We start from the raw sequence: 56196 nt of genomic DNA, 5'->3' as shown, positions 1-56196 counted from the left end.
GGCCATCGGCACCGCAAAGTGGATCCCGCCGAGGAGGAGCCGCCAGTCGAACCGCGACAGGTCGCTCGAGATCCAGCCGAACTTGAGGATCGTAAAGTGAACGGCGAGACAGACGCTGAAGTAAAACAGCGCCGCCGGAATCACGCCGGCCTTGACGATCGCCAGGTACGGGACATCGAGGATATCGGCCATCAGGAACGCCGCGACGCCCATCACGGGCGGCAACATCTGGCCACCCGCGGAGGCGACCGCCTCGATCGAGGCGGCTACGTCGTCGCGGACGCCCTGATCCTTGATCATCGGAATCGTGAAGCTCCCGGTCGTGGCGGTGTTTGCCGCCGCGCTGCCGGTGATCGACCCCATGATCATACTCGAGATGACGGCGATCTGGACGACGCCGGTCCGGAGGCTCCGACCGAGTTCCTGCCCGACCTCGCGGACGAACTCCATCAGTCCGTACGTCTTGGCGATGCCGGCGAACATGATGAAGATCGCGACCCACCGCGAGCCGACGTCCATGAGCGTGCCGTGATAAACGCCGCTAATACTCACGGCCCCGTTTTCGGCGATCTGCGTCCAACTCATCCCCGAATGCCGGAAGACACCGAACAGGTTGCTTCCGACCATCGAATGGGCGTAAACGATCGAAAGGACCGCAACGGCTGCGATGACGACCCCGAACGCCCTGCGAGTGGCGTCGATCGCCAGCGCGATCAGGACCGCACCGACGAGGTGGTCGGTCGTGGTATAGCCGACGATAAACGCGTCACCTTCGAGGCGGCCGAAGTTCGTGTAGACGTAGCCCGTCGCCGCGATCGCCGCGACGGCCAATCCGATGGCGACGTACGGGTCGATCGTCGCGTAGCCCCGCCGTGCCCGCTCGAGGACCGTCGGCGACACCGGAAGCGGGCTGTCAGGCTGTGTGTCGTCGACTTCCGTCGGCAGACGGTCCTGTGCGTAATCGAGGTAGTACAGCGCGATCCCCAGTCCGAAAAAGAGGATCATGTACAGTTCGACTCGTTTGATCCACTGTGGCTCGGCGATCACCCTCGCGAAGGGCCACCCGTACACGAGGGAAACGGCGTACACGAGGGTAAAGAGGGTCAGTGCGACCCCGAGCAGGTAGACGACGCAGTCGAGGCCACGAAGCGGCAGGCATCGGTCGAATCGTCGGCTGGTCTGTGACATTACTCCGACTCGTCAGCGCGTTCGAACTCGTCGTTCCAGATGCCGATCTCCTCGTAGAAGTCCGCCGCAGCCGGGTGGAACGGGACGTCGTCGTACATGTTTTTCACCCAGAACGATTCGTCCTCGAAGGTTCCGAGGAGCGCGTGATAGTCCGCGAGGTCCGCTCGCTGTTCGTGCAGCGACTCGAGGAACGTGTAGACGGTATCGTACTCGAGGTCGGCACGGGCGACGAAGTTGTACGCGAACGTCGGGGCGGGGATCTCTCCCGGCGTCTCCGCGCCTTCGATCCGTCCGGTATCGACCGTCTGTGAGAGCAGCCGCTCGTCGTCCGACCACGCCTGTGCGGTCGAATCCTCGACGTCGAGGACGCGGAGATCGACCGAACTCACGATTTCCTGGAGCCAGCTCGGGACGGCACCGAAGTTCATCAGCGTTCCGACGCCGACGTCGAGCTGGTTTTCGTTCAACGAACTACTCTGGTTCGGGTACGTGACGCTGACGCGTTCGTAGTCGTCGGTGGCGTACTCGAGGGCGCGTTCGAGGGCGGGGGCCGTCCCGGAGCCGCTGGGCGTCGGCGACACCGCCGTCCCGGAATCGATGTCCGACAGCGTCTCGAGGGACGAACTATCGGTGATGAAAAACCAGGGCAGGTCGTAGTAGTGGAAGACCTGCGCCATCTCGAACTCCAGTTCTCCGAAGGGGTCGTTGCCCTGTTGGACGTCGTAGGCGGACCAGTTCTGGACGTAGACCATCTCGGCCTCCTCCTTGCTGAGCGCACCGATGTTGGCTTCGGTTCCCTGACTCGTCTGTGCCTCGACGAAGAGGTCGTCGGACTGATCGTTGACCGCACTCGCCAGCCCCTGGTTCGCCGTGTAGGCCGTCGTGCTCGAGGTCGACGTTCGCATCCGTACGGTGGTCTGGCTACTCTCGTCGGAACAGCCGGCTAACATCGTCGTCGTCCCGACGCCGGCCGCAGCGAGGAATGCTCGTCGCGTCGTTCGGCTGGAGATGGAGTTGTGTCCGCTCGCCATGGCAATTCGATTCATACTTATCAATTATAATACTTCCGCTACCACACGAAACTACCGCTAAACAAGCCCAAGTATTCGAATATAGCTATACTTAATTAATGAGATGTTAACTGTTTTAGTTACTGAGAATCACCGATGGTTTCTATTATATTACAGGTTAATATATATTGGCGTCGTGTCATGACCGAGATTTATGTCCAACGGATAACATCACGGATCGCAATGCCTATTGCCTCGTTGGCAAAGTATACCGTATGCTGGATTTCGTTCAGCTCGAGGCAGACCTCGACCAGGAAGAGCGGCTGATCCGAGACACCGCCCGGGAGTTCGTCGAAGACCACGTCAAGCCGGACATCGGCGACCACTTCGAGAACGGGACGTTCCCGACGGAGCTTATCCCGAAGATGGGGGAACTCGGGTTTTACGCGCCGAACCTCGAAGGGTACGGCTCGCCGAACGTCTCCGAGACGGCCTACGGGCTGTTGATGCAGGAACTCGAGGCGGGCGACTCGGGGTTGCGGTCGATGGCGTCCGTGCAGGGAGCGCTCGTCATGTACCCGATCCACGCCTTCGGGAGCGAGGAACAGAAATCGGAGTGGCTCCCGAAGCTCGGCGAAGGCGAGGCCGTCGGCTGCTTCGGTCTCACCGAACCCGAACACGGCTCGAACCCGTCGGGGATGGAAACCACCGCCGAACGCGACGGCGAGGGCTACGTCCTGAACGGATCGAAAACGTGGATCACGAACTCCCCGATCGCCGACGTCGCGGTCGTCTGGGCGCGGGACCGATCGGCCGATGACGATCCCGTCCGCGGATTCCTCGTCGAGACCGACCGCGACGGCGTCACGACCAACAAGATCACCGAGAAGCTCTCGCTTCGGGCCTCGATCACGGGTGAGATCGGCCTGAACGACGTCTACGTCCCCGAGGAGAACGTCCTGCCGGGCGTCTCCGGAATGAAGGGGCCGCTGTCCTGTCTCACGCAGGCCCGGTACGGTATCGCGTGGGGTGCCGTCGGTGCGGCACGGGACTGCTTCGAGGAGGCCCGTCAGTACGCGACGGACCGAGAACAGTTCGGCGGCCCGATCGGTCGGTTCCAGCTCCAACAGCAGAAACTCGCGGAGATGGCGACCCAGATCACGCTCGGCCAGCTGCTTGCCTACCGGCTCGCCGAACTCAAAGAGCGCGGCGATATGCGTCCACAGCACGTCTCGATGTCGAAACGAAACAACGTCCGGATGGCCCGAGAGCAGTCGAAGGTCGCCCGCGAGATGCTCGGCGGCAACGGGATCACGACCGACTACTCGCCGATGCGACACATGACGAACATGGAAACGGTCTACACCTACGAGGGAACCCACGACATCCACACGCTGATCCTCGGCGAGGACCTGACGGGCATCCCGGCCTACCAGTAACGCGCTCGAGCACCGATTTTCCGTCCGCCGAATCGACTGGCGTTTCATATAGTAAGGATTCCGTTCCGCTACCCGGAACATTAATTGCTACACCGTCGAACACCCCGATATGAACACGGACCGAACCGAGGGGGACGAACCGGGTGTCTCGACGACCCGCAAGACGTTCAGGCTCCTCGAGGCGCTCCGAGACGAGGACGGCATCTCGATCACGGAGCTGACGCGACGGACGGGACTGACGAAAAGCACCGTCTACCGGCATCTCAAGACCCTTACCGACCTCGGCTACGTGATCGAACGGGACGACCGCTACTACATCGGCTACCGATTCCTCGAGATCAGCGAACAGGCTCGAAGCCGAAAAACGGGGTACACGGTCGCGAAACGGAAGGTGTTCGAACTCGGTCAGGAAACCGACGAGCGGGCGGTGTTTATCGCCGAAGAAGACGACGAGGCCGTCTACCTCCACCGATACGGGAGCCTCTCGGAAACGATGATCGGAAAGCGCCGGCCGCTACACTCGCTTGCGGCCGGCAAAGCGATTCTCGCGGCCTGGGACGACGAGCGGGTTGCCGACTTCGTCGACCGGAACGGCCTCGAGTCGATCACGGACCGGACGATCACCGATCCGGAGGCCCTCGCTGCGGAACTCGAGACGATTCGCGAACGCGGATACGCGGTGAACAACCAGGAACACATGGACGGGCTACGGGGCGTCGCCGTCCCGGTGTACACGCCAGAGGACGAACTCCTCGGGGCGCTCAGCGTGTTCGGACCGACGAGCCGACTGAAAGACGAGTACGTACACGAGAAACTCCCGAGCCTGCTCCAGGACAAGGCGGGTGAAATCAAGGTGACGCTGGCGTACCGGTAACGGACCGGCGACCGACACAGTCCGGAGGAGTTCCGAACCGGGTTTCGGTACTCCTGTCGGGGGGCGTTCCACTATGTGAAACAATTCGTCGAGCGGCGGAGACGAACGGTCGAGAGAGAAACGCCTACACGTCGCCGTTTCACATTACGGACGGCGGTGTTCCCCAGTACGCGGCCCCCGCGACCGGGAACCGCTGACCGAAACTCCTTTCGGCAGTTCCCGGGAAAGGGCAGTCGATGGCCGATCGAACACAGGGGCGAGGGCCGACGCCGAAAGTCGCACGCCTCATCGAAAAGTACGGTCTCGAGGGAACCGGCGACGACCTCGAGGCCCGGTGGACCCGTCCCGAGAACCGCGAGAGTCTCCGGAGTCTCGCCGATTCGTTCAACGAGCGACTGCTCCGTGCCGCCCTCGCCGACGCCGGGATCGATACGATCTCGGAGGACGTCTCCCACCTGTACGCGGTGCTCACCGGCGAAACGGGAAGCCGTGGCGAGCGGACGCAGGTCGAGCGCCGACTCGAGCGACAGGGCGTCGACGTCGACAGCCTCACCGAGGAGTTCGTCTCGTATGGGGCGATCAGAACGTACCTCACCAGCTACCGGGGCGTCTCCCCGCCGACCGAAACCGACGAGATGGATCGGGAATCGACGGCCCGGACCATCGAACGATTGCGCCAGCGGACGGTCTCGGTCACCGAGAGCAAACTCGATGCCCTCCGGGACGACGACCGCCTGCAACTCGGTCCCCACCGCGTCCTCGCGGACGTGCAGGTCCTCTGTGAGCGGTGTGGGAAACAGTACGACGTCGCGGAACTCCTCGAGTCGGGCGAGTGTGAGTGTTTCGAGCCGTAACCGGCGTCGGGAACGCCGTTCCCGGAAGAACTCGGTCACGTGGTGCTGGTACCAAAACCCGTAACAGAAGTACTGCTGTTATGGGTTTCTGTCCCCAATAACGTGCCGCTAGATCTCGGCGATGCGATCGTGTTCGTCGTCGATGGCTGCGGCGTCCTCCGGGAGCAAGGCGACCACGAGGAAGTCCGTATACTCCCGGAAGTACTCGACGAGGGCCGCGATACGGTTTGAGTCGAGAGCCTCGAGCGAGTCGAGAAGCATGAACGGGACGACGTCGTACACTTCGTGGACGAGATAACCGGCGAGCGCGAAGATCAGCCCCGTTACCTCGCGTTCGCTTTCGCTCAGGTGGTTGATGGTATCCTCGTAGGTCCGTCCGTCCTCGGTGCTGCGGACGATATGCAGGTCAAACGTCGTTCGTTCGACCGTCCGGCGGCCCTCACGGACCGTCTCCCCGACGCGTTCGATCCAGATACGATCGATGTTCTCGTACTCGAGCACCTCGAGAACGGCGTCCATGTGGTCGTTGAACGATTCGACGGCTTGCCGTTCGAGTCGGTCGATCCGCGTCCGGAGCTCCTCGAGTTCCTCGCGGATCTCCTCGCGTCGGTCCCGCAACTGCGGTTCGTCTTCGAGTGCCGCCTCGATCTCCTCGATCTCGTCGGTGGTCGCTTCGAGGTCGCGTTCGAGTCGGCCCAGCGAGAACTCGAGTTCGTTCGCCCGGCGGTTGAGATCGAGCAAGCTCTCCTCGTCGTGGGAGTCGGACTGGTCGGTGTCGGACTCGAGGGCTTCGGCTTCGGCCTCGAGCGTCTCGATCTCGTCCTCGAGTTCCTCGCGGCGGTCGGTCAGTTCCTCGAGACGGGTTTCCCGGCGCTGGATCTCCGCAGTAACGTCCGCTAGCCGTTCGTCGACGCGTTCGCGTTGCGTTCGCGTCCGTTCGATCTCGCGCCGTTCGTCCCGTAGCGATTCGATCCGTTCCTCGAGTTCGTCGCGTTCGCTCAGCTTGGTCTCCTGGTGTTCGCGCAGTCGCTCGATCGTGCGTTCGATCTCCGACCGCTGTACCTCGCTCCCGCAGGTCCAACAGCGGACGGTCGCTTCGTCCTCGAGCAGTCGGTCGGTCACCGGGCCGTCGGCCGATTCGGATTCCGCGTCGGCGAGGAGTTCCCGTATTTCGGGATGGGACCCCTCGAGCATCTCCTCGTTGAACTGGACGATGCTCTGGAGTTGGCTCACCACGCCGTCGATCGACTGCGACCGGCGCTGGAGCCGATCGATCTCGGCGTCGATCTCCTCGCGATCAAGCGACCCGGCGTCCGGCAGCGCCGCCTGCTCCTCACGGAGTTCGTCCCGCTCCTCTCGCAGCGCAGCGAGGCTTTCGCGCTCGGTCTCGAGATCGAACCGGACGTCCTCGAGCGTCGATCGACGCTCGCGGAGTTCGGTCAGTTTCTCCTCGAGTTCGTCCTGATCGTCCCGTCGGGTTTCGATATCCGATTCGGCGGCTTCGATTTCGGCTTTGACGTCCTCGAGTTCCGCCCGCTTTTCCTGGATTCTGGTCTCGAGGTCGGACCGTTCCTGCTCGAGCGCCGGCAGGTCGTTTTTGAGCGACTCGAGACGGTCGAGTTCGTCGGTTATCTCGTCTTTTTCGGCCGTAAGCCGGGTGATCTCGGCTTCGATTTCGTCGGTATCGACCGGCCGGAGGATGATCTCGCGGAGGTCGTCCTCCGTCGTGACGGCCCGCCGTGCGGGGTTCGACTCGAGCAGAAACGCAAAGAGGTCCGCCAGCTCCGGATCGTCGAGGAACGGCTCGCCGTCGGCGACGACGGTGTCGCCGGTCCGGTGTAGCCGACGGGTGTACGTCTCGTCCCCGAGTTCGAGTTCGGCGTACCCCTCTTCGGCGTCGGCCTTGAGCGACGCGGATTCACCGCCGAGCGCGGCCATAAACGCCTGGAGCAGCGACGTCCGGTTCGTCGCGTTTCGGCCCGCGAGAACGGTAATCCCCGGCTCGAGTTCGACCGTCGTCTCGTCGATGCCGCCGATGTTTCGTGCCCGTAACTGGGCCTCTCGGGCAGCTGTCTCCTGTGTAGCCATTGTTCGAATAACACCCTAAACGAGTGATAAACCTTTGGAGTATCACGGCACGATACCGCGAATAGAACGGATAGTTCCCAGCAGCGAATCCCGAATCGCTGCGTTTTCGCTCGAATCGGTGCTCGAGGAGCTAACGGGATTCGGGCGACGAACATGCCGTCGCTCGACCGACCAGCGTCGTGACTCTCTCGGAGTTCGTTAGCTCGTCCTCATTCAGCGGACGGCTGGTTACCCCTAGAGGGGTGAAACTGTAAGGCTTCCCGAGATCGAACTGCTGTTTCCGGACAGGTTCCCGACCGTAACGTACGCATCGCTTTCAGCAATACTCGTGGGTGCCGTCGCGGTATAGTTACCCGGTCCGGAGACGGTCTTGACGTAATAGCTATCGGATCCCGCATCGTAGACGCCGATCTCAACTTCGACTTCGGGCGAATAGTCGAGTTCGCATTCGTAACTCGTTCCAAAGCTGATGGCCGGCGAATCGACGTTATGATAAGAGCCGGGAGCGAGGTCCGTATAGTCGCTCGTAACCGGCCAGGATTGGTGTGCCGTCGCCTCGTCACTTGCGTCTTGGACTTCGGAAGCGGCCATCCCGGACCCGGTAGCGAGAGCCCCGATCCCAACGGTGGTTGCTGCACTCTTCGACAGGAACGAACGCCGTGTCTGGTGTGACATGGCAACCGGTACGTCTCCACGGAGTGAATTTACTCTACTCACTCGGAAAACCGCGAACCGTTCGAACCCGTACGAAGAGTAACCACCCCCTTCCGAACGGTCGCCGGGAGACCCGAACGAAAAGATAAACATCGACCACAATATTGTTAATTTTAGTTAATAATAAGTCCCAGGAGGTGGGCATGCCTCCGTATGACTTTCCACCGAACTGACCTAACCAGACTCATTGAACAACGACACGCCTATCTGCAAGCGATTGCGACAACGCCACAGTCGAAACAGGACCTCACCGATACGCTTGAGACGCCGCGTTCGACGCTTGACGATATCGTTCGGGAACTCGAGACGGCCGATCTCGTGGAGTATCGGGACGGCAAATGGCACGCTACCGTTCTCGGACAGATCGCTCTCGAGATGTACGTCGACTACAACGATCGGATCGAACGGTTGCTCGAAGCCGCCCCGATCATCGAGCAGTTACCCACCGATACACCGGTTGGAAGTTCGTTTCTCGTCGGTGCGGACGTCTACGTCGCCTCGAACGCGATTCCCGACGAAGTGATCAGGGTCTTTCTGGAGGCCGTCGAATCGGCGAACTGGATCCGGTGTCTCACACCGCTTGTGTTATCCGGGTACGTCGAGGAGTTCTACCAGTCCGCGACGGCCGGCGAGGACTACCGACTCGACATCGTTCTTCCGGTAGACGTCTATAAGCGAGTGCACGACCTACACCCGGAACAGGCGGCCAAAACGATAGACGACGAACGAATCGAATTCTATAGTGGAGCGGTGCCGGTGACCTTTTCGTTGTGGATCGCGGACGACGACCACGCGGGAATTATCGTCTACGCCAACAACGGGATCCAAGGGATTTTGATAAATGACACGGCGGACGCGCTCACGTGGGCGATCGAACAGTACGACCGCATAAAGGAGGATGCAGAGCCGCTCGTTACCCACGAACACGTTTGAGAAGGGCCGTTCGACCGAGTGTATACGACCTCGAAGCACATCCTCGAGCATGGCCGGAACCCTATCGTGAGTACGCTCGATCGTCCCGGTTCACGGGGCGGGACGCGGGTTTGCGACCACCGTGCGATGCGTGCAAGCGTGGAGGGTCGGAAGTGCCACGTCGGCACAGCGATTCAGCAAGGTCGCTCGTAACTGTGGAAACGGGACGGTCCTCTCTCGAGGAGGTGAGACCGGATCGATACTGGTCGCGGCGAACGACGACGGATGGAACAGTTCGAGAATGAAACATCATTCCCCAGCTATTACCAGCTAGAAGTAATTTGTAATATATTTCGAGTGATAGGATTAGTAGCTCCGAAAAGAAGCCGGCGGTGCAGTGATCGTCCGTATTTACCGGTGGATAACAGCAAACCTCGTCGGGCCACCTCTCCGTCGTCTTCGAATCGGGTTCGAACACGAGTCGGTGGCATTAGCGCGTGATCTTACCAGATATCCTAGATGGTATATATCTGATTTTTAGAAATAATGATCCTACCTCGAGTGGATCGGATCAAGCCAGTTTCCAGCCGTTATCTGCCCCTCATAGAGATCATATACATCAGAACGAAGCGGATGTGGTCGTCGGCTATTATTTATATATTGAAGTTATCTAATCGTGGAACGATGGTCCGAATCCACCCGTCGCGACGAACCGTACTGCAAACGCTTGGAGCGCTCAGCGTTGCGATAACCGCCGGTCCAGTAACCGCTGTGGATCGGAGCGAGCGCGACCACAACGCCACGGCGGAACCCCAGCCTCGCCCGTCCGATCGGGCGGGGCTCGCGGTCGACTGCGAACAGGTTCCGGAGGGCGCGAATCGGTACGTAGCGACCGTCGACCGGATCGTCGACGGGGAGCACGTCGTACTCCTGCTCGAAGCGGACGGGAGAGTGGTCGATCAACTCGTCGTTTCGAGATCCGAGTTCGACACGATCGAAGAAGGCGATATCCTGGTCGTCATCGTCGACGACGACGAGCTCCTCGCGTATCGGATCCTTCCGGAACGGCCGCCGGAACTGACGGATCGCCACGCCTGCCCCTGACGGGCAGCCCGCCATCGGTCGACCGCCCGCCGGCTGGATAACATTGTTAACCACGAGTGGAAGCGTCGAAACGAACGCTGTGTAACCCGAATGAATAATGAACGAATTTATATAGTGTCCGCACGATGACGTATCTATGCGACTCGAAGACAAGACTGTAGTTATCACGGGTGCAGCGTCGGGCATCGGTCGAGAAACGGCCGAACGGTGTGCGGAGGAGGGTGCACACGTCATCGTCACGGACGTCGATAGCGACGGCGGTCACACGGTCGCCGAGACGATCGCGGAAGCCGGCGGCGACGCAAGCTTTTACGATCTCGACGTCACCGACAGCGACCGGTTCCACGACGTCGTCGACACTGTCGCTGACGACCACGGACTCGACGTCCTGGTCAACAACGCCGGAACCGGACATCCGGGGGGCAGTCTCGAGGATATCGACGACTCGGTCCGTGACTTCGTCATCGACGTCAACCTCAAGGGCGTCTGGAACGGCTGTCACGCCGCGTTGCCCCACATGAAAGCCCAGGAACACGGCTCGATCGTCAACGTCGGCTCGCTGGCGAGCATCCTCGGGTTGCCAAAGCAGGCGGCGTACTCGACGACCAAAGCCGCCGTACTGAACCTGACGCGAACGGTCGCTGCCGAGGCCGGTCCCCACGGCGTTCGCGCCAACGCCGTCTGTCCCGGGTTTACCGAAACGCAGCTGTTGGACCGGTATCTCGAGAGTCAGGCGGATCCCGATGCGGCCCGTGCGGAGATGGTCGAACAGTACCCGCTCAAACGCCTCGCGGAGCCGGAAGAGATCGCAAACGCGATCCTGTTTCTGGCAAGCGACGAGGCGTCGTTCGTCAGCGGCCACGGACTGGTCGTCGACGGCGGGTTCTCGACCTGTTGAGGGACCACTCAGTCCTCACGGACTAACGCGATGCTGGCGAGTTGGTCGCCCGCGATCACGGTAGCTTCCCGCGTGAGCGCATAGAGGACGCCGTCGCGGTCGGCCGCCGCCTCCTGTCGCGGCTCGTAGCTGGCGGGGTCGTAGACCGTCCCGATCGCCGTCCCCTCAGGGACGAACTGCCCCAGTTCGAGGCCGGGTTCCGGACGGAAGAGCCCGGACTGACTGGCGGTGACCTGTCCGAGGTGGTTTCGGGCGACAGTTCGGTCACGATCGGGAACGTCGCCGGGGAGCATCTCGAGGGCCCGCAGGACGGAACACAGTCCGTCGACGCCGTCCTCGACGACGTCCTCGAGGATCTGCTTGTTGTGTGCGAGTTCCGGCGTGATCGACGGGATGTCCTCCTCCGCGGCGGCAACCCGGAGCTTGCCGGCGAAGCCGCGCCGATGCCACTCCTCGGGGGCATCCTCGCCGGCTTCTTCTGACAGGAGGAGGTCGGTCCCGAACGCTTCCGCGAGGTCGCGGGAACGATCGTCCCCCTCGCGGTAGACCACGTGTGGGAGCATGTCGGGACTCCCCGTGTGGAGATCGACGATGGCGTCGGCCTGACTGATGATCTCCCAGAGACGGGCCGCCATTCGTTGATGGAGGCTTCCCGACGGGTCACCCGGCCAGACCCGGTTCATGTTCGGATTGACGCTGTCGAACTCCTCGGGGGTGATATAGGAGACCAGATCGAACGTCAGCGGATTCGCAACCGGAACGGCAAGCACTGTTCCCGACAGCGAATCCAGCGGAAGGCGGTCGTGAAACCGACGGAGGACTTCCGCCCCGTTCACCTCTCGGCCGTGCTGGGCCGCCTGAACGTAAAGGGTCGGCCCGTCGTCCACACCGCGGTAGGTATGAACCGTGGTCGTCAGCGCCACGCCGGAGGGCAACCGTGCGAGGGTGATTTCCTCCGCCGAATGGGTCCCGGCGGTCATGGTTCGCCGTTCGATCTCCGTGGGTATGTAGCTGCGGAAACATCAATCAGGATTGCTTTTCGGCCGGCCACGGTCGCCGAGTGCGGGTCACGAGCCGGCCGCGAGACCACTATCGTTTTCAGGCGTCCCCTCGTCGCGGAACGTATGGGCAACCTTACCGCAACCCTGCACACGAGCGAGGGCGACATCGAGGTCGAACTCTACGACGAGCGCGCACCGCGGACCGTCGAGAACTTCGTCGGGCTGGCAACCGGCGAGAAGAGCTGGACCGACCCGGAAACCGGCGAGGAGGTCGACGGCGAGCCGCTGTACGACGACGTCGCCTTCCACCGCGTTATCGAGGACTTCATGATTCAGGGTGGCGATCCGACCGAGACGGGTCGGGGCGGTCCCGGCTACCAGTTCGACGACGAGTTCCACCCCGAACTGCGCCACGACGACGAGGGGATCCTCTCGATGGCCAACTCCGGCCCCGACACCAACGGCTCGCAGTTTTTCATCACGCTCGACGCCCAGCCGCACCTCGACGACCGCCACGCCGTCTTCGGCACGGTGACCGACGGGATGGACGTCGTCCACGAGATCGGCAGCGTCGAGACAGACGCCAACGACCGCCCCAAGGAGGACGTCCTCCTCGAGTCGGTCACTATTCACGACTGATCGCGCGGCGGTTCATCCCCGGCGAGGGTTCCAGCCGCCGATTCCGTGCCACGCAGCGGTTCGAACGCTTCCTGTTGTCGTGATCCGATAGCCACACGCACTGGCCGATAGCGTTATTTCGTCGCTCCGACCACGTGAGACTATTACACGAAATCGACGACCGCTGCTTGCAGCCGCCGCCTCGGGCCTCGGACTCGGGCTTGCCGGCTGTACGAGCAGCGACGACACGGACGTGCAACGCCCCGACGACGATCAGTCGGGGGACGACTCGAGCGACGGTGACGGTCCCCTGACGGCGGTCCTGCACACGAGCAAGGGCGACATCGAGGTCGAACTCTACGACGAGCGCGCACCGCGGACCGTCGAGAACTTCGTCGGGCTGGCAACCGGCGAGAAGAGCTGGACCGACCCGGAAACCGGCGAGGAGGTCGACGGCGAGCCGCTGTACGACGACGTCGCCTTCCACCGCGTTATCGAGGGGTTCATGATCCAGACCGGCGACCCGACCGGGACCGGTCGGGGCGGTCCCGGCTACCAGTTCGACGACGAGTTCCACCCCGAACTGCGCCACGACGACGAGGGGATCCTCTCGATGGCCAACTCCGGCCCCGACACCAACGGCTCGCAGTTTTTCATCACGCTCGAGGCGCAACCGCACCTCGACGACCGCCACGCCGTCTTCGGTACGGTGACCGACGGGATGGACATCGTCCACGAGATCGGCAGCGTCGAGACAGACGCTAACGACCGCCCCAAGGAAGACGTCCTCCTCGAGTCGGTTTCCGTCGCCGGGTAGGGTCGACGGGACGGAAGCTCCGATCCGGCCGAGACGTTTTACGCGTCGCGGTGCTGTCTCCGGGTGACATGGGATCGTCGTCACCCGATACGGAACGTTCCACCCGAGTCTCCGAGCAGGAGGCCCTCGCGGAACTGAGTCAGCAGGCGCTGGACACGGACGATCTCGACCGGTTGGTAGACGACGCGGCAGCGACCGTTACCGAGACGTTGCGCGCCGAGTACTGCGCCGTACTCGAGGTCACCCCGAGCGGGGACGCCGCTGTTTTCGGCGCGGGACTCGGCTGGCGATCGGATCTCCGCGGAACGACGGTTCCGACGACCGAGGACACACAGATTGGGGCACCACTCCGTGCTGACGGCGCGGTGATCGTCGACGGTATCAGCACCGAACCGCGGTTGTCCGTCCCCGAGTTCCTCCTCGAGCACGACGTCACCAGCGGCATCGGCGTCCGAATCGGCCCGTCGGACGACCCGTGGGGCGTGCTCGGAGTGTACACGTCCGAGCAGCGGACCTTTACCGAGTCCGACGCGGCGTTTCTCCGAAGCGTCACGAACGTCCTCGCCTCGGCGATCGAACGCGTTCGGACACGGACCGAACTCGAGGAACCGTACGGCCGGATATCGGACGCCTTCTTCGCGATCGACGAGGAGTGGCAGTTTACGCACCTCAACGAGCGTGCCCGGGCGCTGCTCAGCCCCGACGGCCGACAGCTGGTCGGGACGAACGTCTGGGACGCGTTCCCCGAGGCGATCGGTCGGAAGTTCAAGCCGAAGTACGAGCGCGCGATGGCCGAACAGGAGACCGTCTCGTTCGAGGAGTACTACCCGGAGCCACTCGACGCGTGGTTCGAGGTCCATGCCTATCCGTCGCCGACCGGGCTCTCCGTCTACTTTCGCGACATCAGCGAGCGCGGGGAGCGAGAACGGGAACTGCGGCGAAAGGAACGTCGCTTCGAAGCGGTCTTCGAGGACCCGAACATCCTCGTCGGGCTGCTCGATCCCGACGGGACCGTCCGGGACATCAACCGAACGGCGTTGGAGTACATCGATTCGGATCTGTCGGCAGTGACCGACATCCCCTTCTGGGAAACGCCGTGGTGGAGGAGCGACGACGACATCCGGTCCGATGTCAGGGAGTGGGTCGAGCGTGCGGCCGCCGGCGAGTACGTGGATTTCGAGGCCGATCTCACTCGGCCGAGCGGCGAGCGATACACGATCGAGGGCGTCTTCAGACCTGTTACCGACGAGGACGGCGAGGTCGTCTCGATCATCGTTTCGGACCGTGACGTGACCGAACGAAAGGCACACGAGCGGGCGCTCGAAGAACGCGAACGGCAACTGTCGACGCTGATGGACAACGTCCCCGGAATGGTCTATCGCTGTCGCAACGCTCGAGGGTGGCCGATGGAGTTCGTCAGCGACGCCTGTGCTGACGTGACCGGCTACGAACCGACGGCGCTCGAGCGCGGCGAGGTCGTGTGGGGCGAGGACGTCGTGGTCGAGGCGGATCGCGAGATGGTCTGGGAGACGGTCCAGCAGGACGCGGCCGACGGCGGGACGTTCTCGACGACCTACCGGATCGAGACCGCCGACGGGGACCGACGATGGGTCAGGGATTACGGCCGGGGCATCCTCGAGGACGGCGACCTCGTCGCGGTCGAGGGGATCATCGCCGACGTCACCGAGCGCAAACGGCTGGCGGCCGAACTCGAGGAGTCCGAGCGGCGCTATCGGACGCTGGTCGAACAGTTCCCCAACGGTGCCGTCGCCCTCGTCGACCGGAACCTCCGGTACCGGACCGTCGGCGGCAATCCGCTGGACGTCGCCGACGTGACGGCCGACGAAATCGAGGGAAAACCGGTCGAGCAAGCCATCCCGTCGGCGTTGGCCGACGAGCTCGTCCCGCGTTACGAGGCCGCACTCGAGGGGGAATCCAGCACGTTCGAGACGGAACTCAACGGTCGGGTCTACCGGTTTCACGTCGTTCCGGTCCGGAACGACGACGGGAACGTCTCCGCTGCGCTGGGGATGTCACAGGACATCACCGAGCGAACGGAGCGAAAGCGTCGGCTCGAGCGGTCCGAACAGCGCTATCGGACCCTCACCGAGCACTTTCCGAACGGGATCGTGACCCTGTTCGACCACGAACTCCGGTACGAGCTGGCGGCCGGCCGGGCGTTCGACGACATCCCCGTCGAGCCGGAAACCCTCGAAGGGCGATACTTCAGGGAGGTCTGGGACGAGGAAACCGCCGACGCGCTACAGCCGGCGTTCGAGGCCGCGCTGGACGGCAGGGAACGGTCGATCGAACTCGAGTACGCCGGGCGGGAGTGGGTCTTTCACGCGGTCCCGATCACCGACGAGCGCGGCGACGTGTTCGCCGGCATGACGATGGCCCAGGACATCACCGAACGAAAGGAGTACGAGCGGTACCTGCGCGACGCCAAGTCCCAACTGGAGGCGGCGACCGAGGCCGGTGCCGTCGGAACGTGGGAGTGGGACGTTCAAACGGACGAGATGGTCGTCGGCCAGTCGTTTGCCAGGACGTTCGGGGTCGAACCGGCGGCCGCACGCGAGGGCGTCTCGCTCGACCGGTTCATTTCGGCGATCCACGAGGCCGACCGCGAACGGGTCGTCGCGGAGATCGAAGCGGCCGTCGAATCGGGCGGCGACTACGAAGCGGAGTACCGCGTTCGAAACGCCGACGGTGAGATCAGATGGGTCGTCGCTCGCGGCCGCGTCGAGTGCGACGCGGACGGAACTCCGGTCACGTTCCCCGGCGCGCTCACCGACATCACGGAGCGGAAACGCGCCGAACTACAGCTACAGCGGAACAACGAACAACTGGAGACGCTGTTCGAGATCCTCCCGGTCGGCGTCGTGGTCGCGGACGCGGACGGACGGCTCGTCGAGGCCAACGACACTGCCACCGAGATCTGGGGCGGAGACGTGTTCGACGCCGAATCCATCGCGGAGTACGAACAGTACCCGGCCGTGTGGGCGGACTCAGGCGAGCCGGTCGAGCCCGAGGAGTGGACGATGGCTCGCGTGCTCGAGGGTGAGGAGGTCACCGATCCCGACGTCTTCGAGATCGAAACCGTCGACGGTAAGCGCCGGATCATCCAGGTCGAGGGGATGCCGGTCCGGGACGAAACCGGGACGGTGACCCGTGGCGTCGTGACGATCACGGACATCACCGAGCGACGGAACAACCAGCGAAAGCTCGCCGAGAGCGAGCAGCGTTACCGGACGCTGGTCGAACACTTCCCCAACGGTGCGGTGGGCCTGTTCGACGACGACCTACGGTACCAGGTCGTCGGCGGCGCGGCGTTCGACGACATCGAGACGACCACATCGTCGATCGTCGGCAAGACCGTCCGAGAACGGTATCCGGAGCCGCTGGCCGACCAGCTAGAACCGAAGTTCAGGGCGGCCCTCGAGGGCGAGGCGAACGCCTTCGAGATCGCGTTCCACGGCCGGGACTGGATGGCGTATACGGTTCCCGTGACGGACGACGGGGGTGAGATCTTCGGCGGCATGATCCTGGTGCAAGACGTCACCGAACAGAAAGAGCGGGAACGCAAACTGCGCGAGCGAGAGCGGCGGCTCAAACGATACAAGGAGTACACCGACGACGTTCTCGACGCCATCGACGACGTGTTCTACGTCATCGACGAGGAGGGGACGATCCAGCGGTGGAACCGGAGTCTGAACGAGGTGACGGGGTATACGGACGCCGAAATCGACTCGATGAACCCCGCTGCGTTCTTCGACGATGACGACTGGGAGACGGTCGTCGCCGCCGTTCGGGAAGGGTTCGAGACCGGCTCGGTCACCGTCGAACTGGAACTTCACCCCAAAGACGGCGAGCCGATCCCCGTCGAGTTCGCCGCATCGACGCTCGAGGACCCGTGGGGGAACACGGTACTGGCCGGAATCGGACGCGATGTCACGGAACGAGTCGAACGCCAGCGTGCGCTCGAGGAATCCGAACGGCGATACCGAACGCTAACCCAGCACTTCCCGAACGGGGCCGTCGGCGTCTACGACCACGATCTCACGTACACGCTGACCGAGGGGGCCGAACTCGGCGAGACGCTACCTCCTGCGGATCGACTCGAGGGGAATCGACTGCCGGCGGTCTTTCCGGAGGAAACGGTCGCGGATCTGGAGCCGCTGTTTCGCGCCGCCGTCGAGGACGGCGAGACCGGCAGCGTCGAAACGACGTTCGCCGGCCGGGACTGGCGCGTGTGGGCGACGCCGCTTCGCGACGCCGACGGCGATATTTTCGCCGGGCTGAGCTTCACCCAGGACGTCACGGAACGGCGGGAGTACGAGCGCAAACTCGAGGAATCCAACGAGCGATTGGAGCAGTTCGCGTACGCCGCCTCCCACGACTTGCAGGAGCCGCTCCGGATGATCACAAGCTACCTCCAGCTTCTCGAAAGCCGGTACGGCGACGCGTTCGACGAGGACGGCGAGGAGTTCCTCGCGTTCGCTATCGACGGCGCAGACCGGATGCGAGACATGATCGACGGCCTGCTCGAGTACTCGCGCGTGGAAACGCGTGGCGAGCCGTTCGAGCCGGTGGATCTGAACGCCGTCTTCGAGAGCGTCCTCGCGGACCTCCAGTTCCGGATCGAGGAGAGCAACGCCGAGATCACGGCCGCGCAACTCCCGCGTGTGACCGGCGATCGGAGCCAGATACGACAGGTCCTGCAGAACCTCGTGAGCAACGCGATTACGTACAGCGGCGACGAACCGCCGCGCGTTCACGTCGGCGCAGAACGACGGGGTTCGGAGTGGGTGATCTCGGTCCGGGACGAGGGCATCGGTATCGATCCGGCCGATCACGAGCGGGTGTTTTCCATCTTCGATCGGCTCCACAGCCACGCGGAATACGACGGAACCGGGATCGGACTGGCGCTCTGTGAGCGCATCGTCGAACGCCACGGCGGCGAGATCTGGGTCGAGTCCGAACCCGGCGAGGGATCGACGTTCTCGATTACGCTTCCCGCCGCGTAACGACGCCCCTCGACGCCGGCGGCCCGTCGCTGTGTATTGCGGCGACACCAGTCCGCTCGAGCCACCGCCGGGGTCGGCCAACCGTAACGGGAAAGACGACGCAGTCGAACCACTACGCAATGAGCGACGACGGTATCCAGCGCGCGAGCGACGTCGGGTCGGCCGACGCGCCACCGATCGACGAGAAACCCTACAAGATCATCTTCGAGGCCAACAAGTGCTTCGGCGCGGGCAAGTGCGCCGAGGTCAGCGACAACTGGGAGATGTCCATCGCCTCCGGGATGGCCCAGCCAGAGGAGTACTTCATCGACGAGGACGACCTCGAGCACAACGTTCGCGCGGCGGAGATCTGCCCGGCGAAGAAAGACGACGGCTGCATCCACGTCGTCGATCGCCGCACCGACGAGGAGATCGCGCCGGATCCACACGGCGACGGGACGTTGAGCGTCGACTGGTAACGCCTCGAGCGGTCGATCGCCCGCGACACACCGAAACGCACATCCCGGGTCGGGAACAACCATAGACTGCGCTTTTGCGCGAGGGTAGCCAAGCAGGCCAACGGCGGTGGGCTTAAGACCCGCTCCCGTAGGGGTCCTTGGGTTCAAATCCCAACCCTCGCACTCGTCACGAACGATTCGTGAGTAACGAGTGCGCGACGCGGGATTTGAACGAGAGCAGCCACAGTCCGGAACACGAGCGACGCGAGTGCCCGGAACGTCTGGACGTGGTTCAAATCCCACTCCTCGCATGTCGCCGCGACCAACCCAAGCGGCCGGTCCGGGAGCCGAGCCACGCGGGAGTGACCGGCCGGAACCTGCAGGTCCAATCGTTTCAGCGGTTCGAGACGAACTGCAGGTGATGAGTGGGCCGAAGCCGGAGCGATCACGGATCGCCACGAACCGGATGGCGGTCGCAATCGTCGTCGGATCGATCGTGGTGGCGGTCGCGCTCGCGGGCCTGTACTGGAGCGGGGCGCTCGAGGCGTTCGTTCCGGATCGCGGCCCGGCGGCGGACGCAGTCCCGTTGTATCTCCTTCTCGCCGGGCTTTCGGTGGCGCTCGTTCTCTGGAGTTGGAAACGGGTGCTCTCGCTGCTTGCGTGATCGATATCCGTCAGAACGGGTACTTCCGGGGTTCGCGCTGGATCGAGAGCCACTTCGTCGTGGTGAGTTCGTCGAGGATCGACTCGCCGTTGTACCGGCCAAGCCCCGACTGTTTCATCCCGCCGAAGGGAACGTGTGGCTCGTCGTTCATCGGCTGGTCGTTGATGTGGATCATCCCCGTCTCGATCCGGTCGGCGATCGTTCGGGCCTGATCGAGGTCCTCGCTGTGGACTGACCCCGACAGCCCGTGGATCGTGTCGTTTGCCAGTTCGATCGCCTCCGTATCGCTCGCGTAGGGGATGACCGGTGCGACGGGCCCGAAGTGCTCGTTGCACGCGGCGGCCATGTCGTTGTCGACGTCCGAGAGAACCGTCGGTTCGACGACCAGTCCGTCGTGGCCGCCGCCGGTCTCGACGGTTGCGCCCTCCTCGACCGTCGTCTGGATGTACTCGAGGATCCGATCGCGCTGGCTCTCGTCGATGATCGGTCCGATGATCGTGTCCTCGTCGGTCGGGTCGCCGGTCGGCAGGTTCGCCGCCCGGTCGGCGAGCATCCCCACGTAGTCGTCGTACAGTTCCTCGTGGACCAGATGGCGGTTGATCGAGATACAGGCCTGTCCCTGATGGAGAAACGAGCCGAAGACGCCGCCGTCGACGGCACGCTCGAGGGCAGCGTTTTCGGTGACGACGTGGACGTTGTTGCCGCCGAGTTCGAGGGCCGGAAGCGTACAGTTGCCGGCGGCCTGCCGGGCGACCCGTTGGCCGATCTCGGTCGAGCCGGTAAAGGCGAGTACGCGGGGGACCTCGTGGTCGGCGATCGCGTCGCCGATCTCGGAGCCACGGCCCGGCACGACGCTCAGGACGCCCTCGGGAACGCCGGCCGCTTCGAAGATCCGGGCGAGCAACAGCCCGCCGGTGATCGGCGTACTCGAGGCGGGTTTGAGCACGACCGCGTTGCCGGTCGCGATCGCCGGCGCGACCGCCCGCATCGACAGGTGAAACGGGAAGTTCCACGGCGAGATGACGCCGACGACGCCGACCGGCCGCCGTTCGACGACGTTCTCTTTCCCCGGGACGATCGAGTCCGCGTGCTCGCCGTCCATCCGGAACGGATAGCTCGCGGCCTGTTGCAGCATTCCGCGTGCCGTCTGCAACTCGGCGGTGCTTTTGACCGCCGTGCTCCCCGACTCGAGCGCGAGCAGTTCGAGGATCTCATCGCGGTGGTCGCGGACGAACTCGATGGCCGCGGAGATCACGCCCGCTCGCGCTTGCGGCGGCTGACGAGCCCACGAGGCCTGCGCTTCGGCGGCGGCCTCGTAGGCCCGGTCGACGTCGGCTTCGGTCCCCGCCGGGACGGTCGCGATCTCCTCGCGGGTGTAGGGGTTTTCGACCGAGATCGAGTCCCGATCGTCGGCGGCGGTCCACTCGCCGGCGAGATACAGCGCGTTCCAGCCCGACTCGGGTGACAATGGCAGGTCAGTCATACGGGAACGGTATCCGGCGGTCGGGAAAAGTGTCATACCGGCAACTGCAACGCGTCCCGATCCCACGGTCGCTTTGTCTCGGTGCCGGAACGATCGCTTAGAACGGAACAGACCCGGGGTCGTCGCCGCGATCACTTCGGGAGCTTCGCGTTCGGTATCACGTATCCGACGCCGAGGGAGACGACGAGACCGACGGTCAACGCCGCCGGCAGACCGACGACCGGATCGGCCTCGGTGAACATCGCCGCGAGAAACACGATACCGGCAGCCGAAGATCCGAACCCGGCGGCGAGTCGGTGGAATCCACGGAGCGGGCCGGGGTCGTTGGCCGGTGTCATCGCCTCGAGTCCGCCGAGCAGCGTGGGCGATAGCGGTCCGTCCTCGAACGAAGCCGTCCTTTCCTCGTGTTGGCCCTCCATACTCGGTGTGTTTGGCTAGGAGAGTTTATATTCACCCAACTATTATGAGACGAAGAAACCCGAGTCAGGTGCGCCCCATCCTCGAGCATCGCCGCAGCGTCGACGAGACGACCGGATCGCTCGAGACGGACACATCGTGCGGTAATCGCGGCTCACTCGCCGGTACGGAACGACAGGTCGAGCGACGGTGCCGAGTGGGTGAGCGATCCCATCGAAACGACGTCGACGCCGGTCGCGGCGTAGTCTGCGACCGTCTCCAGCGTGATCCCGCCGCTGGCTTCCGCGAGCACCCCCTCGTAGTCGGCCAGCAGGGTGACGGCCTCGCGCGTTTCCTCGGGGGTCATATTATCCAGCAGAACGATATCCGCGCCCGCCGCGGCCGCCCGGGGCGCGTCCGCGACGGCCTCGACCTCCACGTCGAGTTGCGTCGCAAACGACGTCCGCTCGCGGAAGTGCTCGATCGCGCCCTCGAGTCCCATCTCCGCGACGTGGTTGTCCTTGATCATCACCATATGCGAGAGGTCGAGCCGGTGGGTGTCGCCGCCGCCCGCGACGACGGCCCGTTTCTCGAGGCCGCGGAGACCGGGGGTCGTCTTGCGGGTCCCGGCGATGCGGACGTCGTCGGATTCGGCACGGGCGCGCTCGACCGCGTCGTTCGTCCGCGTCGCGATTCCCGACGCGTGACCCGCGAGGTTGACCGCGACCCGCTCGCCCCGGAGGACCTCGCGTGCAGGCCCCTCGGCCCGGAGGAGTTCGTCGCCGGAGTCGACGGCAGCGCCGTCCTCGAGTCGATCGGTGACGGTAACGTCGAGATACTCGAAAACGGCCGTCGCGGCCTCGAGACCCGCGACGACGCCGGGTTCCTTGGCGACGAGTCGACCCGTCGTCTCGCCGGGCACCTGATTGGTCACGTCGTGGTGGCCGACGTCCTCGCGGAGCCAGCGGTCGACCTGCGTGTCGGTGATCATGTGATCGACTTGCAACCCGATCGTGGATAAACGGCCTGTTTTCGCCGTCCCGGTTCGGTCCGTGGCGGCGGGTCAGTTCGGGAGCCGTCCGGCCCGGTCGAGACCGGCGAGGACGACGACCGTCGCGGCCAGAAAGACGGCAGCGCCGGCAAATACCGTGTCGTAGGCGTAGCCGCGCTCGAGGAGCACGCCCAGCGCGGACGACCCGACCGCTTGCGTCAGCATCCACGTCGAACTGAACACGGCGTAGGCGCTGCCACGCGTCGCGTCCGGAAGCGTATCGAGCAGGTAGGTGTCCGTGGCGGGAAACAGCGTGTGGATGACGAACCCGACGATCGCGGAGAGGGCGACAAGCGCCACCAGCCCGTCGACGACCGTGAGAGCGAACAGGCTCGCGGAGAACGTGCCGACGATCCCCAGCAGGAACGGGATCCGCGGAAGCCTGTCGGCCAGATCGCCGCCGAAGAAGAACGCGGGGACGCCGGCGGCGAAGACGATCGTGAGCATCGTTCCCGCCATGCGATCGGAAAGCCCCTTCGACTGCATGTAGAGTTCGTAGAAGTTGAACACGCCCTGCCAGACGAACGACGCCGCGCCGACGATCGCAAGCGCCGTCACGATGAGCCGCCACTCCGAGAGCGCGCCGGCGACGAGTCCGCGGTCATCTCGGCCCGCCGTCGGCATCTCGGTTCCCGTCGCGGCGTACCACGCGTAGGCCGTCACCACCGCCGCGCCGACGGCGATCGCCCACAGCGCGAGTCGCCAGTCGGCGACGAGGACGACGAACGCGACGAACGGCGCGGCGATCACCGCGGCGATCTGGTTGGCGGTCCCGTGGATCCCCATGACGCGACCGACCCGCGCCGGGTACAGTTCGCTCAACAGGGGGTTCGCCGAGACGAAGTACACCCCGGAGGCGATTCCCATGAGGAACGCGCCGATCAGGAGGTGCGTAACCGTCGTTGCGGTCGCGGCGAGACCGGCCGCGACAGTGAGGATCGTCCCCGACCCGATCACGACGTAGTGTCGAGGGACCTTCGTGAGCAGCCATCCGGTCGGCAATCGGGGCGACGCGCTCCCGACCCACGCAAACGTTACGATCAATCCGGCGGTGGCCTCGCCGATCGCGAACTCGGCGATGAAGACGTCCAGCAGCGGGGCGAAGATGATTCTGGCCAGATTGACGAGAAAGACGAGTCCACAGAGCGAGGCGAAGAGTCGAGCGCGGGCCACGCCCGGTATTTCCGATAGGCGGCCTCAAACGTTCCGAAATCGGAACTGTTCAGCCTCCGACAACAGTATCACGACGGATCGGCGCGTCGAACGGCCGGTTCCGAAGCCGCCGTGCGGCCGATAACCGACCCGCAAAACGCCCCCGTTACGCTCGAGTCGGGTGTTCGTCCTCGACGACGTAGTGACACCCCTTCGACTCGGTGTTCTCGCTCGCCGCCCGCGCGATCAACAGGGCCACGACGCTTGCGTTGCGGAGTTCGTACAGGTCTCGAGCCGTCCGGGTGCGGATATACGCGTCCACTTCGCCCTTGAGCCGGCGGAGGACGGCGCTGGCGCGGGAGATCTCGTCGGGGTCGCGCTCGAGGCCGAGGGATTCGTCCATCGTCCGCTGCAGGCGGGTGAACTTCTCGGCGGCGAACCGTTCGGGGAGAGCGGGATCGCTGTTCCGGAGGTCGGGAGCCTCGACGACCGCCGGGTCCGCGTCGCGGTCGGCGGCGTCGTCGCCGGCACGTAGGCCCCAGACGAGGCCCTCGAGCAGGCTCGTACTCGCGAGTCGGTTCGCGCCGTGGACGCCGGTCCGGGCGCATTCGCCGACGGCGTAGAGAGCCTCGAGCGAGGTGCGGCCCCGGTCGTCGACGTCGATCCCGCCACACAGGAAGTGCTCGCAGGGTGCAACGGGGATCTCCTCGCCCTCGATACCGCGGTCGCGGCACTTCTCGGCGATGCCGGGGAACTCGTCCTCGAACGCGAGGGGACTCACGTCGAGGACGACCTCGCCGGTCGCCTCGCGTTCGGTTTCGACCGCGCGAGCGACGACGTCCCGCGGCGCGAGTTCGGCGTCGGAATGGTAGTCGTCCATGAACCGCTCGCCGTCGCCGTTTCGCAACACTGCGCCCTCGCCGCGCAGGGCCTCCGAGAGGAGGAAGGTATCTTGCTCCGCGGCTTCGCCGCTCCGCTTCGAGGCGCTACGCGCCCCGCTCCCCTCGTAGGCCGTCGGATGGAACTGGACGTACTCGAGGTCGGCCACGTCGGCCCCGGCGAGGGCGGCCATGGCGATCCCGTCGCCCGTCGCGTCGTCGGGGTTGGTCGAGCGCGTATAGAGCGCGCCGATGCCGCCGGTCGCGAGGATCGTCGCGCCGGCGTAGATCGGATGGCCCTCCTCGGCCTCGTCGCTGACGACGCCGTGGACCCGTCCCTCGTGGGTGAGCAACTCGAGGGCGGCGGTGTCCTGCCGGACTTCGATTCGATCGTGGTCGTCGACGTAGTTCAGGAACGGCCGCAGGATGTGGCTTCCCGTCGCCGCGTCGACGTGGAGGATCCGGTTCTCGGAGTGGGCGGCCTCGCGGGTGTAGTCGAAGTCGCCGTCACCGTCGCTGTCGAACTCGATGCCCAGCGTGTCGATGAGCACGTCCGTAACGGCGTCGTCGGCGTCCTCGACGAGGACGTCGACCGCATCGGGATCGGCAGTCCCGGCGCTGGCCGCGATGATGTCTTCCTTGAGCGACTCGGGATCGCCGCGGGTCGTCGAGATCCCGCCCTGTGCCCAGTCGGTACTGGCGTCGTCGGGACGCTCGGCTTTGGTAAGCAGGCAGACGTCCGCCCCGTTGCGGGCGGCGGCGAGTGCGGCCGCACAGCCGGCGATGCCGCTACCGACGACGAGGACCTCCGTGGTTTCGGGAGTGGGAGTCATCGGTGTTAGATCTCGAGCATTCGATCGAGCGCCACCCCGGCGAGGTCCTTCTCCTCGGGGGCGACCTCGATCACGTTTCGTTCGCGACCCTCGACGAGTTCCTCGAGCACCCACGTCAGATAGTTGGGGTCGATCTGGCGCATGGCGTTGCAGTCCATACAGGCCTCGCCACACAGCGGCAGGACGTTCACGTCGGGGTGCCACCGCTGGAGGTGGTTCGTGAGGTGTATCTCGGTGCCGATCGCCCACGTCTCGCCGGGATCGGCCGTTTCGATCGTCTCGCAGATCGTGCTCGTCGAGCCGACGACGTCGGCGGCTTCGACGACTTCGCGGCGACACTCGGGGTGGACGACGACGTTCGCTTCGGGGTGGTCCTCGCGGACGGCCGCGATGTGGTCCTCGCGGAACCGTTCGTGGACTTGACAGTAGCCGTCCCAGAGGATGATGTCGCTTTCGGCGACCTCGTCGGCGTCCTTGCCCTCGGGATCCCACGGGTCCCACTCGGCGATATCGTCCTCCATCCCGAGGCGGTAGGCGGTGTTTTCCCCGAGGTGCTTGTCGGGCAGGAACAGAACCTTGTCGCCCCGCTCGAAGGCGTACTCGAAGGCCTTGTGCGCGTTCGAGGACGTGCAGACGAGACCGCCCTGGCTCGCACAGAACGCCTTCAGGTCCGCGTAGGAGTTCATGTACGTGATCGGAACGATGTCGGCGTCGGGCGCGGCGGCCGTGATCTCGGCCCACGCGCTGTCGACCTGCAGCGCCTCGGCCATCCCCGCCATCGGACACGACGCCTCCATGCTCGGCAGGATAACGGTCTGGTCGTCGTCGGTGATGATGTCGGCGCTCTCGGCCATGAACGTGACGCCGCCGAAGACAACGTACTCGGCGTCGGCCTCGGCGGCTTGCTTCGAGAGCTGATAGGAGTCGCCGACGAAATCGGCGTGCTCGACGATCTCCCGACGCTGGTAGTTGTGTCCGAGGATGACGACGTCGTCCCCGAGTTCGGCGAGCGCGGCCTCGATGCGTTCGGTCCGTTCGTCCTCGTCCAACTCACGATAACGTGGCGGGAGCTGTTCGAGATTGTCGTATTTGAACAGACTCAAATCGGTTTCCAGCTCCGCCGTTTCCATTTTGACCATTTCACGTCACCCGTGGTTATGCGGATATCATAGGCGACTATTGAATAACTTTTTCCTTCGATAGCCCCGACTGAGTGATTACCATCGACTGGTACAACGATCGAAAACGAACGATTCGTTGTTCGCTCCCGGGAACACGTCCTCGCCGGTGACTGTCAGAAATCGGCGGGCTGAGACCTTTTTCGTGGACTCCCTAGAGACGGTATGGCACTCGAGGACGCCTTCGCGAACTTCACGCGGCGGGACTGGGAACGGGAGCGCGTCGACGGGACGATCCGACTCGCCGTGGTCGGGATCGGCGGGTTCGCTCGCCGGCGTGCACTGCCCGCGATCGCCGACGGGACCTACTGTGAGACGACGACGCTTGTCACCGGCTCCCCCGATCGCTCGCGCTCCGTCGCCGAGGCGTTCGACGTCGCCCACGTCATCGACTACGACGCGTTTCTCGCGGGGGATCACGCCGACACGTACGACGCGGCCTACGTCGCGACGCCGAACGCCCTCCACGGCCGCTACGCCGTCGCTGCGGCCGAGCACGGCAAACACGTCATCTGCGAAAAGCCCCTCGACGTCTCGCTCGAGCGCGCCCGCGACATCGTCGCCGCCTGTGCCGACGCGGGCGTGACCCTGATGACTGCCTACCGGCTCCAGACGGAACCGACGGTCCGGCGGACGCGAGAACTCGTCGACGAGGGCGTCGTCGGCGACGTCGTCCAGATCCACGGCGGCTTCTCGAACCCGCTTCTTGAGCACGCCAGCCCGGACACGTGGCGGCTCGACCCCGATCTCGCGGGCGGCGGTGCGCTCGTCGACCTCGGTATCTACCCGCTGAACACCGTCCGGTTCCTGCTCGACTGTGACCCAGCGGGGGCGTACGCGACGACGTACTCGAGCGGCGATCCCTTCGACGAGGTCGACGAACGCGTCGCCTTTCAACTCGAGTTTCCGACCGGGGCGACCGCCTCGTGTACGGCCAGTCTCGACGCCCACGCCGACAGCGGACTCAAACTGGTCGGGACCGACGGCATGATTTCGGTCGAATCCCCGTTCGGCGGCGTCGTCCCACAGGAACTGGTCGTCGAGAGCGGCGACGTGCGAATGGAGTACACCGGTCCGCCGGTCGACGAGGTCCGCGAGGAGTTCGATTACTTCGGCTACTGCGTGTTGACCGACAGCGACCCCGAACCCGACGGTATCGACGGCCTCGCGGACATTCGTGCGATCGAAGCGATCTACGGCGCGGCCGAAACGGGCAGCCGGGTCACCCTCGAGCGCTGAGTCGGCGCTATCGGGACCGCTCGGTCCAGCAGTCGAGGGTCTTCCGGATGAGTTGCCGCGAGGCCATCGAGGCGAGGAAATACCAGACGATCCACGTCGGCATCGGGCCGACGAGGGACTCCTGCCAGGAGACGGCACCGGCTATCGGGACGACCAGTCCCGTCTCGTCGGCCCCGAGATGGCCGCCGTTGACTTTCCAGCGCAACCAGAGGAAGACCGGTATCGTCAACAGCATGACCCAGACCGTCGGCCGAAACTGGAGTTTGAACATCGCAATCTGATCGCGGACGATCGCCTGCTGTTGATCCTGCATGCGCTCGAGAGCCGCGTCGTCGCCGCGCTCCGTCGCCGCCCGCTTCCGCTCTTGAAACTCGGATAGCCGGCGTCGATACTGCTCGAGTTTCTCGTGATCGGTCAGCCGTGACTGCAACACGGTCGAGTAGAGCCCGGTGACGACGGCGAGCACAAGGATGACGATGTGAAACGGCAGGGAATCGGTGAGCGGACCGAGGACGACGCTTTCGACCGACGCGACGACGTCCCGGAGCCGTGGACTCCAGTAGCCGGCAAACAGGGCGAGAGCGAACGCGCCCGCGGCTTTGTCCAGCGACGACCAGCGCTCGGTTTCGATGTCGGCTCGGTCCAGCGACCCGTCTTCGTCACGAGCCGCCAGCTTCTCGCGCACTCGCTCGGGATCGGCCAGCGTAAACCCGGCCCCCGAACTGACGAGCACTTCCTGCTCGATAAGCCGACCCCACTGCTCGCTGGAGAGGGCGTCGCTGACGTCGGTCCACTCGAGTTCCTCCGTGCCGCCGTCGGAGCGATCGAGGAGCACGGCCAGCGCGTCCTGCATCGCGGGATCGGCGAGAAGGGGTTCCAACTGATCGACCGGCATACTCCTTGCGTGTTTCCGTCACGGAACTATCAACCCTTTTGATTACGCACGTACGGGAGCGAGCGCCTCGATCGTCGCCTCGACCATCTCGCTCGAGGCCGGTTCGGGGACGACGACGATCGGATGATCGATCCCCGTCTCGGCCACGAGGGTTCGGAGCCGGTCCCGCGCTTGGTCGGCCGTCCCCGCGACACCGAGGTCGGCGATCATCTCGTCGGTGACGGCGCTCGCGGCGGCCCGCTTGTCGCCGTTTCGCCACGCCTCGGCGATCCGGTCTGTGGCCGCTGGAAAGCCCGTCGCGACCGCGCGGCGATAGCCCTCGCCGCTGCCGACGTAGTAGGCGACGTGCCGACGGAGCGTCCGGCGAGCCTCGGCCGACTCCTCGCTGACGGCCGCCGGGACGTACGGAGCGACCGTGATCTCGTCCGGATCACGGTCGCGCTCCCGCGCTGCGGCGGCGACCTCCTCGAAGGCATCCGCCAGCCGCGAAAACGGGATGTTGTGGGGGATCCAGCCGTCACAGAGCCGGCCGACGACCCGCCGGTTCGCCGGTCCGAGCCCGGCCTGATAGATCGGGACCGGCGCGTCGAGGGCGGGGAAATCGGCCGCCTCGAGTACGTCGCCGTCGTAGTCGACCGGATCGCCGGGAGTCTCCGTCCCGCCGGTGTACGCACGCACCAGTTCGATCGTTTCGTGGGCGCGTCGAACCGGCCGATCGAACGCCATCCCGTGGAGGTCCGCGACCGCTTTCCGGGTACTCGTCCCGAGTCCGAGGGTAAACCGCCCGCTCGAGGCCCGGTGGAGCGACGCGGCGGTCATCGCGAGCACCGCGGGCGACCGGGAGTAGACGTTCAGGATCGCGCTCCCGATCTCGATCCCGTCGGTCCGACACGCCATCTCGGTTAGCTGGACGACGCCGCTTTCGCCCCAGAGTTCGCCGACCCAGACCGCATCGTAGGCTAACTCCTCCGCGCGAACCGCGACGTCCGCGGGGTCGAGATCCCCGAGCGACGTAACCATGAGTCCAACGTCCATGCCGACCGCATGAACGGCCAGCGACAAAAGTGACGGCTCCGAGTCGACCGGCCGCTCGACTGCGATCACGTCGCCGGTTTCGCCGCGTCACACGCGGGTGACGGAGCGCCCAGCGGCCGTACGCGACGTCGAGCGAAACTCACGACGGAAGCGCCGTGCATCGATGACGCAGCGGCGAGCCGGCGTCGCATCGATAACCCGGTATCACTCGTATCGGAGGGCGTCGATCGGGTCCACGCGGGCGGCGCGCCACGCCGGATACAGCCCGGAAACAACGCCGACGCCGACGCCGACGCCGATGGCGATCACGATCCACTCGAGCGGGTAGACCATCGGCCACTCGAGCAGCGCCACCCCGAAGTAGCCGACGCCGAGTCCGACGGCCACCCCGAAGACGGCCCCGAACAGTCCGAGGATGATCGATTCGACGAGAAACAGTTGCAGGACGTCGCGTCTCGTCGCGCCGACGGCTTTCATGATGCCGATCTCCCGGATGCGCTCGGTGACGCTTACGATCATGATGTTGGCGATACCGATCGAGCCGACGACGAGCGCGATGGCGGCGACGGCTCCGATAAACGCCGTAAGCTGGTCGACGATGTCGGTGAACTGCTCGATGGCGTCCTCGACGGTCTGGACCTCGATCCGGTGGTCGTCCTGTTTCAGCTCGGCCGCGTGTGACTCGGTCTCGAGGTAGTCGGCGACCGCCGCCTGGGCCGGCTCGACGTCGTCGAAGCTCTCCGCCCCCACCTGCAAGAGCGGATAGGCTCGTTCTTCGTCCCCGGCGGGCGTCTCGATCGTCGTCGAGTAGTGTGGCTCGACCGGGAGGAAAAGCCGGGGTGACGGCTGTGCGCTGAACTCCGCTTCCATGACGCCGGCGACGGTGACGGTCGTCGTCTCGCCGTTCTCGAAAGTCAGCGTAAGTTCGTCGCCGGTCGAGACGTTCCCCTCGAACAGTTGGCTCGCCGGCTCGTTGATGACGGCCTCGTTCGGCCCGTCGAAGGGCTCGCCCTCGGCGAACGTCGCGTGCTCGAACCGATCGGGCGTCGTCGCCGACGCGTCGACGACGCCGGTCAGCCGCTCGTCGTCGGTTGCCGTCTGGACGACGTCGACCGACCCCTCGGGGGCGACGTACGCGACGCCGTCGAGTTGCTCGAGCGCCGCGACGTCGCTTTCGGTGTAGATCGGCGCGTCGACGGGAACGATTCCGACCCCCGCCTCCGGATCCGTCTGGGTCTGGACCATCATCACCGGGTCCTGTTCGGCCTCGATGTCGCCGACGATGCTCTCGGAGAAACCGGAGCCGAGCACCATGAACGTGATCACGGCGGCGACGCCGATGATGACACCGAGCGTCGTCAGCGTCGAGCGAAGCTTGTGCGACGCGATCGACCGCCACCCGATACGGAGGCTCTCTCGAAGGTTCATTCCGGGTCCAACCCGCTACACTGCTTGGGTAATTAGCATTTGGAGCTAACATGTACAAGCGGGTCCGATCGCCGGCTCTAGCGACGCTACCCCTCGCGCCCGTCGAAGACGACGTCGCCGTCGACGAGCGTCATCGCGACATCGATCTCGTCGATCCGGTCGGCCCGTTCCCACGGCGAGGCCTCGAGCACGACGAGGTCCGCCCGCGTGCCGACCTCGACGGTTCCGAGTCGGTCCTCGTCGAAGCCGGCATAGGCCGCGCCGTGAGTGTAGGCCCGCAGGGCCTCGGTGACCGACAGCCGCTGGGCCTCGGTGGGCGCGTTGGCGGCGTGGTGGACGCCCAGCAGCGGGTCCAGCGGCATACAGTCCGAGCCGAAAGCAAGCGGAACGCCGGCCTCGAGCACCCGCCGGAACCGATTCGTTCGCTTCCGTCGCTCCGTTCCCAATCGCTGGTCGTAGAGCCCGCCGTCCCGCGCCCACTGGTGGAAGTTCGGCTGCATCGAGGCGACGATCCCGGCCTCGGCCATGCGTTCGAGTTGCTCGTCGGTCGCGAGTTCGACGTGTTCGATCCGGTGGCGCGCGCGATCGGGATCGGCCGTGACCTCGAGCGCCGAAAGCGCCTCCTCGATCGCCGCGTCGCCGATGGCGTGGGCGGTGACCTGAAGGCCCGCGTCGTCGGCCCGCTCGACGATCGACCGCAGTTCGTCGGGGGTGACGACCCACTCGCCGTCGTCGTCGGGATCGGGGTCGTCGCTTTCGTACGGTTCGAAGAGCTTCGCGGTTCGTGCCCCGATACTGCCGTCGGTGTAGGTCTTGATCGCACCCGTCTGGATACGGTCGCTCCCCGCGTTCGTCGTGAGGCCGACTTCTATCACGCTCTCGATGTGATCGGCCCAGTAGTTGATCCGTACCCGCGTCGGGAGTTTGCCTTCCGCCTCGAGATCGCGATAGACCCGTGGCGCACGCGAGTTCCGAACCATGTCGTGGACGGCGGTCACCCCCTGTCGAGCCGCGTACTCGAGGCCGGCGGTGACGAGTTCCCGGGTTTCGTCGTAGCCGGGCGCGATCCGTTTGCGAACGACCTCGGCCGCGTCCTCGACGACGACGCCGGTCGGCTCCCCGGTCGCCGTCGATCGGCGAACGTCCTCGTCGGGGAGGGCGTCCGCGAGGCGGGAAAGCGCGACCGAGTTCAACGACGCGGCGTGCATGTCGACCCGAAGCGCGACCACGGGACGGTCCTCGCTGACGCGATCGAGATCCGCGCGGGTGAGGTAGCCGCGGTCGTCGTCCCACTCGCTTTCGTCGTAGCCAAAGCCCTGCACCCACTCGCGGTCGGTCGCCGCGGCCCGGTCGGCGAGTCGCTCGAGACACTCATCGAAGCCGGACGCATCGGAGAGATCCGCGTGGACGAGATAGCGGCCGAGGTTCTCGACGTGCGTGTGTGCGTCGATAACCCGGGAAGCACGACACGTCCTTCGCAGTCGATCACGTCCGTTTCGACGCCCTCGAGGAACGCGACCTCGTCGGTGTCGCCGAGCCGGACGATTTCGCCGTCGCGGATCGCGACGGCCTCGTGAGTCGTATCGGGATCCGTGAGGGTGTGAACCTCCGCGTTCGTCAACAGGCGGTCGGCTGCGGCGGTCATAGCAGAGGACGCACGCGCGAGGTGCAAAACGATTGTGGAGGGACGCACACGTCGCCGGCACCCGAAACGTTCCAGAACGTGGGAACGAGGGGGCCGTATATGGCGACACTGTACGAACGGCCCGTATGAACGTCCTCGTTCCGATCGACGACTCGGCTCCCGCACGGGCGGCGCTCGAGTACGCGGTGACGACCCATCCGGACGCCGATATCACGGCCTTGCACGCCGCCAGCCCGTCGGTCTCCACGTACGATGTCGGGGTTTCGGCGGCCGACATCGAACGACGGATCGAGGTCGAAAAGCGAAACGCAAAGCCGCTGCTCGAGACGGCGCGACGGATCGCCGCGGAACACGACGCGTCGGTCACGACCGAGACCGTCGTCGGCGTCCCGTCCCGGGCGATCGTCTCGTTTGCGGCCGAAAACGACATCGAGCAGATCGTGCTCGGCAGTCACGGTCGGGCGGGCGTTTCGCGCGTCCTGCTCGGCAGCGTCGCCGAGGGAGTCATGAGCCGCGCGTCGGTGCCGGTAACGGTCGTCCGCTGATCGATCAGCACTCGAGTTGCCGACCCGCGACGACAGGACGTCCCGCTCGAGCGAGGCCCGAGCGCGGTCGCAGGCAGAGTGATATATGTGTCCATCGACTGTACGATCTCGTATGGCACCGTCCACGGTCAGCGACGGCCTCGCGGACGAACTGAGCAGCGTCTGTCGAACCGCGATCGGCGACGGCCTGCGGAGCATCACGTACTTCACGGCCGACGATCACGAGCAACTCTACCTGCGCGAGGACCTCGAGCGCGACGCGGACCTCAATCGCTTCGTCGCGAACGAACGGCTCGGGTTTACGTCCCAGCAAACGTACGGGGACTCCGAACTCGGCGAGTACGAGTTCACCATCCGCGTCTTCGAGTGGGGGTACGTCACCCGCGTCATTGTCGGCGATCACGGCGTCTACGTGACGACCGATCCGCTGAACATGAACGAGTTTCACGAGGTCGCGACCGCGATCAGGAGCGTCCTGTCCGACGTCGACGGCTGAACACGAGCCCCCGGCGTTCGCGCCGAAGCGAGACGAATCAGCAATCCTTAGGACCGGCCGCCGTCTCGACTGACGCATGACCGATCCCGAGACCCTCGCCGATCGAGTGCGCGAGGGAGAGCTTCGGCTGCACGAACTCGAGGACCACGCCGACTACGAGACCGCGGCCACGGCCCGCCGGCTGCTGATCGAACGCGAGACGGACGCGAGCCTCGAGACGATCGGCGAGTACGCGTTCCCCGCCGAGCAGGCGGAGCCGAACATCGAGAACATGATCGGAGCGGCCCAGGTCCCGATGGGTGTCGTCGGCCCCGTTCCCGTCGACGGGGGTGCGACGAGCGGCGAGCACTACCTGCCGCTCGCGACCACGGAAGGCGCGTTGCTCGCGTCGGTCAACCGGGGCCTGTCGGTGATCCGATCGGCCGGCGGCGCTGCCGCTCGCGTCACCAAAAACGGGATGACCCGCGCGCCGGTGTTCCGTGTCGAGGGCGTCGCGGAGGCCGCACGGACGGTCGAGTGGGTCGAGAACAACGTCGACGCGCTGCGCGAGGCGGCCGAATCGACGACGAGTCACGGCGAACTGCTCGAGGTGTCGCCGTACGTCGTCGGGGACTCGGTCTACCTGCGATTCGCCTACGATACCAAGGACGCGATGGGGATGAACATGGCGACGATCGCGACCGGCGAGGCCTGCGAGGTCGTCGAACGCGAGACGCCCGCGTCGCTGGTCGCGCTGTCGGGCAACCTCTGTTCGGACAAGAAACCCGCCGCCATCAACGCCATCGAAGGGCGCGGTCGGTCGGTCACGGCCGACGTCGTCATCCCCGGCGAGGTCGTCGAAGAGCGGCTTCACACGACCGCCGACGCCATCGCCGAGGCCAACACCCGCAAGAACCTGACCGGCAGCGCCAAGGCCGGAAGCCTCGGGTTCAACGCCCACGCCGCAAACGTCGTCGCCGCCGCGTTCCTCGCGACGGGACAGGACGAAGCGCAGGTCGTCGAAGCCGCAAACGCCATCACCACGATGGACGCCCGCGAGCGCGAAGACGGGACGACCGACCTCTACGCGTCGGTCTCGCTCGCCTCGCTCGAGGTCGGCACCGTCGGCGGCGGGACGTCGCTCCCGACGCAGGCCGAAGCGCTCGAGGTGCTCGGCCTTCGGGGCGGCGGCGATCCGCCGGGGTCGAACGCCGACGCGCTCGCCGAGATCATCGCCGTCGGCGCGCTCGCCGGTGAACTTTCGCTGCTGGCCGCGCTGGCCTCGCGTCACCTCGCGAGCGCCCACGAGGATCTCGGGCGGTAGCGCCGGCAGACGACCATCAATCGCGCTTTCTTCAGTGCCGTTTCGCGGTCGGCGATCGCGTCGCCGGCCGTCCCGCGAACGGCGATATCAGTCCGCGCGGGCTCGAGCCGTCGCGACCGCGACGTAGCCGCCGCCCGCGAACAACAGGACGTAGCCGACGAGAACCTGGCCCCCGCTCGCGGCAAGCGCGACGAGACCGAGCCCGATCCCCGCGGTCGCACACGCGACCGCGAAGGAACCACGTCCGTATGCACCGTGGAGAACGCCGACCGCGAGAAAGGTGACCGCGAACGCACCGACCGCGACCGTCGACGCGTCGAGGCCGACCACCGACCCGTCGACGAGCGCGCCATAAACCAGCGCGAGTATCGCGGTTCCCGTCCCGACACCGATCGTCATCGACTGGACGTCGACCGTCTCTGCCATTGGCTTCCGTTTCCGTGCCGAACCCAAAGCGCTACCGTTACCGCCGGCGCGTTACAGTTTCCGATACCGGCCGCGGCTCTCGCTGACGACGCCGCGTCGCGTAAGCTTCTCGAGCGCGGTCCTGACGTACTCGGCCTCGACGCCCCGTTCGCCGGCGTACTCGAGGACCTCGTCCTCCGTCGGCCGGTCGATGGCCTCGAGCGCGCGTTCGACGATCTCCTGCTTGCTGCCGCTTCGGGTCGGGCCGCGGGGATCGCGGTCGCCGGCGGCCTCGAGTTCGTCGGCGTCCAGTCCGGCGGCCTCGAGGTACTCGTCGTCGTCGACGACGCCGTCGGCCACGTCGTCCTCGAGGTCGGCAAAGGAGTCCAGCTCGGCGAAGGCCTCGCCTTCGCCCTGCCGGTTTGCAAGCATCGAGGCCCGCACCTCGCGGGCGTGGTCCGCGTGTTCGGTTTCGACGAACTTCTTGCGTTTCTCGTAGGCCCGCCGGGAGCCACAGCGGGGACACTGGGACGTCTCCGATCGACCCTCGATAATCCAGAGGTTCGAACACTCGCTACAGCCGACGACGGCGTACATGGCTCGAGGTGGGACGGCCCGCCAGTTCAAGGTTCGGCAAGCGCGGCGGAAGTGATTTACTGGCTGATTCGAAAGCGTCCTGCCATTATTTGGCCACACAGCGCGTCTCGGGACGTATGGACCGCGTGTCACTGACCGACCTCGAGCCGTCGGAAGCCGCCGACGGCGTTCACCTGGCGCTGATGGCGGGCACCGACTCGATGAACGTCCAGCACTTCGAGATCGAACCCGGGGCGACGGTCGCGGAACACAGCCATCCACACGAGCAGACAGGGTTTATTTACGAGGGTGAGCTGGTGTTTCTGGTCGACGGCGACGAGATCAGGTGCGGTCCGGGCGACTCCTACGCGATCCCCGGCGATCAGCCACACGCCGCCGAGAACCGCGGCGACGGGACGGTGCGTGGCGTCGACGTGTTCAGTCCGCCCCGTGAGAACCCGAGTTGGCGGGAGTCGGAGCCGCGGTCGTGACTCCGGGAGCTGGTAGTTATTATAAACGATACACTTATTTACTATCGATTATTATGTAATTCTCACAACAATTATTCGGGTCGGTGTCGAACCGTCAGCCCGATGACGAACGAACGGATCGCGGCCGGTCTGCCGGTCGTCTCGGCCGAGGAGGCAGCGGCGACGATTCCAGCCGACGCAACCGTCTACGCCGGGGGCATCGGCGCGGGACCGAAGGAACTCCCGCTCGCGCTCGCCCGGTCTGACCGGGAGCTATCACTGTCGATCGTCAGCAGCGCCGACGCGGGGTTTCTGACGGATACGCAACTCGTCGACAGCGGCGGCGTCGATTTCAGGTACCCGTTTGCCGTCTGGCCCGACCACCGGCGAGCGGCCAACGACGGCGACCTGTCGTTCGTCGACGATCACTTCTCTTCGATCAGCCGGACGGTACAGCAGGACGTGTTCACGCCGGCGTTCGGGTTCGACGGGCCGACGGTTGCCATCGTCGAGGCCGTCGCCGTCGAGGACGACCGGTTCGTCCCGACGACGGCGATCGGTGCCGTCCCCGCGTTCGTCGACCACGCGGATCGAGTGATCGTCGAGGTCAACGAAGCCGTTCCCCGAACGGTCGGCGAGTTCCACGACGTATATCGGCCCGACACCCCGCCGCGGGAGCCGATCCCGCTTTCCGACCCGGGTGACCGACTCGGCGACCGGTACGTCGCCCTCCCCGACGGCCCGGATGCCGTCATCCGAACCGAACAGCCGCCGATGCCGTATCCGTTCCGCGAGCTCACCGCGGACGAAGGGGAAATCGCGGCCGCAACGGTCGACTTCCTCGAGCGCGAACTCGAGCGCAACCCCGCGTTCGAGGACCGACTGACGATCGAGGTCGGCATCGGGACGCTCGGCGACGAGATCATGCGCCGTCTGGACTGGATCGCCCGTTCGGGCTACGATCTCGCGTACTACGGCGAGGTGATTCAGGACGGCCTGCTCGAGTTGCTCGCCGACGGGACGCTCGAGTCCGCGAGCGGGACGGGGATCGTGCTCTCACAGGACGGGATCGATCGGCTGTACGGGTCGCCGGAGACGTTCGCCGACCGGGTTCGGCTCCGTCCCGTCGACATCTCGAACGAGCCGTCGGTGATCCGGCGACTCGGTCTCGTCGGCGTCAACAGCGCGCTGGAAGTCGACATCTACGGCAACGCGAACTCCTCGCACGTTCGCGGCTCGCGGCTCCTGCAGGGGATCGGCGGCAGCGGCGATTTCACGCGGAACGCGCTCGTCTCCGTGATCGTCCTCCCCTCGACCGCCCGCGACGGCGAGGTGTCACGGATCGTCCCGAAAGCGACCCACGTCGACCACCCCGATCACGACGTCGACGTGGTCGTCACTGAACACGGCGTCGCGGATCTCCGGGGGCTTGCGCCCCACGAGCGCGCCACGCGGCTGATCGGGGAGTGTGCCCACCCCGCCTTCCGGGACGACCTCCGGTCGTTCCTCGAGCGAGCGACGAGCGGGGACAAGCCGGGGCACGTGCCACACGACCTGTCGACGGCGTTCGATCCGCTCGAGCGATAGCGCCCGACCGGGAGTCACGTCGGTCACCTGCCCGCTCGAGGGACGACGCGGAGCCAGCCTGTGGGTCCGGAAGCCGGCGTCAGTAGCGATGAATACCACGGAGTTATATGAGTCAGTTCGAAAGAACGGTCGATGGCAACGGAGACGAAACCGGACGCGTGGACGCTCGGTCGGGTCTGGCGGTTCGTCGGTCGGCTCGGGCCGACCTGGCTGGCCGGTGCGATCGCGGCGGGGCCGGCCACGATGGTCAGTCTGCTCGCCGCCGGGGCGGGGTTCGGGTACGAACTGCTGTGGGTCGTCGTGCTGTCGGCGGTTCTCGGGACGGTCGGGCAGTACCTCGCGATGCGACTCGGGTTGCTCACCGAAGCGGGGATCGTCGCCGCCGTCGAAACCCACCTCGGGAAACCCTGGGCGTGGCTGCTCGTGCTCGATACGGTTCTGGCCGCGGGACTCGCCCAGTTGGTGATCATGAAGACCCTCGCGGAGGTCAGCGCGACCACCGCCGCCAGCGCCGGCGTCGGGACCGCGGCGCTCGTCGATCCGCGGTTCTGGGGCGTCACCTGGGCCGTGGTTCTGGCCGCCGGACTCGCGGGCGGCGGCTATCGGGTCGCGGAGTTCGGCGCGAAACTGCTCGTTTCGGCGGTCGTCCTCGCGTTCGTCGCGTCGGCGTTCCTCGTCCCGATCGATCCGGGACGGGCGGCGGCCGGCCTGCTCCCGGCGATCCCGGCCGGCGTCGACGGGGCGCGCGTCGCTGCGGGCGTTCTCGGCGGTGCGGTTCACATCACGCTGTTGACGATGCAAAGCTATACGGTGCGGGCACGCGGCTGGACCGAACGCGACGCCGACATCGCGACGTTCGACGTCGTGAGTTCGATGCTCGTCGCCTTCGGCGTCTTCAGTCTCGCCGTCTTTCTCGTCGCCGCGAGCGTCCTCCCCGAGACCGGCCTCGAGCCGGGAACGATCGACGAGATCGGGGCGGCGCGGGCGCTCGGTCCCGTCGCCGGCGAGTACGCCACGTGGCTGTTTCTCGCCGGCCTGCTGGGCGCGGCCGTCTCGACGCTCGGCGGGAACACGATCGTCCCGCCCGCACTGGTGGCCGATGCGCTCGGCTGGGAGCAGTCCGTCGAGGACCCCCGATACCGGAGCGCGCTCGTCGTCGTCGCCCTCGCCTCCGCGGCCGGAGCCTTTCTCGAGGGGGCGTTCTTCCAGTTGCTGGTTCTCGTCCTCGCGTTCGGCCTCGTCGGGACGCCGTTCGTACTCGCGGTGATCCTCCGGTTGCTGAACGATCCCGACGCCGTGGCAGCGACGAACTCCCGCCTTGCAAACCTCGGGGGGATCGCCGTGTTCGCGGTCGCGGCGGTGCTCGCGGGCGAGTTCGCCCTCGCGGAGCTCGAGACGGTCACCCGGCCGGTTTCGGCGTTCGTCGTCGCCTTCGCCGGTGCGATGGCGCTCGCACTCGTCGGTCTGGTCGGTGCGACCGTACGGAAGCGAGTCGCGGCCGACTGAGCCGTGATCACCGAATCGGCTTTCGCATCGCCACGTGGGGAATGCCGGCCTCCTCGAACTCCTCGCCCGCTCGTTCGTAACCGAGGACCCGATAGAAGTCGGCCGCGTGCGTTTGCGAGTGAAGCGTCAGCGTCGTGAACTCGAGCGACGCGGCCCGCTGTTCGACCGCAGCCATCAGCGATCGCCCGATGCCCTCCTCACGGCGCGGTCCCAGGACGGCGACCCGCTCGACCTTTCCGACGCCGTCGCCGGCGTCACGCAGTCGCGCCGCGCCGACCGGATCGTCACCGTCGTAGGCGACGAAGTGAACCGCGTCGGCGTCGTACTCGTCGTACTCCAGTTCCTCGTCGACGCCCTGTTCCTCGACGAACACCTCGTGCCGGACGGCGAACGCGTCGTCGCGCTCCCGTTCGGTTTCGGCGACGCGAACCTCGATCTCGCTCATCACGAGGGAGGTGGGGAGCCATCGGTGAGAGCGTTACGCCCGCGGTCAGTACCGTGTCTGGAACCGGGAGACCGCGTCGAAGAACTCGTGGCGTTTTCGCTCGAGGAAGATGAAGTGGGTCCCGCCGGCGATCTCCGTGTACCGCTTTCGGCGGTCGGTCGCACCGACGGCATCGTACAGGTTCAACGCGCCCACCCGTGAGATCGTCCCGTCGCTCGAGGCGCGGATGACGAGCGTCGGATCGGTGATCCGTTTGGGGTGGTACGTCCGACCCTGGATCACGAGCGGATTGATGATCGTCTCGGGGTCGTCGTCGATCGCCTGATTGGTGTCGAAGATCGCCTCCCAGACCGCCGACAACACCTCGTCGGCGGTGAACTCCTCGCCGCCGATCCACCGATCGAGATCGGCGTCGGCGGGCACCTCACCGGTCCAAGACGCGATGAATTCGTCGCGGGTATGGGGCAGATACGCCGGTCCGATAGGGGACGCCCCGACGGGGAGTGTCCCGAACGATCCGCCGGCGAGCGTGACCGTCGCGTATCCCGGGTCGCCGAGCGTGTACACCGCCCGGCCCCGCCACGACCCGCCCGACAGGCCGACGTAGTGGATCCGATCGAAGCCCCGTTCGTCCCGAAGCCAGCGCGTCACCGCGAGGAGATCGGACGCCTCACGCTCGAACGAGAGCGGCGGCGGGTTGGCCACCGGAGGATCGGCGTACTCGGCCGGCCGTTCGGTCTCGCCGTATCCGCGCATGTCGGGAGCGAAGGTCGCCTGTCCCCGCGCCGCCGCGTAGTCCATCCAGCCGTACTCGTCGGCTACGGGCGGGGCGAACATCGACAGTGCTCCGTAGGTCATCCCGTGGACGAAGATCACCGCCTCGTCGGGGTCGTCCGCGGTCGTCCGTTCCCACACCCGGAGCCGGTGGCCGTCGTCCATGGTCAGGTCGTGCGGCGTCGGTTTCCGGGCTGCCTGTGACTCGTCCGCCCCGTCGGAACGATCGTCAGTCGCGGTCGCAGCGTTCGCGCCGACGACCGTCCCCGCCGTGCCCGCGAGAAATACCCGTCTGGGAGTGCTCGAGTCGGGAGGATCGTCAACCATCCGTCAACTACCCACGTTTCCGTGGCGAGGGATAACAGTAGTTGATCGTTTCGAGAACGAACGGTTCGAGACCAGCCGCGTCGTTCGGAAGCGAAGAAATTCGAGCGGGTCGAAAACCCGTGAGAGCCGTTAGGAGCGGTTCTCGATGTTCTCGACGACTGCCTCGGCGTACTCGCTGGTGGCGAGCTTCTCGGCGTCGTCGAGCTGGCGCTCGAGGTCGTAGGTGACCTTGCCCGAGGAGATGGTCTCCTCGACGGCGTCACGGACGAGGTCGGCGGCGTCGTCCCAGCCGAGGTACTCGAGCATGATGCGACCCGAGAGGATCATCGCGGTCGGGTTGACCTTGTCCTGGCCCTCGTACTTGGGTGCGGAGCCGTGGACGGGTTCGGCCAGCAGTCGGCCGTCGCCGAAGTTCGCGCCGGGCGCGATCCCGAGGCCGCCGATCTGGGCACCCGCGGCGTCGGAGAGGTAGTCCCCGTTCAAGTTCATCGTCGCGATGACGTCGTAGTTCTCGGTGCGGGTCAACAGCTGCTGGAGCATGTTGTCGGCGATGCGGTCGTTGACGACGACCGCGTCCTCGGGGGCCTCGCCGTCGCGTTCCTCCCAGAGGGTGTCCTCGGTGATGACCTCGTCGCCATACTCCTCTTCGGCGACCTCGTACCCCCAGTCGCGGAACTGGCCCTCGGTGAACTTCATGATGTTGCCCTTGTGGACCAGCGTGACGGAGTCGCGGTCGTGCTCTAAGGCGTAGTCGATGGCACGGCGGACGAGTCGCTTCGTTCCGAACTCCGTGATCGGCTTGACGCCGATACCGACGGGGCCGTCGTGGATGACGTCGTCGTGACCCATCTCCTCCTCGACGAACTCCTTGACCTGCTGGACTTCGTCGGTGCCCTGCTCCCACTCGATGCCGGCGTAGACGTCCTCCGTGTTCTCACGGAAGGTGACCATGTCCATCTGCTCCGGCTCGGAGACGGGCGACGGGACGCCGTCGAGGTGGTAGGTCGGGCGGACGTTCGCGTAGAGGTCGAGCAGCTTGCGCAGGCCGACGTTCAGCGAGCGGAAGCCGGCACCGACCGGCGTCGTCAGCGGGCCCTTGATGGCGACGCGGTGTTCCTTGATCGCCTCGACGGTCTCGTCGGGCAGGTTCTCGTCGTACTTCTCGCGTGCGGACTCGCCGGCGTAGACGCGCATCCAGTTGATCTCGCGGCCGGTCGCCTCCGCGGCGGCGTCCAGAACCTTCTGGGCGGCAGGGCCGACGTCGCTCCCGACGCCGTCACCGTAGATAATCGGGATAATCGGATTGTCGGGCACCTCGAGTTCGTCGTCAGTACCCTCCTTCAGCGTGATCTTTTCCCCGTCCTCGGGGACCTCGATCTTGTCGTAACTCATCTCGTCTGTACGGTGCTTCGACTCGGGTAAAAGGTCTACCATTTCCATCGCGGCGGCGAAAGTTGCAGGAGAACCGTTCTTCACGGGGGACAGAATATAAACATTCGTCGAATGACGGGGCCCCTTCGGGGAAAACCGCAACTTCACCCGACGGCCCGAGGGATCGAACAGCCGACTCGAGACGGGGGCGAGTCGACCGGAATCGTCGCCGGCAACCGTTAGGGGTGGGTGTCGTCCCCGTCGACGTCGTCCCGGCGAACGTCGCAGGACGGGACGTTCCAGTATCGGACGAGCATGGCCGTCCCGCCACAGCAGGCGACGGTACCGGTAACCGCGACCAGTCCCCGCGTGATCGCGGACAGCCACGATTCCACGAGCGCGACCCACAGTACGGTAAACAGCGTAATTCCGACGACGATCAGGGCCGTTCCGATGTCGATGGCATCTCGCTCGTCGGTGACGACCAGTCGCCCGAGGGCGATCACTGCCATGGTCGCACAGAACACGACGAGCACGACAAGCGGCGTCATCCTCGTCGCCGGTACACAAGCTGTCATCGTAAGTGTAGGGGATTTGTCGCCGCCGTCGCGGCGACTCGAAATCCATTACCTTCCTCGGCCGACAGGATGGCGTATGCAGGTACTCGTCCACGGCGGTGCCGGAAGCGCTCCGGACGATCCCGAGTCCAGACGCGCCGTCCTCGAGCGCGCGGCCGAAACCGGCACAGCGCAGACGGAGACGGTCGATGCAGTCGAAGCGGCGCTTAACGTCCTCGAGTCGTCACCCCGGTTCAACGCCGGCGTCGGAAGCGCGGTCCAGAGCGACGGCGAGATCCGTACCGATGCGGGGATCATGACCGACGACCGCGCGGTCGGAGCGGCCTGTTCGATGCCGGGGGTCGAACGCGCGGTCAGCGTCGCCCGGGTCGTCATGGAGGAGACGCCCCACGGCTTCCTCTCGGGCGACCACGCCGTCTCGCTGGCGGAAAGCGCCGGAATCGAAACGGACGTCGACCTCTGGGCGGAGCGAACGCGTGAGAAATGGGCCGACCTCGAGCCGCCGACGGGCGGGATCAGGAGCGAACTCGACTGGATCAACGAGCGGTTCGGCCGTTCGGACCCGGACGGGCGCGACGACGGGCCGCGAGATCACGATACGGTCGGCTCGGTCGCGTTCGACGGCGACCGGCTGGCGGCGGCGACTTCGACCGGCGGCCGGTGGCTCGCCCTCGCCGGCCGCGTGGGTGACGTCCCACAGGTCGGATCGGGCTTTTACTGTTCGCCGGCGGCCGCGGTCAGCGCGACCGGAGCCGGCGAAGACATCGCCCGGGTGACGCTCTCGAGACGCGTCGCCGGACACATCGAACGCGGACGCGATGCCCAGTCGGCAACCGAACTCGCGATCGAGGAGTTCGCCGAACTCACCGGTTCGACCGCCGGCGTCATCGCTATCGACGCGCGTGGAACTCTCGGATCGGCGTACAACAGCGACGCGATGCAGACGGCACGGGCAAAAGACCATTGACATCCTCCCGCGCCTAAAGTCGCGGGAATCCGCAAAGCGGAGTTCAAGGTTGTGCGTTTCCTCGGGAGCGAAGTACGCTTTCGCGTCCTCCCTTCGACGGTGCCCGCCCAATTATTACCGGGGGCGTGGTGTACAGCGCGTACAGCCCTGTCAACGGGGCCTTCCCACCCGGACGCGCCGGGCACTTCAACACGGAACACCGCGTTCCGTTCCACGGCAGGGTGTTCAGCCTGCTGGGTACCGCCATTCGCGTCCGACCCGTGGGCCGGGACGTGGCGGGCTGGTTCGGTCGGATTTGTTACCACGCGAGAAGTCAGAGCGAAGCTCTGGTGTGGTCAAAGACCGCATTTCTCGACGTGGGAACTCCGGTACTGCCGTCTACGGGATACAGCCCAATCATGCTTACGCACGTATCCACGGCCTGAAGGCCGTGGCATTGTGCTGTTCCTCCTGTAACGTCCTCGAGATCGGCGGCTCCACCCGCCATCGGCCTCGGTTCCGCCGACCTCGAGGGTGCGTGCGTTCCACGACCGTCGAATCGAGCCGGACCGTCTCGAGTCCGGTGGCGTCTCTCACGCCGACTGGATCGATCCGCCGAAGCGACATAATTCATCGTGACTGTTTCGCGTCGTTTCCGGCACCTATCCCGGGTTACCTCCGTGAACGATCGGTTACGAGGCGACGGCAGCGAACCCGGTCGGCCTCGCGGACGGCCACTGGGATTCGACGATCGTCGTAGCATACTTTTATTATCGTCGTGAGTAACTACTTCGACAATGATGCGACGACCGACACACCACGCCGCGCGACAGTGCCCGCGCTGTGACGCGACACTCTCGAACGTACAGGGACTCGACACCTGTCCCGCCTGTAACTGGATCGACCGGGACGCGCTCCGGTCGGCGTAAGTCGCGTCGACGCGTGGCGGTTCCGACGGGACACGGCTCCGGTTCGAGACGGAACCTCTTTTTGTCGACCGGTACAACCCCGTTGCATGGCCGAATCCGAGGTGGACCTCGAGTCCGAGAAGTACGAGAAACACCGCAAAGCGGGGGAGATCCTCGCACAGGTACGCGAAGAGACAGCCGAACGCGTCGAGGTCGGCGCGAGCCACCTCGAGATCGCCGAGTACGCCGAGGATCGGATCCGAGAACTCGGCGGCAAACCGGCGTTCCCGGTCAACATCTCGATCGACGAGGAGGCGGCCCACGCGACGCCGTCGGTCGGCGACGAGACGACCTTCGGCGAGGAGATGGTCAATCTGGACATCGGCGTCCACATCGACGGCTGGCTCGCCGACACCGCGATCACCGTCGACCTTTCGGGGACTCCGGAACTCGCCGAAGCCTCCGAAGAGGCCCTCGAGGCCGCCCTCGAACTCGTCGAGCCGGGCGTCGATACCGGCGACATCGGAGCCGAAATCGAGGACGTCATCGACGGCTACGGCTACAACCCGGTCGTCAACCTCACCGGTCACGGACTGGGACACTGGGAGCAACACACCAGCCCTAACATTCCCAACCGCGCCGTCTCTCAGGGGACGACGCTCGAGGTCGGCGACGTCGTTGCGATCGAGCCGTTCGCGACCGACGGCGGCGGAAAGGTCACCGAAGGCGCAAGCGAGGAGATCTTCGCGCTCGAGCGGGAGGGCACCGTTCGGAACAGACAGGCGCGGACGGCCCTCGAACAGATCACCGAGGAGTTCCGGACGCTCCCGTTTGCAACCCGCTGGCTCGAGACCGACCGTGCGGAGATGGCGCTCCGTCGACTCAAGCGCAACGACATCGTCCACGGCTATCCGGTCCTCAAAGAGGACGACGGCTACCTCGTGAGTCAGAAAGAGCATACGATCATCGTCACCGAAGACGGATGTGAGGTAACGACCGCGTAAGCGGATCGAACACGGCCGTCGGAAACGACGAGTGGAGGTGACGATCAACGAAGGATCGTCGAGAGCGGGAAACCGAACGTCGAGGGCGGTTTACTGGTTCGTGGACCGCGTGAGCGAGTCAGGCGTTGTTCATCCGCTGGCTCGTCCGATTCCCACAGCGCTGACATTCACTGACGCGGTACGGTTCACGGGAGAACTGGGCGTTCTCCTCCTTGATGCTCTCGGTCCTGATCTGTACCGAGACTTCGTGTAGCGTTTCCAGATCGCAGTCATCGCAGTGTTCGGTCATCCCGTTAAAGGAGTCGTCTGTCGTTGCCATTGAGAGATTACTTGCAATAGTGCAGTCTTAAAGACACCCTTCGTTTCGAGAACTGAGTCGTCCCGGATTCCGCGAGGTGAGACGTGCTGAGATCGTTCAATATCGTCCAACTACTCAGCTAACAGTACTATTCCCCAACTGTCAGTTCTTGATAACTACTCATTACCACTCGCTATTTCGACACGACTCGTCCGGGCGAACCGATCGGCCGAGTCGACGACGGCTCGGGGCGAGGACGGGTCCGCGAGACGCAACCAGTATAGGGACGACTCGAGTCGTGAGGGATATGGAGCAGGTGTTCGCACCGTGGCGGATCGAGTGGATCAGACGCGAGGAAAAAAACCCCGACATCGAGGAGTGCCTCTTCTGTGAGCTGCCCGAGCGCGACGACGACCGGGAGCACTTGCTCGTCGCGCGCAGCGACCACGCGTTCGTCATGCTGAACAACTACCCGTACAACCCGGGCCACGCGATGGTGATCCCCCATACGCACACCGGCGACTACACCGTCCTCGACGACGATGTCCTGCTCGATCACGCCCGCCTGAAACAGCGGACGTTCGACGCGCTCGAGGAGGCGTTCGGACCGGACGGGTTCAACGCCGGGCTAAACCTCGGCGACGGTGCCGGCGGGTCCATCGACGACCACCTCCACACCCACGTCGTTCCGCGCTGGCAGGGCGATACGAACTTCATGCCCGTCATCAGCGATACCACGGTGATCGTCGAAGCCCTCGAAGAAACCTACGATCACCTCCACGACGCGTTCGCCGATCAGGACGGGGCCGTCGTCTCCGACGACGACCACGCCGTCGTCTTCGAGTAGGAATCGCGTGCTCGTCGACGCCGTCCGGGAACCCGAACTCAGGCGTAGGTCGTCTCGAGGTACTCGAGAATGCGTTCCGATTCGGCCATCGTGACGCCGTACTCCTCGTCGACGAGTACTGGCACCTGCCGCTGGCCCGAAACGCGTTTGACCTCGTCGCGCTTCGAGTGCAGGCCCTCGACCCGGACGCTCTCGTAGTCGACCCCGAGTTCCTCGAGTCGATCCACGACGCGCTCACAGTACGGACAGCCCTCGAGTCGGTACAGCGTAACCATACGCGGCCGTTCGGGCGCGCTCGCCAAAAGGATGGGGCGGTCGCTCGAGGGATTCCGTCCGGGACGCGTCGAACGCGGACGTGACAGTATCAGAACTGTTATTAGCCGAAAAGCGAACACACGGGTATGGCAGACCGCTCGCCGGACCACTCGCTCTATGAAGTCCCGATGGTGCGGTGGCTCGTCTTCGGATTCGGCCTCGTCGCCGTCACTGTATACGCCGTGCTCACCGGGAACGGACAGTACTGGGCCGTGCTCGTGGTTGCCCTGGTGTTTTTGCACCTGTTCTACCGGCTCGTCGTCGCGGTCGAACGGATCGCCGACCGGTCCTGACGGCCGCCGTCTCAGATCGGCTCGCCGAACGCGTACATCGTCTCGTGGGCCGTCACCTCGAGGTCGACGAAATCGCCGGGTTCGAGGCCGTACTCGCTCGCGTTCTGGACGATGAGCTGCCGGTAGGCCGAATCGCGACACTTCACGGAGTCGGCGGTCCCCTCCTCGACGACCAGCACGTCCTCGCGGCGCTCGCCGACCATCTCGGCGTAGGCTTCGCCGACGATATCGCGTTTGAGCGCGCTCATCTCCTTCGAACGCTCCTTCTTGACCGTGCCGCCCAGCCCCTTCAGGTCGGCGGCGTCGGTTCCCGGCCGCTTGGAGAATCGGGTGACGTTGATCTTCTCCGGCCGGGTTTCCCGGAGCAGGGCCATCGACTGTGCGTGGTCGTGGTCGGTTTCGGTCGGGAAGCCGACGATGAAGTCGGTCGAGAGCGTCCAGTACTCGAGCGCCTCGTCGAAGGTCTCGACGACCTCGACGTACTCCTCGACCTGATGCTGGCGGCGCATGTCGCCGAGGACGTCGTTCGATCCGGACTGGACGGGCGCGTGCAGGAAGTCGTAGAGTTCCTCGTGGTCGGCGAAGACGTCGGCGAGTTCCTCGCGGATGCCGTGGACGCCCTTCGGGTTGGCCATCCCGACGCGGACCCGGAACTCGCCGTCGATCTCACAGATGCGCTCGAGCAGCCGATGGAGTTTGCGTTCGCCCTCGTCCCAGCCGTAGACGCCGGTGTCCTGTCCCGTGATGCGCAGTTCCTTCGCACCGGCGTGGATCAGGGCGCGGGCTTTCTCGACGTTTTCCTCGATCGACGGGGAGTCGATCTTGCCCGTCGCGTGTTTGGTGATACAGTACGAGCAGTCGGACATACAGCCCCGCGCGATGGGGAGGATGCCGACGACGCCGTCGAGGACGGGTTCGGCGTCGGGGGTCGTCGTGGGACACTCGCCGTTGGTGACGGCCTCGGGGACCTCGTCCCAGTGGAGCACCTGTCCGTCGATGTCGGCCTCGCGAAACTCCGCACCCTGTGCGAGGGCCATACAGCCCGTGATGAAGAGGTCGGCCGTCTCGTCGGCCAGTTCCTCGGCCCGCCGGAGCATGTTCCGCTCGGTCTTCTCGACGACGGTACAGGTGTTGAGGATGGCAACGTCGGCCTCCTCGGGACCGTCGACCCGGTGGTGGCCCGCGTCGCGGAGCCGTCGCTCGATCTCGCGACTCTCCCCGCGATTGGACGTACAGCCGTAGGTTTCGATGTGGTACCGGGCCATTCGCTCGAACGGGTATCGGGTCTCGCGGGGCAAAAGCGCGACGAATCCGGATCGAACGTATCGTGACGGTCCCGCTCGAGGGGAAAATCGCCGCCGGTGTCGGTCAGGGTTCGGACTCGGCGGCGCGTCGCTCGTAGTAGTCGTCGGCGACGTTGATCGTCGCGATCAGAGCACCGAGGACGACGGGGCCGAAGAACAGCCCCATGACGCCGAACGCGTAGAGACCGCCGAGGACACCGAGGATGATGATCGCGGGGTTCAGTTTCGCGTAGCGATCCACGAGGATCGGCCGCAGGTAGTCGTCTGCCACCCCGACGACGAGGGAGCCGTAGACGAAAAGCGCCACCCCGAGGACCGGCTCGCCGGTCAAAAAGAGGTAGCCGACGGCAGGCCCCCACACGAGAAAGGAGCCGACGAGCGGTATCAACGCGAGGACGATCATGACGACCGTCCAGAACGCGGCGTTCGGGATGCCGGTCGCCACCAGCCCCAGCCCGGCGATGAACCCCTGAATGATCGCGATCAGGACGTGACCCGCCAGCACGGCCCACATGACCTCGTCGAGTGCACCGTAGAAATCGTCCTGTATGTCCTCGGGGAGGGGCGTCACGTCCCGAAGCCAGCGGACCAACGCCGTTCCGTCCTTGAGCAGGTAGTAGAGCAGAAAGAGGGCTAATCCGATACCGACCAACGCGTGCGTGATCGCGCCGAACCACGCCGTCGACTGCTCGAGCACGACGGTACCGACCTCCTGTGCGGAGCCGGTCAGCGTCTCCGCCAGATCGACCTCGACGCCCGTCGTCGCTTCGATCCGCGATTCGAGTTCGGCAAGCTGGAGGGATTCGGGGTCGACATCCTGCAGGATTCGTGCGGCGTCGCCGGCGACCGCCGCGGCAATGAGGACGAACGGAACGATAACGCCGACGACCGTAAGGGCGACCAGTATGAACGCCGATAGACCCGGCGAAAACCGGGTCTCGAGACGGTTCTGAAGCGGGGAGAGGACAAACGCCGTCAGGATCGCGGCGAGAACGTACTGCAGAAACGGCGCGACCAGTTGCCACGAGAGATACGCAAAGAGCAGGATAAGCGCCAGGAGAAACCCCTTGCTACGGTTCACACGGATCGTATCCACTTTCGTCGGGATAAAACCGGGCCAGACCTGTCCGGCGACGAAACTGTCGTGCCAACATACCACACGGATTCAAGAGTCTGCTACACGAAGTCGAATATGAATGTCGACCCAGCTCGATCCCCTCTCCCTCTCGGCCGATCTCCTGTATACGGTCAAAACCGAGGGCGATGCCGACTGGTTGCGGGACCAACTCGCGACGCTCGAGCGGTCGCGACTCGAACGGGCACTGGCCAGCCGCGAGCGAAAGCTCTCCTTCTGGCTCAACTGTTACAACGCCTACGGCCAGTTGCTGCTGGAGTCGGAGCCGTCGTTGCTCGAGAGCGACGGGCTGAGCGGGATCCTCGACCGCTGGAAGTTCTTCGCCCGGGATCGGATTCCGATCGGCGGAACCTGGGTGAGCCTCAACGACATCGAACACGGCCTCCTGCGGAGTTCGAAACACCGGTGGGGGTTCGGTTACCTCCCGCGTCCGTTTCCGACCTCGTTCGAGCGACGGTTCCGACTCGAGGACTGCGATCCCCGGATCCACTTCGCGCTGAGTCGCGGCGGCGAGAACTGCCCGCCGATCACCGTCTACTCGCCGGCCGACGTCGACGAGGAACTGGACATCGCCATCGAGTGGTTCCTCGAGGAAAACGTCGACTACGATCCGGAGCGGCGGGTCGCGACGATCCCCCGACTCTTTCGCCGGTATCGAGGGGACTTCGGGGGGAGACGCGGCATCGTCTCCTTTCTCAAAAAGTACAACGCGGTCCCGGACGACGTGACCCCGTCGCTCGAGTACGAGGCGTTCGACCGGGCACCGGATTTCGATCTGGATCTGGAACTGGACGAACTGCGCCCGTAACCGCACCGTCTCAGTCCGGCGTTTCGTCCCGCTGCTCGATGCTCGCAGTCGGCGCGCTTCGCATCACGCTCCGGGCGGCGCGTTTGGCATTGTGTCGCGACGCGTACCCCTCTCCGCTGTCGGCGATGATGTTCCCGTTCCAGTGGACAAGCCGCCAGCGCCACTCGTCGGCTCGATCCCGATAGATCTCGAAGCGGCTGGTCCGCTCGGGTTTCGATGGCTCGGAGCCGGTCGCCGCGGCGTCGCCGGCAGCCGACCCGCTCGGGCCGGGAACGCCTTCGAGCGGCATCGCCGCCGTCGCGGGATCGGCCGACGGTTCGACCACTTCGGCCGACTCGCCGCTCGCGCCGGCGTCCGTGTCGGCCCCGCGTTCGGTTATCTGAACGCTCGAGCCGTCCGCATCGTTCCACTCGAGTTCCAGTTCCAGTTCGGCGGCCGGCGGGGCATCCTCCGGATCGTCGGCGACTGCCGTCTCGACCTCGAACTCGGCGACGACTCGATCCGGGAGCACGATCCTGACGCTTCGATCGTCGCCGCGCATCCGGATCGGACGGCCGTCCTCGAAGGCGGCCGCGAACTCGCGGAAGACGGCGGACAGGTCCTCGCGGCGGTACGTCCGCTCGAGTTCGAACTCGGTCGTCGCGGACGGCTGGGCGTCCGATTCCGTCCGGTCGTCCGGGTCATCCGGATCGTTCGGTGGCTTCGCCATACGCCCACTACGGGCGGAGACGGGTTATATACCGGGTGGAGCTGAAAGATATCGACCGCCGAGCTGTCAGCCGACGGTCAATCGAGGGGCTTCGGCCGCCCCAGCCGGAGCGTTTTTGTCGCCGCGCTGTCTTCGCTCGCTCGTGACCTCCCGCGACTGGCGTGCCGATCGCCGAGCCGTATTCGAACGAGACGCGTCCACGTGTCGCCTCTGTGACGCCGCTGCCGACGATTTCGAGTCCCTCCGGACCTACCCCGTCGGCGACGTTCCGCTCGAGGGGACGGTCCACGAGAGCGCCCTTGTGACGCTCTGTGAAGGCTGTTTCTCGACGCTGCGGACGCCCACGGATGCGACGGAGCCGACGCCACCGACCAGCGACGGACTGTTTCGCGTCGTCCACGAGACGACCCGTATTCAGGGCGAAGCCATCTCAGATGTCGCCTCCTTCGCGTCGCTTTCGACGTCGTTTCCCGACGACGAAGGCGAGCGTCCCGACGACAGCACCGAGTACGTCGAGCACCGACAGGACCTCCTGCTCGCGACCGACGCCGTCGAGGCTCGCCTCGAGCGGCTCGCAGCCGTCGAGGAGTCGGCGCTGGACCCCGACGTCCGACCGTTGCTTTCGGCGTTCCGGGAGACGGCGGCGGAACTGCAGTCACACGTCCGGACGCTCGTCGAACTCGGCGAACGGGTCGTCGCAGGAGTCGACTGCTGTCACTGCTGTTTCGAACCGTTCGAGACCGAAGACGCGTCGGAAGGTGCCTGTTCGGCCTGTGCTCTCCCCCACCATTCCACGGACGAGTGGCGGCGAGACGACGGGGCCGTCGCGTTCGACGTGTTGTTCTCGGCGATCAACGAGACGCTACAGGACGCTTCGGCGACGACGGAAGAACTGACCGACCGAACGACGAAACTCGCTCACCAGCTAACCGAGTGACCGACCTACAGATCGGTCGCGGCCTCGAGCGCGATGTCGATCGCGCGGCCGACGTTGTTTTTGGCTTTCTCGGGGAGTTCGTCGTCTTCGGTGGCGGTTCCCTTCTGGGTCCCCTCCACGAGGTTGCCGTCGACGGTACAGATCGCCCCGGCTCGCAGTCCCTTGCGGCGGGTCAACGAGAAGATCGCGGCGGCTTCCATCTCGACCGATAGCATGCCGGCATCCTCCCAGTCGGCGACGTACGCGTCCGTTTCCGCGTAGTAGGCGTCGTCGGAAGCGATGGGGCCGACGTGAACCTCCTCGTCGTTTGCCTCCGCGGACTCGACCAGCGACGAGAGGACGTCGTAATCCGGCACCGCGGGATAGGAAACGTCCTCGTAGCGCTTCGAGGTCCCCTCGTTTTTCGCGGCCCCGTTTGCGACGATCATGTCGCCGATCTCGATACCCGACTGCAACGCGCCGGTCGTGCCGACGCGGATGAACGTCTCGACGCCGACGTTCGCCAGCTCCTCGACGGCGATCGCTGCCGACGGACAGCCGATCCCCGTCGAACAGATGGTCAGCGGTCGTCCCTCGTAGGTCGCGTTGACGACCTTGTACTCGCGGTTTCGAGCGATCGTCTCGGCCTCGTCGCAGTGGTCGGCGATCCGGTCGACCCGCCCGGGATCGCCCGGGACGAGCGCGATATCGGTCAGATCTCCGTCCTCGACCAGCAGGTGTGGCTGCGTTGCCATACCTCCGGGTTCCCCGGGTGGCGAGAAAAAAGGTTCGAGAGCGGAAAACGGGGGACTCGTTTCGGCGACCTGCGGTTCGACGTGACCCCCGTTTCACGCTGGCTATCGGGACCGATCAGTCGGCGGGAAACACGTCGACGCGACCGGGTCGGACGGCAACCGTTGCCTCATCGACATCGAACTCGACGAGATCGGCCGATCGAGCGCCACTTCGACCGGACTCGGCAAAGAGGGCATCGAGGGCTTCGGGGTCGATGTAGTCGTACAACCGGGTACTGGCCGCGGTGACCTCCTCGTCGCGGTAGTGGGCCAGTGCGGTTGCAACGGCGATACTCGGGGGTTCGTCTTCCGTCCGTTCGTACCGGACGCGCCGACCGAGATCGCATCCGTTGGACTCGCGTATCCTTCGTTCCGTCATGTCTCTCTCTCTCCGTCACGTCTCCGTGACTGTCTACCCGAGTGGCCAACGTCGCGGCCTATATACTTACCGTCAGACAACACCCGGTGAGAACGACAGCGGGAACGCGGTTCCGTACAATTTCCGCAACCGGATGCCATTAAAACTGGGTGGTGAGAAAGTCCGTCACGTCCTCCGCAGTCGGGACGCTGCGTGTGCCGACACGGCTGGCGGTGAGAGCGCCACACGCGTTCGCATACTCGAGTGCACGCTCGATGTCGATTCCGTCGAGGGAGTCGCCCCCGTCCGCAAGCGTCGCCGCGATAAACCCCGCAGCGAAGGCGTCGCCGGCACCCGCGGTGTCGACCGACTCGACCTCGAACCCGGGGTGCTCGTAGGAGCCACGCGGCGTGTGGACTTCCGCCCCGTCGCGCCCGTGTTTGACGACGACGATGCGATCGCTGAAATCGGAGCCGACGTACTCGTCCTCAAGCAGCGCGGCGATTTCGCGATCGTTGGCGAAAACGATATCGGCCACGGCCAGCGCCGCGCTGTAGTCGCGGTCGCCGAGTCGGCGACCCGGATCGAAGCTGACGGGGATGCCGGCGTCGGTTGCCGTCCTCGCGATGGCTGCAGCGGTGTCCGGACGCTGGCTCGTAAGATGGACGTGGTCGGCGGCGCGGATCCGCGATCGGTCGAGATCCGCAGGGGCGACGGCCTCGTTGACGCCGTCGTTGCCAAGCACCGCGACCTCGCCGTCGTCGTCGACCAGCAGATACTTTACGGCGGTGTTCGCCCCCTCGACGACCTGAAGCCCCTCGAGCGAGACGCCCGCCGCTTCGAGTTCGCGTCTGGCGAGCAGGCCGTTGTCGTCGTCGCCAACGCTGCCGATCACCCCGGTGTCGATCTCGAGGCCGGCAAGCGCCGCGGCGACGTTGCCGGCGCTGCCGCCGCCGGACTGTCGCTGTGAACGGATCGACGCCTCGCCGTCGGCTTCGGGGAGCCGATCGACCCGAAGCGTCACGTCCCAGTTGACGTGGCCGGCGGTAAGTACCCTGACCATTCGACGGTCGAAACGTCGAGCGCCGACGAGAAAAGTCTAGGCGACGACGAAGAGCAAGACGTTGTGGACCCCGGGTCCGAGCCCGACGGCGGCGATCAACGCGAGCAGGAACCGTCCCTGGCGCGGACGCTCCTGAACGTACTCCCTGAAGAGTCCGAGGATGAGCAACGCGAGAACGACTTTCACCAGAACGAACAGCCACCCGGCACCGATGTACTCCGCGGTCGGCAGCGACCGGCCGGCCTCGAGGATCAGCTGCGAGAGGGGAACGTCTTCGCCTCCACCGAGGACGTCGAAGCCGATGGCCGTCGAAACGCCGTCGAGGACGTGCCCGAAGACGACGATGGCCCCGGTGACACCCGTCGTCGCGGCGACATCGGTAAACCAGAGGCTGAGTGCCACCCAGGCGAGGGAAGTGACGACCCCGGAAACGACCACGGCGATAACGGGCCAGAACGGCTGGAACGTACCCTGCTCCCAGCTGCTGATGATCGCGAACATCGCGAAGACGGCGAAGAACGCGGTACCGGTCACTCCCAGAATCCGCTCGGTCGGTTGCAGCCCCGCTGCATGGAGCAACAGGCCGAGGACCCAAACGAGACCCCCGATAACCGCCGTCACCAGGTAAACACTCGGCGCGGAGAACAACACCGCGATGGTGTCCGGATAGGCGTCGATCCGATACAGCACGTGCAACGTCGAGCCAAACAGCATCCACGGCGCGAACGCAAGGACCGTTCGATCGGTCACCTGTGGCTCGAGCGCCCACAGGAACGCGATGGTCCCACCGAGGATCACGAGGAGCGGACCGAGAAGGTACCATGGCGGCAGGACGAACCCCTCAGGTAATACCATACTTCTTATTGGCACACACCAGGGACAAACACTTTCCGATCGATAACCAGTATGTTATTTGAAACGTCCTGTCGAAGATAATGTCGGAAATAGCGACCGGTTATCCCCTCGTCTCCCAGGGTTCCTCGGTCGTCTCGCCGAACAATTCCCGCATGAGCGTCACGATGCTTTCGGGGGGGAACTGCCCCCGTTCGGTGACGATCGCGTCGACGTACCGCGGCGGCGTGACGTCGAAGGCGGGGTTTTCCACCTCGAGTCCCGCGTGGTCGTCTCCACGACCGTCCCCGGAGCCGTCACCGGCCTCGCTTGCGGTCCCTGCGGCGGTGATGTCGGCCCGTTCCTCCTCGGAGAGGACCTCCGACTCGGCGCGGGATTCGATCTCGACGGTATGGCCCGTCATCG

55 protein-coding genes, 1 tRNA gene and 1 pseudogene (2 of these 57 only partly in view) are annotated in these 56196 nt (G+C 65.3%); 26 read left to right on the top strand and 31 right to left on the bottom strand.

The window, feature by feature from the left end; genetic code table 11:
• Together TX80_RS07580 and TX80_RS07575 are read right to left on the bottom strand one after the other, a co-directional pair.
• Nucleotides 1–1188 carry the 5' portion of a TRAP transporter permease gene (locus tag TX80_RS07580; RefSeq protein ID WP_049922514.1) on the bottom strand. It extends 972 nt beyond the left edge of the window, so the window shows 1188 of its 2160 coding nt (coding positions 1–1188); its start codon is at nucleotides 1186–1188; its stop codon lies beyond the left edge, outside the window.
• Entirely contained in the window at nucleotides 1188–2219 is a 1032-nt protein-coding gene (locus tag TX80_RS07575) for a TAXI family TRAP transporter solute-binding subunit (RefSeq protein ID WP_049922513.1), read from the bottom strand. Before TX80_RS07575 ends, TX80_RS07580 begins: the two co-directional genes overlap by 1 nt.
• 254 nt (nucleotides 2220–2473) lie before the next feature.
• Between TX80_RS07575 and TX80_RS07570 the strand changes: the two genes are divergently transcribed.
• The 3 genes from TX80_RS07570 (at nucleotide 2474) to rdfA (ending at nucleotide 5365) form a co-directional block, all read left to right on the top strand.
• Nucleotides 2474–3637 carry an acyl-CoA dehydrogenase family protein gene (locus TX80_RS07570; RefSeq protein WP_049922512.1) on the top strand — a complete coding sequence of 388 codons (1164 nt, stop codon included), beginning with the start codon at nucleotides 2474–2476 and terminating at the stop codon, nucleotides 3635–3637.
• Between the two features lie 109 nt (nucleotides 3638–3746).
• Entirely contained in the window at nucleotides 3747–4511 is a 765-nt protein-coding gene (locus tag TX80_RS07565; protein ID WP_049922511.1) for an IclR family transcriptional regulator, read from the top strand.
• Between the two features lie 236 nt (nucleotides 4512–4747).
• Nucleotides 4748–5365: a rod-determining factor RdfA gene (rdfA, locus tag TX80_RS07560; RefSeq protein ID WP_049922510.1), complete on the top strand. Its 618-nt coding sequence runs from the start codon at nucleotides 4748–4750 to the stop codon at nucleotides 5363–5365.
• Nucleotides 5366–5473: 108 nt separating this feature from the next.
• Here rdfA and TX80_RS07555 read toward each other — a convergent pair whose 3' ends face one another.
• The gene (locus TX80_RS07555) at nucleotides 5474–7453 is read right to left on the bottom strand and encodes an archaea-specific SMC-related protein (protein ID WP_049922509.1); all 1980 of its coding nucleotides are present in this window, start codon (nucleotides 7451–7453) and stop codon (nucleotides 5474–5476) included.
• 234 nt (nucleotides 7454–7687) lie between these two features.
• Nucleotides 7688–8128 (bottom strand): twin-arginine translocation signal domain-containing protein, encoded by a 441-nt coding sequence (locus tag TX80_RS07550; protein ID WP_154658600.1) that lies wholly within the window; start codon nucleotides 8126–8128, stop codon nucleotides 7688–7690.
• 192 nt (nucleotides 8129–8320) lie between these two features.
• Here TX80_RS07550 and TX80_RS07545 point away from each other — a divergent pair, with 192 nt between their 5' ends.
• The 3 genes from TX80_RS07545 to TX80_RS07535 all read left to right on the top strand — a co-directional run bounded on the left by TX80_RS07545 (nucleotide 8321) and on the right by TX80_RS07535 (nucleotide 11081).
• Nucleotides 8321–9100: a helix-turn-helix transcriptional regulator gene (locus TX80_RS07545; protein ID WP_049922507.1), complete on the top strand. Its 780-nt coding sequence runs from the start codon at nucleotides 8321–8323 to the stop codon at nucleotides 9098–9100.
• A gap of 663 nt (nucleotides 9101–9763) precedes the next feature.
• A complete protein-coding gene (locus tag TX80_RS19700; protein WP_394324878.1) occupies nucleotides 9764–10183 on the top strand; it encodes a hypothetical protein in 420 nt (139 codons plus the stop codon).
• Between the two features lie 136 nt (nucleotides 10184–10319).
• Nucleotides 10320–11081 carry an SDR family NAD(P)-dependent oxidoreductase gene (locus TX80_RS07535; RefSeq protein ID WP_049922506.1) on the top strand — a complete coding sequence of 254 codons (762 nt, stop codon included), beginning with the start codon at nucleotides 10320–10322 and terminating at the stop codon, nucleotides 11079–11081.
• 8 nt (nucleotides 11082–11089) lie between these two features.
• Here the strand turns inward: TX80_RS07535 and TX80_RS07530 are convergent, their stop codons facing one another.
• Nucleotides 11090–12061, bottom strand: a complete 972-nt coding sequence (locus tag TX80_RS07530) for a succinylglutamate desuccinylase/aspartoacylase family protein (protein ID WP_049922505.1) — start codon at nucleotides 12059–12061, stop codon at nucleotides 11090–11092.
• Nucleotides 12062–12205: 144 nt separating this feature from the next.
• Here TX80_RS07530 and TX80_RS07525 point away from each other — a divergent pair, with 144 nt between their 5' ends.
• The 6 genes from TX80_RS07525 (at nucleotide 12206) to TX80_RS07500 (ending at nucleotide 19645) form a co-directional block, all read left to right on the top strand.
• Complete coding sequence (locus TX80_RS07525) at nucleotides 12206–12721, top strand: peptidylprolyl isomerase (RefSeq protein WP_049922504.1); 516 nt, start codon at nucleotides 12206–12208, stop codon at nucleotides 12719–12721.
• Between the two features lie 232 nt (nucleotides 12722–12953).
• A complete protein-coding gene (locus TX80_RS07520; RefSeq protein WP_049922503.1) occupies nucleotides 12954–13517 on the top strand; it encodes a peptidylprolyl isomerase in 564 nt (187 codons plus the stop codon).
• Nucleotides 13518–13585: 68 nt separating this feature from the next.
• Nucleotides 13586–18544 (top strand): PAS domain-containing protein, encoded by a 4959-nt coding sequence (locus TX80_RS07515; RefSeq protein WP_049922502.1) that lies wholly within the window; start codon nucleotides 13586–13588, stop codon nucleotides 18542–18544.
• A 119-nt stretch (nucleotides 18545–18663) separates the two neighbouring features.
• Complete coding sequence (locus TX80_RS07510) at nucleotides 18664–19002, top strand: ferredoxin (protein ID WP_049922501.1); 339 nt, start codon at nucleotides 18664–18666, stop codon at nucleotides 19000–19002.
• A 78-nt stretch (nucleotides 19003–19080) separates the two neighbouring features.
• Nucleotides 19081–19164, top strand: a tRNA-Leu gene (locus TX80_RS07505).
• Nucleotides 19165–19402: 238 nt separating this feature from the next.
• Nucleotides 19403–19645: a hypothetical protein gene (locus TX80_RS07500; RefSeq protein ID WP_049922500.1), complete on the top strand. Its 243-nt coding sequence runs from the start codon at nucleotides 19403–19405 to the stop codon at nucleotides 19643–19645.
• Nucleotides 19646–19655: 10 nt separating this feature from the next.
• On the opposite strand, the gene TX80_RS07495 is transcribed toward TX80_RS07500, so the two are convergent.
• From TX80_RS07495 to nadA, 6 genes are all read right to left on the bottom strand, one after another.
• A complete protein-coding gene (locus tag TX80_RS07495; RefSeq protein WP_049922499.1) occupies nucleotides 19656–21128 on the bottom strand; it encodes an aldehyde dehydrogenase family protein in 1473 nt (490 codons plus the stop codon).
• 131 nt (nucleotides 21129–21259) lie between these two features.
• Nucleotides 21260–21547 carry a hypothetical protein gene (locus TX80_RS07490; protein ID WP_049922498.1) on the bottom strand — a complete coding sequence of 96 codons (288 nt, stop codon included), beginning with the start codon at nucleotides 21545–21547 and terminating at the stop codon, nucleotides 21260–21262.
• Nucleotides 21548–21699: 152 nt separating this feature from the next.
• Complete coding sequence (nadC, locus tag TX80_RS07485) at nucleotides 21700–22515, bottom strand: carboxylating nicotinate-nucleotide diphosphorylase (RefSeq protein WP_049922497.1); 816 nt, start codon at nucleotides 22513–22515, stop codon at nucleotides 21700–21702.
• A 72-nt stretch (nucleotides 22516–22587) separates the two neighbouring features.
• The gene (locus tag TX80_RS07480; RefSeq protein ID WP_049922496.1) at nucleotides 22588–23748 is read right to left on the bottom strand and encodes an MFS transporter; all 1161 of its coding nucleotides are present in this window, start codon (nucleotides 23746–23748) and stop codon (nucleotides 22588–22590) included.
• A gap of 145 nt (nucleotides 23749–23893) precedes the next feature.
• Nucleotides 23894–25438, bottom strand: a complete 1545-nt coding sequence (locus TX80_RS07475) for an L-aspartate oxidase (RefSeq protein WP_049922495.1) — start codon at nucleotides 25436–25438, stop codon at nucleotides 23894–23896.
• A gap of 5 nt (nucleotides 25439–25443) precedes the next feature.
• The gene (nadA, locus tag TX80_RS07470) at nucleotides 25444–26577 is read right to left on the bottom strand and encodes a quinolinate synthase NadA (protein ID WP_049922494.1); all 1134 of its coding nucleotides are present in this window, start codon (nucleotides 26575–26577) and stop codon (nucleotides 25444–25446) included.
• Between the two features lie 204 nt (nucleotides 26578–26781).
• Here nadA and gfo6 point away from each other — a divergent pair, with 204 nt between their 5' ends.
• Entirely contained in the window at nucleotides 26782–27855 is a 1074-nt protein-coding gene (gene gfo6 / locus TX80_RS07465; protein ID WP_049922493.1) for a D-xylose 1-dehydrogenase Gfo6, read from the top strand.
• A 7-nt stretch (nucleotides 27856–27862) separates the two neighbouring features.
• On the opposite strand, the gene TX80_RS07460 is transcribed toward gfo6, so the two are convergent.
• The 4 genes and pseudogenes from TX80_RS07460 to TX80_RS07445 form a co-directional block, all read right to left on the bottom strand.
• Nucleotides 27863–28750, bottom strand: a complete 888-nt coding sequence (locus TX80_RS07460) for a DUF106 domain-containing protein (protein ID WP_049922492.1) — start codon at nucleotides 28748–28750, stop codon at nucleotides 27863–27865.
• A gap of 42 nt (nucleotides 28751–28792) precedes the next feature.
• On the bottom strand, nucleotides 28793–29785 hold the full coding sequence (locus tag TX80_RS07455) for an LLM class flavin-dependent oxidoreductase (protein WP_049923187.1): 993 nt from the start codon (nucleotides 29783–29785) through the stop codon (nucleotides 28793–28795).
• Between the two features lie 204 nt (nucleotides 29786–29989).
• Nucleotides 29990–31213: an ABC transporter permease gene (locus TX80_RS07450; protein WP_049922491.1), complete on the bottom strand. Its 1224-nt coding sequence runs from the start codon at nucleotides 31211–31213 to the stop codon at nucleotides 29990–29992.
• A gap of 86 nt (nucleotides 31214–31299) precedes the next feature.
• Nucleotides 31300–32858, bottom strand: a pseudogene (locus tag TX80_RS07445) (amidohydrolase).
• A gap of 125 nt (nucleotides 32859–32983) precedes the next feature.
• On the opposite strand from TX80_RS07445, the gene TX80_RS07440 reads away from it, so the two are divergent.
• The 3 genes from TX80_RS07440 (at nucleotide 32984) to hmgA (ending at nucleotide 35202) form a co-directional block, all read left to right on the top strand.
• Entirely contained in the window at nucleotides 32984–33403 is a 420-nt protein-coding gene (locus TX80_RS07440; RefSeq protein ID WP_049922490.1) for a universal stress protein, read from the top strand.
• A 112-nt stretch (nucleotides 33404–33515) separates the two neighbouring features.
• A complete protein-coding gene (locus TX80_RS07435) occupies nucleotides 33516–33899 on the top strand; it encodes a DUF7522 family protein (protein ID WP_049922489.1) in 384 nt (127 codons plus the stop codon).
• Nucleotides 33900–33975: 76 nt separating this feature from the next.
• A complete protein-coding gene (hmgA, locus tag TX80_RS07430) occupies nucleotides 33976–35202 on the top strand; it encodes a hydroxymethylglutaryl-CoA reductase (NADPH) (RefSeq protein ID WP_049922488.1) in 1227 nt (408 codons plus the stop codon).
• Between the two features lie 87 nt (nucleotides 35203–35289).
• Here the strand turns inward: hmgA and TX80_RS07425 are convergent, their stop codons facing one another.
• Nucleotides 35290–35628 (bottom strand): hypothetical protein, encoded by a 339-nt coding sequence (locus tag TX80_RS07425; protein ID WP_049922487.1) that lies wholly within the window; start codon nucleotides 35626–35628, stop codon nucleotides 35290–35292.
• A gap of 51 nt (nucleotides 35629–35679) precedes the next feature.
• The gene (locus TX80_RS07420) at nucleotides 35680–36204 is read right to left on the bottom strand and encodes a DUF5817 domain-containing protein (RefSeq protein ID WP_049922486.1); all 525 of its coding nucleotides are present in this window, start codon (nucleotides 36202–36204) and stop codon (nucleotides 35680–35682) included.
• A gap of 116 nt (nucleotides 36205–36320) precedes the next feature.
• Here TX80_RS07420 and TX80_RS07415 point away from each other — a divergent pair, with 116 nt between their 5' ends.
• From TX80_RS07415 to TX80_RS07405, 3 genes are all read left to right on the top strand, one after another.
• On the top strand, nucleotides 36321–36674 hold the full coding sequence (locus TX80_RS07415; RefSeq protein WP_049922485.1) for a cupin domain-containing protein: 354 nt from the start codon (nucleotides 36321–36323) through the stop codon (nucleotides 36672–36674).
• A 102-nt stretch (nucleotides 36675–36776) separates the two neighbouring features.
• Nucleotides 36777–38240: an acetyl-CoA hydrolase/transferase C-terminal domain-containing protein gene (locus TX80_RS07410; RefSeq protein WP_049922484.1), complete on the top strand. Its 1464-nt coding sequence runs from the start codon at nucleotides 36777–36779 to the stop codon at nucleotides 38238–38240.
• Nucleotides 38241–38372: 132 nt separating this feature from the next.
• Nucleotides 38373–39746, top strand: coding sequence for an NRAMP family divalent metal transporter (locus TX80_RS07405; protein ID WP_049922483.1), 1374 nt, complete (start codon nucleotides 38373–38375; stop codon nucleotides 39744–39746).
• A gap of 7 nt (nucleotides 39747–39753) precedes the next feature.
• Here TX80_RS07405 and TX80_RS07400 read toward each other — a convergent pair whose 3' ends face one another.
• From TX80_RS07400 to TX80_RS07385, 4 genes are all read right to left on the bottom strand, one after another.
• Nucleotides 39754–40191 (bottom strand): GNAT family N-acetyltransferase, encoded by a 438-nt coding sequence (locus TX80_RS07400; protein WP_049922482.1) that lies wholly within the window; start codon nucleotides 40189–40191, stop codon nucleotides 39754–39756.
• Nucleotides 40192–40236: 45 nt separating this feature from the next.
• A complete protein-coding gene (locus TX80_RS07395) occupies nucleotides 40237–41292 on the bottom strand; it encodes an alpha/beta hydrolase (RefSeq protein WP_049922481.1) in 1056 nt (351 codons plus the stop codon).
• Nucleotides 41293–41421: 129 nt separating this feature from the next.
• Nucleotides 41422–42684 carry an isocitrate dehydrogenase (NADP(+)) gene (gene icd / locus TX80_RS07390; protein ID WP_049922480.1) on the bottom strand — a complete coding sequence of 421 codons (1263 nt, stop codon included), beginning with the start codon at nucleotides 42682–42684 and terminating at the stop codon, nucleotides 41422–41424.
• Nucleotides 42685–42902: 218 nt separating this feature from the next.
• Nucleotides 42903–43214: a hypothetical protein gene (locus TX80_RS07385; RefSeq protein WP_049922479.1), complete on the bottom strand. Its 312-nt coding sequence runs from the start codon at nucleotides 43212–43214 to the stop codon at nucleotides 42903–42905.
• Nucleotides 43215–43317: 103 nt separating this feature from the next.
• On the opposite strand from TX80_RS07385, the gene TX80_RS07380 reads away from it, so the two are divergent.
• The 3 genes from TX80_RS07380 (at nucleotide 43318) to map (ending at nucleotide 46099) form a co-directional block, all read left to right on the top strand.
• Nucleotides 43318–44208 (top strand): isoaspartyl peptidase/L-asparaginase, encoded by an 891-nt coding sequence (locus TX80_RS07380; protein ID WP_049922477.1) that lies wholly within the window; start codon nucleotides 43318–43320, stop codon nucleotides 44206–44208.
• Between the two features lie 776 nt (nucleotides 44209–44984).
• Nucleotides 44985–45116: a hypothetical protein gene (locus tag TX80_RS19945; RefSeq protein ID WP_268258143.1), complete on the top strand. Its 132-nt coding sequence runs from the start codon at nucleotides 44985–44987 to the stop codon at nucleotides 45114–45116.
• A gap of 86 nt (nucleotides 45117–45202) precedes the next feature.
• Nucleotides 45203–46099 carry a type II methionyl aminopeptidase gene (gene map, locus TX80_RS07375; RefSeq protein ID WP_049922476.1) on the top strand — a complete coding sequence of 299 codons (897 nt, stop codon included), beginning with the start codon at nucleotides 45203–45205 and terminating at the stop codon, nucleotides 46097–46099.
• A 118-nt stretch (nucleotides 46100–46217) separates the two neighbouring features.
• Here the strand turns inward: map and TX80_RS07370 are convergent, their stop codons facing one another.
• On the bottom strand, nucleotides 46218–46418 hold the full coding sequence (locus TX80_RS07370; protein WP_049922475.1) for a DUF7835 family putative zinc beta-ribbon protein: 201 nt from the start codon (nucleotides 46416–46418) through the stop codon (nucleotides 46218–46220).
• A gap of 286 nt (nucleotides 46419–46704) precedes the next feature.
• On the opposite strand from TX80_RS07370, the gene TX80_RS07365 reads away from it, so the two are divergent.
• Entirely contained in the window at nucleotides 46705–47244 is a 540-nt protein-coding gene (locus TX80_RS07365; RefSeq protein ID WP_049922474.1) for an HIT family protein, read from the top strand.
• Between the two features lie 38 nt (nucleotides 47245–47282).
• Here the strand turns inward: TX80_RS07365 and TX80_RS07360 are convergent, their stop codons facing one another.
• Entirely contained in the window at nucleotides 47283–47519 is a 237-nt protein-coding gene (locus TX80_RS07360) for a glutaredoxin family protein (RefSeq protein ID WP_049922473.1), read from the bottom strand.
• 126 nt (nucleotides 47520–47645) lie between these two features.
• On the opposite strand from TX80_RS07360, the gene TX80_RS07355 reads away from it, so the two are divergent.
• Complete coding sequence (locus TX80_RS07355) at nucleotides 47646–47852, top strand: hypothetical protein (RefSeq protein ID WP_049922472.1); 207 nt, start codon at nucleotides 47646–47648, stop codon at nucleotides 47850–47852.
• Nucleotides 47853–47863: 11 nt separating this feature from the next.
• On the opposite strand, the gene TX80_RS07350 is transcribed toward TX80_RS07355, so the two are convergent.
• Both TX80_RS07350 and TX80_RS07345 read right to left on the bottom strand, forming a co-directional pair.
• Nucleotides 47864–49117: a tRNA (N(6)-L-threonylcarbamoyladenosine(37)-C(2))-methylthiotransferase gene (locus TX80_RS07350; protein WP_049922471.1), complete on the bottom strand. Its 1254-nt coding sequence runs from the start codon at nucleotides 49115–49117 to the stop codon at nucleotides 47864–47866.
• A 103-nt stretch (nucleotides 49118–49220) separates the two neighbouring features.
• On the bottom strand, nucleotides 49221–50237 hold the full coding sequence (locus TX80_RS07345; protein WP_049923186.1) for an AI-2E family transporter: 1017 nt from the start codon (nucleotides 50235–50237) through the stop codon (nucleotides 49221–49223).
• 115 nt (nucleotides 50238–50352) lie between these two features.
• Here TX80_RS07345 and TX80_RS07340 point away from each other — a divergent pair, with 115 nt between their 5' ends.
• Complete coding sequence (locus tag TX80_RS07340; RefSeq protein ID WP_049922470.1) at nucleotides 50353–51099, top strand: DUF547 domain-containing protein; 747 nt, start codon at nucleotides 50353–50355, stop codon at nucleotides 51097–51099.
• A 10-nt stretch (nucleotides 51100–51109) separates the two neighbouring features.
• Here the strand turns inward: TX80_RS07340 and TX80_RS07335 are convergent, their stop codons facing one another.
• Nucleotides 51110–51808 carry an amphi-Trp domain-containing protein gene (locus TX80_RS07335; protein WP_049922469.1) on the bottom strand — a complete coding sequence of 233 codons (699 nt, stop codon included), beginning with the start codon at nucleotides 51806–51808 and terminating at the stop codon, nucleotides 51110–51112.
• 142 nt (nucleotides 51809–51950) lie between these two features.
• Between TX80_RS07335 and TX80_RS07330 the strand changes: the two genes are divergently transcribed.
• Complete coding sequence (locus TX80_RS07330; protein WP_049922468.1) at nucleotides 51951–52745, top strand: hypothetical protein; 795 nt, start codon at nucleotides 51951–51953, stop codon at nucleotides 52743–52745.
• Between the two features lie 5 nt (nucleotides 52746–52750).
• Here TX80_RS07330 and TX80_RS07325 read toward each other — a convergent pair whose 3' ends face one another.
• The 5 genes from TX80_RS07325 to TX80_RS07305 all read right to left on the bottom strand — a co-directional run.
• Nucleotides 52751–53479, bottom strand: a complete 729-nt coding sequence (locus TX80_RS07325; protein WP_049922467.1) for a nucleoside phosphorylase — start codon at nucleotides 53477–53479, stop codon at nucleotides 52751–52753.
• A gap of 115 nt (nucleotides 53480–53594) precedes the next feature.
• Complete coding sequence (locus tag TX80_RS07320; RefSeq protein WP_049922466.1) at nucleotides 53595–53897, bottom strand: HalOD1 output domain-containing protein; 303 nt, start codon at nucleotides 53895–53897, stop codon at nucleotides 53595–53597.
• Nucleotides 53898–54036: 139 nt separating this feature from the next.
• Nucleotides 54037–54939, bottom strand: coding sequence for a carbohydrate kinase family protein (locus TX80_RS07315; RefSeq protein ID WP_049922465.1), 903 nt, complete (start codon nucleotides 54937–54939; stop codon nucleotides 54037–54039).
• Nucleotides 54940–54975: 36 nt separating this feature from the next.
• Nucleotides 54976–55794 carry a DUF63 family protein gene (locus TX80_RS07310; protein ID WP_049922464.1) on the bottom strand — a complete coding sequence of 273 codons (819 nt, stop codon included), beginning with the start codon at nucleotides 55792–55794 and terminating at the stop codon, nucleotides 54976–54978.
• Between the two features lie 100 nt (nucleotides 55795–55894).
• On the bottom strand, nucleotides 55895–56196 hold the 3' end of the coding sequence (locus TX80_RS07305) for a ribose 1,5-bisphosphate isomerase (protein WP_049922463.1). Its footprint extends 733 nt past the window's final position; only the last 302 of its 1035 coding nucleotides appear in the window; its start codon lies beyond the right edge, outside the window; its stop codon occupies nucleotides 55895–55897.

It is taken from the genome of Halopiger djelfimassiliensis, assembly GCF_000455365.1.
Classification (GTDB): Archaea; Halobacteriota; Halobacteria; order Halobacteriales; family Natrialbaceae; genus Halopiger_B; species Halopiger_B djelfimassiliensis.
This window is presented reverse-complemented; position numbering and strand designations above follow the sequence as displayed.

Bases quoted from the DNA above. Each gene is read 5' to 3' on its own strand.
- TX80_RS07575 (WP_049922513.1), bottom strand. From the start codon at position 2,219: ATGGCGAGCGGACACAACTCCATCTCCAGCCGAACGACGCGACGAGCA.
- TX80_RS07570 (WP_049922512.1), top strand. From the start codon at position 2,474: ATGCTGGATTTCGTTCAGCTCGAGGCAGACCTCGACCAGGAAGAGCGG.
- TX80_RS07565 (WP_049922511.1), top strand. From the start codon at position 3,747: ATGAACACGGACCGAACCGAGGGGGACGAACCGGGTGTCTCGACGACC.
- rdfA (WP_049922510.1), top strand. From the start codon at position 4,748: ATGGCCGATCGAACACAGGGGCGAGGGCCGACGCCGAAAGTCGCACGC.
- TX80_RS07555 (WP_049922509.1), bottom strand. From the start codon at position 7,453: ATGGCTACACAGGAGACAGCTGCCCGAGAGGCCCAGTTACGGGCACGA.
- TX80_RS07550 (WP_154658600.1), bottom strand. From the start codon at position 8,128: ATGTCACACCAGACACGGCGTTCGTTCCTGTCGAAGAGTGCAGCAACC.
- TX80_RS07545 (WP_049922507.1), top strand. From the start codon at position 8,321: ATGACTTTCCACCGAACTGACCTAACCAGACTCATTGAACAACGACAC.
- TX80_RS19700 (WP_394324878.1), top strand. From the start codon at position 9,764: ATGGTCCGAATCCACCCGTCGCGACGAACCGTACTGCAAACGCTTGGA.
- TX80_RS07535 (WP_049922506.1), top strand. From the start codon at position 10,320: ATGCGACTCGAAGACAAGACTGTAGTTATCACGGGTGCAGCGTCGGGC.
- TX80_RS07530 (WP_049922505.1), bottom strand. From the start codon at position 12,061: ATGACCGCCGGGACCCATTCGGCGGAGGAAATCACCCTCGCACGGTTG.
- TX80_RS07525 (WP_049922504.1), top strand. From the start codon at position 12,206: ATGGGCAACCTTACCGCAACCCTGCACACGAGCGAGGGCGACATCGAG.
- TX80_RS07515 (WP_049922502.1), top strand. From the start codon at position 13,586: ATGGGATCGTCGTCACCCGATACGGAACGTTCCACCCGAGTCTCCGAG.
- TX80_RS07510 (WP_049922501.1), top strand. From the start codon at position 18,664: ATGAGCGACGACGGTATCCAGCGCGCGAGCGACGTCGGGTCGGCCGAC.
- TX80_RS07500 (WP_049922500.1), top strand. From the start codon at position 19,403: ATGAGTGGGCCGAAGCCGGAGCGATCACGGATCGCCACGAACCGGATG.
- TX80_RS07495 (WP_049922499.1), bottom strand. From the start codon at position 21,128: ATGACTGACCTGCCATTGTCACCCGAGTCGGGCTGGAACGCGCTGTAT.
- TX80_RS07490 (WP_049922498.1), bottom strand. From the start codon at position 21,547: ATGGAGGGCCAACACGAGGAAAGGACGGCTTCGTTCGAGGACGGACCG.
- nadC (WP_049922497.1), bottom strand. From the start codon at position 22,515: ATGATCACCGACACGCAGGTCGACCGCTGGCTCCGCGAGGACGTCGGC.
- TX80_RS07475 (WP_049922495.1), bottom strand. From the start codon at position 25,438: ATGACTCCCACTCCCGAAACCACGGAGGTCCTCGTCGTCGGTAGCGGC.
- nadA (WP_049922494.1), bottom strand. From the start codon at position 26,577: ATGGTCAAAATGGAAACGGCGGAGCTGGAAACCGATTTGAGTCTGTTC.
- gfo6 (WP_049922493.1), top strand. From the start codon at position 26,782: ATGGCACTCGAGGACGCCTTCGCGAACTTCACGCGGCGGGACTGGGAA.
- TX80_RS07460 (WP_049922492.1), bottom strand. From the start codon at position 28,750: ATGCCGGTCGATCAGTTGGAACCCCTTCTCGCCGATCCCGCGATGCAG.
- TX80_RS07455 (WP_049923187.1), bottom strand. From the start codon at position 29,785: ATGGACGTTGGACTCATGGTTACGTCGCTCGGGGATCTCGACCCCGCG.
- TX80_RS07450 (WP_049922491.1), bottom strand. From the start codon at position 31,213: ATGAACCTTCGAGAGAGCCTCCGTATCGGGTGGCGGTCGATCGCGTCG.
- TX80_RS07440 (WP_049922490.1), top strand. From the start codon at position 32,984: ATGAACGTCCTCGTTCCGATCGACGACTCGGCTCCCGCACGGGCGGCG.
- TX80_RS07435 (WP_049922489.1), top strand. From the start codon at position 33,516: ATGGCACCGTCCACGGTCAGCGACGGCCTCGCGGACGAACTGAGCAGC.
- hmgA (WP_049922488.1), top strand. From the start codon at position 33,976: ATGACCGATCCCGAGACCCTCGCCGATCGAGTGCGCGAGGGAGAGCTT.
- TX80_RS07425 (WP_049922487.1), bottom strand. From the start codon at position 35,628: ATGGCAGAGACGGTCGACGTCCAGTCGATGACGATCGGTGTCGGGACG.
- TX80_RS07420 (WP_049922486.1), bottom strand. From the start codon at position 36,204: ATGTACGCCGTCGTCGGCTGTAGCGAGTGTTCGAACCTCTGGATTATC.
- TX80_RS07415 (WP_049922485.1), top strand. From the start codon at position 36,321: ATGGACCGCGTGTCACTGACCGACCTCGAGCCGTCGGAAGCCGCCGAC.
- TX80_RS07410 (WP_049922484.1), top strand. From the start codon at position 36,777: ATGACGAACGAACGGATCGCGGCCGGTCTGCCGGTCGTCTCGGCCGAG.
- TX80_RS07405 (WP_049922483.1), top strand. From the start codon at position 38,373: ATGGCAACGGAGACGAAACCGGACGCGTGGACGCTCGGTCGGGTCTGG.
- TX80_RS07400 (WP_049922482.1), bottom strand. From the start codon at position 40,191: ATGAGCGAGATCGAGGTTCGCGTCGCCGAAACCGAACGGGAGCGCGAC.
- TX80_RS07395 (WP_049922481.1), bottom strand. From the start codon at position 41,292: ATGGTTGACGATCCTCCCGACTCGAGCACTCCCAGACGGGTATTTCTC.
- icd (WP_049922480.1), bottom strand. From the start codon at position 42,684: ATGAGTTACGACAAGATCGAGGTCCCCGAGGACGGGGAAAAGATCACG.
- TX80_RS07385 (WP_049922479.1), bottom strand. From the start codon at position 43,214: ATGACGCCGCTTGTCGTGCTCGTCGTGTTCTGTGCGACCATGGCAGTG.
- TX80_RS07380 (WP_049922477.1), top strand. From the start codon at position 43,318: ATGCAGGTACTCGTCCACGGCGGTGCCGGAAGCGCTCCGGACGATCCC.
- TX80_RS19945 (WP_268258143.1), top strand. From the start codon at position 44,985: ATGATGCGACGACCGACACACCACGCCGCGCGACAGTGCCCGCGCTGT.
- map (WP_049922476.1), top strand. From the start codon at position 45,203: ATGGCCGAATCCGAGGTGGACCTCGAGTCCGAGAAGTACGAGAAACAC.
- TX80_RS07370 (WP_049922475.1), bottom strand. From the start codon at position 46,418: ATGGCAACGACAGACGACTCCTTTAACGGGATGACCGAACACTGCGAT.
- TX80_RS07365 (WP_049922474.1), top strand. From the start codon at position 46,705: ATGGAGCAGGTGTTCGCACCGTGGCGGATCGAGTGGATCAGACGCGAG.
- TX80_RS07360 (WP_049922473.1), bottom strand. From the start codon at position 47,519: ATGGTTACGCTGTACCGACTCGAGGGCTGTCCGTACTGTGAGCGCGTC.
- TX80_RS07355 (WP_049922472.1), top strand. From the start codon at position 47,646: ATGGCAGACCGCTCGCCGGACCACTCGCTCTATGAAGTCCCGATGGTG.
- TX80_RS07350 (WP_049922471.1), bottom strand. From the start codon at position 49,117: ATGGCCCGGTACCACATCGAAACCTACGGCTGTACGTCCAATCGCGGG.
- TX80_RS07340 (WP_049922470.1), top strand. From the start codon at position 50,353: ATGTCGACCCAGCTCGATCCCCTCTCCCTCTCGGCCGATCTCCTGTAT.
- TX80_RS07335 (WP_049922469.1), bottom strand. From the start codon at position 51,808: ATGGCGAAGCCACCGAACGATCCGGATGACCCGGACGACCGGACGGAA.
- TX80_RS07325 (WP_049922467.1), bottom strand. From the start codon at position 53,479: ATGGCAACGCAGCCACACCTGCTGGTCGAGGACGGAGATCTGACCGAT.
- TX80_RS07320 (WP_049922466.1), bottom strand. From the start codon at position 53,897: ATGACGGAACGAAGGATACGCGAGTCCAACGGATGCGATCTCGGTCGG.
- TX80_RS07315 (WP_049922465.1), bottom strand. From the start codon at position 54,939: ATGGTCAGGGTACTTACCGCCGGCCACGTCAACTGGGACGTGACGCTT.
- TX80_RS07310 (WP_049922464.1), bottom strand. From the start codon at position 55,794: ATGGTATTACCTGAGGGGTTCGTCCTGCCGCCATGGTACCTTCTCGGT.